Raw genomic sequence first — 57,671 nt, forward strand, 5'->3', positions numbered from 1 at the left:
GGTGTAAGCATGGTAACATGTTTAGCTGACTAATACTAATAAGTCGAGGGCTTGACCTAAGACAAATTTCACTGTGCAATTTTGAAAGAATAATACATATAAATAAAAACACTAAGTATTTACTTAGTGTTTTTTTATTTTTACTAAAACATATAATGGTATAGACTAAGAGGGAATATTAAAAGCTTAAGTTATAATAAACCATTAAAGAAGAGTAATATTGAGGAATTATAAACTATTTATTTTCTTAAATTAATAGTTAAGCATAAGATACAAATGTTATTGAAATAAAAAACAAGTCATTATTTCTTGAAAAAGTGTGGAAATAAAAAAGCATATAGGGTGCTCACTTTCTATAATCTCTCATATAATAAAATAACAATATGTGGAGGTTTAAAATGTATAAAAATGCTTTTAATAATTTATATTGGGGATTTTTCTTTACTATGCTAGACTTTAGAATAAATCATTTTGACATATTACCAGATATAATTGGATATATATTATTTTTTATAGGGCTTGGAACACTTGCCTTAAGCAGCGAGTATTTTAGAAGGGCTAAAATTTTAACTATACCAATGATAGTTTTATCCATTCCAGCAATTTATGAAAGAAAAATAGCAATCAATAGTGTAAATTTAGGATCTATATTAGGTTTTAACTTACTAATAGGCATTGCTTCCTTGGTAATAAGCATAATCCTTGTATATGATATTTTTCAGGGGATTAGGGAATTATCTCTTCAGCGAGGAGCACAAGAAATAAGTTTTGAAGCAGAAGATAGATGGGTGCAATTTATTTGGTTACAAGTAGCGGTAATTGGTGCTTTTATAGTGATTTTTATTCCATTTATAAATTTGATTTATGTTATAACAATATTTGTTGCAGCTATAATTTTAACCATAAATATATTAAAACTAATGAAAAAGTGTGGAGATTTCCTATAGGAGTTTATAGGGTGTAAGCTGAGAAATTATTATAATATATTTAATTTAAAGAAAAAAATAAGAATTTTAATAGATAAGGATTTTTATTTTAACTAATATAGGGTACTACAATGAAAAGCTAGCAAGTTTCAATTCTTGCTAGCTTTTTTATATGTAATAAGTGTAGCTTAAGTCAAGTAGCAGAGGATATTATTATAAAATAAATGAACAAGCATATAAAAATATGGAATGAGATTAAGGAAAATTTATAAAATGTTTATAAAAAATAATAGTAGTGGAATAACTATAAGAAAAACAAAGAATAATAAATCTATTTAGTAACTACTAATTACTTACTATAAGGATGTGAAACTATGCCATTAATTACTTATGAGGATATTAAGAATAATGAAGAATTTAGGACTTACATTGAAATGGGTGACAAACATCTTGGGGTGATAGGTTATACAAAACATGATTTTGCTCATGTTGGAAAAGTAGCAGATACAGCTGGAGAAATATTAAAAGAACTCGGATATAGTGATCGAGAGGTAGAGCTTGGTAAAATTGCAGGATATATTCATGACATTGGAAATATGGTAAATAGGGACGAACATGCACAGACAGGAGCTTGTCTTAGTTTTAATGTTTTAAAGACTTTAGGTATGGAGCCTAAAGAAATAGCTCTAGTAGTGGCTGCAATAGGAAATCATGATGAAGGAACAGGAAATCCTATCAACCCTATTTCTGCTGCACTTATTCTAGGAGATAAAGCTGATGTAAGAAGGTCTAGAGTAAGAAATAATGACTTTTCCACCTTTGACATTCATGATAGGGTTAATTATGCAGTAGAAAAGGCAGTTGTAAGAGTAGATGGAGAGGAAAGAACTGTACAATTGGACCTAGTAATTGATCCAACTATATGCTCCATTATGGAGTATTTCGAGATATTTATAAATCGCATGATTTTATGCAGAAAGGCAGCAGAATTCCTTTATAGTGAATTTCAATTAACTATAAATGGAGCAAAAATCTTATAGGAATACAGAGATTTAGTTATTAACATAAATAATTAACAAAATATGACTTGGAAGGATTTAAGTGATTCATTTAGATTTTATATTACTGAAATTAAAAGATATTAAAGAACTAAGTAGTAGGGGTGATTTGAAACTTTAAGTTAAATATAACATAAGAAAGGTACTTTATATTTTAAAATTGTAAAAAGTAGCATAATCGAAAGTATAAAAGCTAAAAATAAATTGAGGTGATATTAAAATGGAAACAAATATGGATATAAAAAGTACTAATAAGTTTTTAAGAGGAATTCATATGGGTGGAGCCACTTTTAAGGATTATTTAGATAAGGCAGAGGACACGGAGCTAAGAGAAGAGCTTGTTCATATTATAGAATCCTTTAAAACTCATGAGGAAGCGATAACAAATAGAATAGAACACCTAGATGGAAATGCTGTTGATACACTTGGAGTTATGGGAACAATGGCAGAGTTCTTTGAGAAAATAAAGCTTATCCCTGTAAATACTGATTTAGAGGTTTGTGAAAGAGCTATTAAAGCTATGGAAATGGGGATATATCAAGGTGAAAAGTTTATTGAAGAAAATAATAACTTAGATCATAGCATTATGAAAGAAGTTAAGGCTGTTGTCAAAGACTATGATAATCATTTAAGACGTATAGAGAAGATTATGAATAAATATAAGCAATAGCTAAATTCTAATGCTATCCTATCATTGATAAGGAGCTGAAGGATAATATGAGTTTACTTAAGATGAAATTCACTAAAAAAAAATCATTGCGGTTGATGAAGATAGTAACACGTAGTTTAGCAATACTGATTGGAATAACTAGCTGTATAAGCTACCCAGCAATGGCTATGGAAGAAAAATATTATAGCTCTTTAAATTTTACAGAATTACAAGAAAAGGATTATAATTTTAAAAAGGAAGCTATATATAGGGTAGCAACAGAAGAGAAGAAAATATCTTTAACTTTTGATGTAAATTGGGCAGATGAGGAGCAGCTTTATAAGATTTTAGATATTTTAGATAAGCATAACGTGAAAGCTACATTTTTCATAATGGGAAGGTGGATCGTTTATCCCGATAATGAGAATGTAGATAAGTTAAAAGAAATTCATAAAAGAGGTCATGAAATAGGAAATCATAGTTACAGTCATGCTGACTTTAAAAATATTAATGAACAAAAAATGATTAAAGAAATAAAGGATGCTGAAAAAATAATAGAAGATACTATTGGAGTTAAGACAGAACTATTTAGATTTCCAAGCGGACATTATAATGAAAATGGAGTAAGAGTAGCTAATTCACTAGGGTATAGACCTATACAATGGGATGTAGATAGTATAGATTGGAAACAACTAGGGCTAGACAGAGAATATAATAGAGTAATAAAAAATGTAAAGCCAGGATCTATATTGCTATTTCATAATAACGGTAAATATACTCCAGAAAATTTAGAAAGGCTTATTCCTGAAATTCAAAGTAAGGGTTATGAATTTGTAACAGTAGATCAGTTATTATATAAAGATGGATTTTATATTGATAGCGAAGGTGTACAAAGATTAAAGAAGGAATAAAAGATAAAAATTTTTATGAAGGTTAAAAGATAAGTGATCCAAGTAAAATAGGTTTGAATTATTGTAGAACTAATAGCAATATTATTAGTTCTATTTTTTATGTATTAAAAGTAATATTTACTTTTTTAGTGCTTAGTATTAGATAAAAATATAAAGTTACTTTATTTTAAAAAGTGACTTTATAAAGTGAAGTAACTTTGATATACTATAATTAAAACAATTACAAAGGAGGTTATTTAGTGGAGTTTTCAAAGTTGTTATTAGTTTTTGTAGAGGGATTGCTATCCTTCTTATCACCTTGCATAGTACCAATTTTACCAGTGTATATTAGCATTCTTTCCAATAGCTCTGAAATGGACTTTGAAGGGAAAAAGTTAAGCTTTGTAAGAACATCGTTGTTTAAAAATACTGTTTTATTTATTTTAGGGATTTCATCAACCTTTTTCATTTTAGGTGCATCAATTAATGCACTAAGTCAATTTTTCTTGTCAAATAAAGAAGATATTATAAGGATTGGTGGTATTATAATAATCCTTATGGGGCTTTTTTATATGGGGTATTTGAATATTCCTTTTCTACAAAGGGAAAAAAGATTTAGTATGAATACTAACAACATGAATCCAGTTACAGCATATGTTTTAGGACTTACCTTTAGTTTTGGTTGGACACCTTGCGTAGGACCGATGCTTGCATCTGTACTTATTATGGCATCAGGAGCTAAAAGTGCGCTAGCAGGGAACTTAATGATATTGGTATATGCCCTAGGATTCACTATGCCCTTTATAATTTTTGCAGCATTTTATAAAACTATGATTAAATATTTAAATAAGATTAAGAAATATATGAATGAAATTAAGAAAGTAGGAGGAGTTATTTTAATAATTTCAGGGATTATCATGGTTTTAGGGGGAGCAGATAAGGTTCGAGGGTACATGTATGAAATGTTTTCAAATCCTTCAAAGGTAGTAGAAAATCAGGCTCAAGTTGATGAATCTCAAAGTACTAGTGAAGAAGGTAAAGAAAATGCTCAAAATAGTAATGAAGATAAGAATTCGTCTATAAACACAGAAAACAGTACACAAGATATAAGTGAAGAAGGTAAAGTGAGTGATGAGGAAGTAAAAGATCCCTTGATTGCTCCAGATTTTAAATTGAAAGATCAGTATGGGAATACTCATAGTTTGAGTGACTATAAAGGAAAAGTTATATTTTTAAACTTTTGGGCAACTTGGTGTCCTCCATGCCGTGAGGAGATGCCTAATATAGAGGAGATTTATAAAAAGTATAATAATAATAAAGACGAGATTGTAATTCTTGGTGTAGCTATGCCTAATATTGGTAGAGAAGGCTCTGTAGCTAGTATAAAGAAGTTTTTAAAAGAAGAAGGATATTCTTTCCCAGTAGTTTTTGATGAGGACGGCAAACTTAGTAGTGATTATTTTATTAATGCATTTCCTACTACTTATATTATTGGAAAAGACGGTAGAATAGTTAATTATATACCTGGAGCTATGGATAAGGACGTTATGGAGGCAGTAATTAAAGAAGGGTTACAATAATAGTTTAATTCTGTATAGAAAGTGTGGAATTTAGCTTATAATTAATCAAGGGGAAAAGTATCAACTAATAAGCTAATTAAATATTATTTATTTAATTAGTTACTTATATGTGTAGCCTAAGAAAATAATTAGTATTACAGGAGATGGTTTAATATGAAGGGAAACTATGACTTTAAGTGCAATCTGGCAAAGACTTTAAATATTGTAGAAGATAAGTGGACCTTATTGGTTTTGCATAGAGTTTCAAATGGGAAAAGCACCTTTAAGGAGCTACAAGAAGCACTTACACCTATACCCACGAATATATTATCTAAAAGATTGAAAACCCTTGAAGAAAATGGAATTATAAAATCTGAACTATATACTGAGCATCCACCTAGGTATGAGTATATACTTACAGAAAAGGGGCACGATTTCAGACATGTATTTAATTCTATAATAATTTGGTCAAATAAGTATATAAATGGTTGTGATAAAAATGTGAAGCATGAGAAGTGTGAAGCAGATGTTGAAGTTAAGTATTATTGTAAGAATTGCAATGAGTTTGTTGATGATATAGTAGTAAAGTAGGAAAGCTATAAAATTTACAGGGGGTTAACAGGATTCAATTAGTGGTAGTGATTATTTCACATTTGATAGTGTTTAGAAAATAAAGACTCTACACATACTATGAAAGAACATGAAATACTATTATAGTAAGGTTAGTATAAATTCATGATAAAGTATAGATAAGTTAAAATAATAGACAAAAATTGTCCTTGATTAATACATTTTAAATATACTATTAATAAGAAACACATTGACACTAGTAAAATATACAAATATAATGAAAGTGAAAATCATATTCAATTACATTGTAAAGGTAAGGGTGAAATATATTATGGAGATAAAGAAATTTGGAATAAATAAGGCTGAGGGAATTAAGATTAATGTTAAACAAACTGAACATATCCATGGTGGCAAGTACGTCGGAGAAAAATTAAATGGAAAAGCCCATGGAGAAGGAACTTATTTTTATGAGGATGGAAGCAAATATGTAGGACAGTGGAAAGATGACATGATGGACGGAGATGGAATCTTTACATGGAATAGTGGAGAAAAGTATATTGGCTCATGGAGTAAAGATTTAAAGCATGGATACGGAACATATACTTGGCCAGATGGAGAAAGTTATACTGGGCAATGGAAAGAGGATTTAAAACATGGAGATGGAATATATATTTGGTCTGATGGTGGTAAGTATATAGGTCAGTATACGGATGATGTTGAAGCAGGTCATGGAATTTATATTGAACCTAATGGGCAAGTGAAATATTTTCCAGAAGACTAAAATAAATTAAACATTATCTAAGTATATTTATAGATGTAGGAGTAACTTTAATTGCAGTTTAAATGCTATGAGAATTATGAAAGTTGATTAAATAATTACTAATATGGATATTCCTAAGAAATAAGTAGAATGAAGACTAGAATTGCTTTTTATAATTCTAGTCTTCATTTACTATTTTACTTCTTATCTTTATCGTCTTTATCTTTATTTTTTTTGTTTTTATCCTCAGAATTATCAGTGTAAGAATCTTTATATTTTATATTTTTACTAATTAAATCATCTGGTACATCGTCAAAATTTGGCGTTAGTAACCTATTGTAACTATATGCTAGTGCTACGGTAGTAGCTTTTCTTATTTTTAACTCAACTTCATCAATTCCTCTTGATCTTATAAAAATAATAAGTACATCTTCTTTATCAGTAGCCTTTACATTGATAAATCCCTTATCACTAAGGTAATAAAGTGCCGATACAACCTCACATCTTCCATCCTTAGGTAGTATATACTCTTGCTTTTCGATATCTTTATAATTACAAATGCAAAATTGGTATTCATAAAGCTCTAATAGCAATTGAAGCCTAATTAACTCTTTTTCAATTTGAAGCATAGTACTAATACCTACCGTTGATTAAGCCACTGATTGAAGGAGAGTGAAGACCATTCTCCTATTGGATCAGGAGCGTATCCAGGAGAAAGAGGAATATCATCAATTATTGGAGCTACTGGAGGAATAGGGGGTCTGATATCTATTGGGGCGTCAATAGGATCTAGAATACCAATTACAGGCCCGTCAGTGCTCCAAGCAACAACTTTTCCATCTCTATCAAGTAAATTAGTACCACGAAGCTCGCCAATCCATCTCCTGGTTTTTACTGACCAAACATAGTCATTAAAAATATAAGCTACCCATTGCAAATTTACATTAAATACATGCGCGTGATCTACTAGCCAACCGACAAAAGTAGCATTTTTGTCATATAAAGGATCAATTACTAGGTTCATTAGCTACACCTCCATTAACTTCATTATTTTTAACAACTGGTTTCAACAAGTTATCTGACAAAGACGAGATTACTAGTTGACCAGCCTGAGTAAGATAATCTTCTACCTCTTCCATTCCAAGTCCTAAAATATAAGCAGAAACAGTTTTATCCTTTTCAATATTAAAGAAAATCCACTTTCTATAGTAAATATAGTAAAGTGCAGCAATTATTTCTTTTCTACAATCCTCTGGAACTAGATAATCAATACTTATGCAAACTTCATAACCATAGGTGAAAAAATCTCTATATAATTGAAATAGTAAACTGTATCTAAGAAGCCTACGCTCTTCTAATATTAGTAAATTCATAAAACACCTCAGTAACCACTGTGTTTATATATAATATGTATATATTTTAATTTTGATTGTGTGAAAATTATAAAGTAAAAAATATGGATTCAACAAAAATGTGAATAATTATTTGTGAAAAAGTGTGACATGAAAATGTAAAACTGTACTTTCAGAAAGTGAAGATAGATTTAAATTTAAAATATTCATACAAAATTAAGGACAAACTATGGAATTAACTTTAAAAATTGGTATAATGGAATAGTAATTAATAAAACAATTTAATTCTAAGCTTAATTAGCTTTAAAAAAAAATAAAAATGCAATTAGTTTACTACAAGAAATATAATTCAGTTGCTAAAAATAATCGAAATAACATGTCAAATATACTAATATACTTGTATGCTATCTAAATTAGTTTGTTTTTAAAAGTTTATGTAATAAAGTAAGTAATCTTGCAAAATTATAGATAAAAACTACTATGTATTAAAAAACTATGATAGGAGTTAAAACTATGTTTGAAACTATATTAATAGCATTTATAGTTGCTAAATTAAAAGGATACAATATTAAACCAATATTTAAGTCATGGGAGATATATCCGATAATAATATTTGAACTATTTTATGTTTTTATGCAAATTTCAATCTTTCTAGGCAACTATGATTTCATAGTATATAGTAGCATATATAAGAAACTTTATCTTTACTCATTCATATTTTTAATTATAAAACATAAGCAATATATTAGTGCCATTATTGGATCAGTATGTATATTCATTGGTACTATATTGAATAATATCGCAATAACTACAAATAATGGGAAAATGCCTGTATTTCCTACATTATCTTATTACACAGGATATGCAACTAAGGAAGCCTTTGATAAAATTAAAGATATACATGTATTAGGAAATGAGGCTACTAAATTAAAATTTCTAACGGATATTTTTGATGTAGGCTATAGCATTATAAGTATTGGTGATATTTTAATTAGATTATTCGCATTTATAATTATTTATAGCTCAATAAAATATGTGAATAAAATACAAAGGACGTAAAAGGAGAAATTTAACGTGATAAAGTTAACTATTTTTGAATTCTTTATAAGAGGAATACCAGAGGCATTTTTATTTGTTTTTGCGACCTACACATTTTCTAAAACTCCTATTAACATAAGAAGATTCTTGTTATCTGGAATTATTATGGCTGCAATTGGTTTTTTCACAAGATACTTACCTATTCATTATGGGGTACATACTATATTAAATCTTTTTGCTTTTGTAATATTATTCTATAATGTTAACAAAATTGATTTAATGAAATGTATAAGGTCAGTTGCTATTGCAATGTTTCTCCAAAGTTTTTGTGAACTAATTAATATTGTTATTATTCAATTTTTATTCAAACAAGATATGGATTATATACTTAGTATTCCTAAGCTAAAAACCTTGTATGGAGCTCCATCTATGATCATTTTTGGTATTGTAGTAATTTCTTATTATATAATCATTAAAAAAAGAAGTTAATTAAGGTGGATTTGTATGGAAAAATTATCTAGAGTATTTGCGGAAAAGATTGCTTTAGAATTAAATCTTGATATAAATAAAAAGGAAGTAATTACATATGGAATGTTTGTTTTACTACAAATGATTTTATCTATAGCCTTAGTAATAATATTTGGAAGTGTTTTTAATGTACTTATAGAGGCTTTGATAATTTCCTTTACCACAAGCATACTAAGAAAATATTCTGGGGGAGTTCATGCTAACTCTTCAGGAGCATGCATAGTTATTGGAACAATCATATGTATTGGACAAGCGTTTATAATAAAAGTATTAACTGGTTATGACATTAATTTAAATTTAAATATAATTGTAGGTTCGCTAATTTTTATATGGAGTTATTATACAGTTTATAAATTAGCACCAGTGGATAGTCCAGCTAAGCCTATAAAGAAAGAAGCGAAAAGAAAACGGATGAGAAAGGGCTCTATTATAATTTTAACTGCCTATTTGATTATTGTAATTATAAGTCTTGTTATGTATAGTTACACTGGTGACAGGAACTTCATAAAATATTATTCATGTATATATATTGGAGTACTGTGGCAGGTATTTACACTTACGACTTATGGGCATTTTATAATGAAAAAAATAGATGCACTTTTTACTCATAAATTATCACAATAGGGGGGAGAATTAAAATGAAAAAATTAAACAAAAAATTCTTAGCTTTAATAGCTACAATAACAACTCTTATGGCTACTACAGTAGCAACATCAGCTTGTACTTGGTATTTTTATCAACCAGAAGAGCCAAAATGTTTAAGTGAAGAGTAATATGGAGTCGGTTTATCCGACTTCATATTATTTTATAAAAACAAAGTTTAGTAAAATTAATGAGGTATAGCAAATATGAAAATACTTGAAGAGTTAAAACAAAAAAAGGTAAATGAAATATTATCCGTAGTTAAGCTATCATCTCTTTTATTCTCTGGAATAGCCCTGCTGAGGTGTTTTCTAGGTCAAAAAGGTTCGCAAATTAATCTTGGAAGTAGTTATTTTATATTACTATCAGCTGTAACAATTACACTATTGATTGCATTGATATATAGTATTTGGGCCTTTTCTACAGTAAGAAGAGCTGATTTAAAATTTATGAGAAAGGCACAATTAGTTGAAATAGCTTTATTCATTATTATATTTTTTATTTCTATACTTATCACGGGAGGCTATAATAGCAGTTATAAATTTTTATTTTTATTTATAATAATTACAACAACAATACAATCTGGCATGAGGCAAGGTATGACGACTGCTTTTGTTTCATCAGTCATTATACTAGGAATAGATTTGATTGGTACAACTCCAGGACAAGTAAATCTATATTTTGAAAATGACCTAATCCTAGTGGGGATTTTTATTCTTACTGCATGGACACTAGGTTTTTATGTAAAAATTGAAGGTGAGCATATTGAAATGCTTACAATTCAAGCTAATAAAGATGGACTTACTGGATTATATAATCATAGATATTTTCATGATACATTAAGAGAGAAAATAATATTATCAGAAAGGTATAATCAACCTATTTCGATGATAATTATGGATATAGATTATTTTAAGCATTATAATGATCTTTATGGACATCAAAAGGGAGATGAAGTGCTTAAAAATATAGGGATTTTATTAAAGAAAATTTCAAGACCAGAGGATATAGTAGCTAGATACGGTGGAGAAGAGTTCGCTCTAATACTACCTAATACAAATGAAAACGAAGTAATTAAAATTGGAGAACACATAAGAAGGAATATAGAGACTACTTATTTTGAAGGTGAAGAAAATCAGCCTAATGGGAAACTTACAGTTTCTGTAGGAATATCTGTTTTTCCCGACAAAGCTAAAAGTGATATTGATTTGATAAAAAGTGCTGATGATGCATTATATAGAGCCAAGTTTTTTAATAAGAATAGAGTAGAAATATATACATCTATATTAGATGAGTTAAAACAAGATATTGAAGAAAAGCATATAGATTTAGTTACCTCTATAAAAACTCTTATAAGTGTTATAAATGCCAAGGACAAGTATACCTATGGACATGTTGAAAGAGTTGTAGTTTACTGTAGATTAATTGCAGATAAATTAGGGTTAAGTGAAGATGATAAAAAAACTCTTATATATGGAGCTTATATGCATGATATAGGTAAGATAAATATATCAGAGGATATATTAAATAAAAAAATGCCTTTAACAAATGAGGAATGGAATATATTAAAACAACACTCAGCTAATGGCGTGGAAATAATAAAACCAGTGGATTCTCTTGAATATATTTCACCTTTGATCCTATATCATCATGAAAGATATGACGGTAAAGGATATCCACATAACTTGAAAGGTGAGGAGATACCTTACCTTGTAAGGATATTAACTGTTGTTGATAGTTTTGATGCTATGACTTCTAATAGGCCATATAACAAGAGAAAGACCTATGAAGAAGGAGTAGAAGAACTGAGAAGATGTAGTGGAACGCAATTTGATCCTGAAATTGTTGAGGAATTCGCAAGTGTAATACTTGAGAATAAGGATAGGATAGGTAAATAAGCTTCAAAGTCAATAAAGTTAAGGGAAGTTAAGTTAGTAAAGTGGGCACCGTATTTATATAGGCTACAGTGTTCATTTGGTATACAAAGACTTATAAATGTGAAGATAATTTTTTTTGTTTATATGTATCTTAGAAAACTTATGGTATAATATCACTGTAAAACTAAATATAACTAGGGGGGCCAGATAGGCTGGCTGAGATTAAGAACCTTAATTCTTTGACCCTTTAACCTGATCTAGGTAATACTAGCGTAGGGAAGTTGCGTGGCAAAGCTATTTTTTAGCATTGCTATAAATTATCAAAGTGTAATTTGAGCATAAACCTATGGGTTTATGCTTTTTTTATTTTAATAGCTACAATCCATATTATTTGATAGTGCAAGTTTTCCACTAGTAATAAGCCCGAGATGGTTGTTACCTAACTAAACTTAAGAAGCGTGCTTGAAGTCCTATTCAGAAAGTATTAGAACAAAGCTCTTTGATTAACAAGTTAAAAATAAGAGCAGATGTAAATGATTTAAAAAAACGAATAAGGCTATGTTAAAAAAATCTCTTCTCAGTTTGGTTAAACAAAATCAATAAAAATCAATAAATAATTATTTTTAGGAGGCTTTAGTATGGAAAAAATGGAAGTAAAGCTAGGAAGTTTATCATTTTTCACATTGTGGTTTGGTGCAGCTATATCAATAGCAGAGATTTTTAGTGGAGGTCTTATTGCACCACTAGGTTTTAAAAAAGGGGTTTTGGCTATTTTAATTGGACATTTTTTAGGAACTTTTATTTTTGTGTTAGGAGGAATTATTGGAAGTAAGGAAAAAGTATCAGCCATTAATTCAACAGAAAAGTCCTTTGGAATATATGGAAAGAAGCTTTTTGGTATATTAAATGTTCTCCAGTTGGTTGGATGGACAGCAGTTATGATTAAATCAGCTTCATCTTCTTTAAATGCAATTTCAGTAGAGCTATGGCAGTTTAATAATAATATAATTTGGTCAGCATTTATTGGGGTTCTTGTAATTCTTTGGATTTGGCATGGTAATAAGGGTATTAAATATGTAAATGGAGTAGCAGTAACTTTACTTTTAGGCTTAATGTTATTTGTTGCATATTTTATATTTAAGAACCCAGCTGAATTAAATAAAACAGTAGAAGGAGCAATGTCTTTTGGTGCAGCAATAGAAATTTCAGCAGTTATGCCACTATCCTGGTTACCACTTGCAGCGGATTATACTAGACAAGGTACAAGCGTCAAAAAGGATGCTATAGGAAGTTTCTTAGGATATTTTTTAGGAAGTTCCTTTATGTATATCATTGGACTAGGTGCTGCTATTGTTATTGGAAATTCTGACATAGGTACAATTTTATTAGGTGTTAACTTAGGAGTTATAGCTTTAGGAGTAGTAGTACTATCAACAGTTACCACCACTTTTTTAGATGCATATTCAGCAGGAGTTTCATTTTTAAGCATAACGAATAAGTTTAAAGAAAAGTCTGTGGCAATTTCCATGACTATCATTGGGTTTGGGTTAGCCTTGTTCTTTCCAATTGAAACCTATGAAAGTTTTTTATATGCTATAGGATCTGTATTTGCACCACTGTTTTCTATAGTGTTAACTGATTATTTTATTTTGAAGAGAAAGTTAGAGAAATCAATTAAAGTTGATCCAGTAGCACTCTTAAATTGGATAGTTGGAGTAGGATGCTATTATGGCTTTGTTAAATTGGATTTTGTTTTAGGAGCTACAGTACCAGTAATGATAATTGTATCTACACTTTACATTGTGTGTAGAAAAATTTTTAATTCAAGAAAATTTATTATCGAAGATAGCAATCGTATAGCATAGAAATGGAACGGAGGGGTATTATGAAAAATTTATTAACTATAGCAGGGTCAGATTCTTGCGGAGGAGCTGGAATACAGGCTGATCTGAAGACTTTCTCAGCTCATGGAGTTTATGGCATGAGCGCTATTACAGCTATAACTGCTCAAAACACTCAGGGAGTTTTTGCAGTTCAAGATATTAATCCTGAAATAATTGAGGCTCAAATTGATGCCATTTTTCAAGATATAGAAGTCCATGGAGTTAAGATTGGTATGGTATCGCAAATAGAAACTATTAAGACAATAGGTAAGAAAATTAAGCAGTATAATCCACCTAATGTTGTAGTAGACCCTGTAATGATTTCAAAAAGTGGATATGATTTGCTTAAACCTGAAGCAAAGGTTACTTTAATTAAAGAATTAATACCATTAGCAAAATTAATCACTCCAAATCTTCCAGAAGCTGAAGCAATTACAGGAAGGAAGATTGAAACTTTAGAAGATATGAAGGTTGCTGCAAGAGAAATTTATAAAATGGGAGTTAAAAATGTACTTATTAAGGGTGGTCATTTACCAGATAGAGCGGTAGATGTTCTCTATGATGGAGAAGAATTTACTTTTTATGAGATGGACAGGATAGATACTAAAAATACTCATGGTACAGGTTGTACTCTTTCCTCTTCCATTACCGCTAATTTAGGAAAAGGACAAGATATAAAAACTGCCTTAAAAAACTCAAAGGAGTATATAACTTTAGCTATTAAGCATTCAATAGAATTAGGAAAAGGTGTTGGGCCTACTAACCATTTTTATTCTTTATATGAAAAGGCAGGGATATTAGAAGAGTAGTTTTGTTATTTGCTTATTTATGTAATTGAATACACTAAAACTTAATATAATAGCTTACCCAAAGGTTCAAATACTAGTGATAAGTTTTAACTATGTGTTTTTTAATGAATTTGTTAAGTATATTAGGTTAGTAATGAATGTAAAATGAATATTATAGAAGGAGAGTTAGAGATGAATATTATAGATGAAGTTATTAATAGCTTAAGAGAAGTAAAGGAAAAAAGTCCTTTGGTGCATCACATAACAAACTATGTTACTGTTAATGATTGTGCAAATATTGTACTAGCATTAGGAGGTTCTCCAGTTATGGCTGATGATATTAAAGAAGTTGAAGAAATGGTTTCTTTTGCATCGGCACTAGTTATTAATATTGGAACTTTAAATGAAAGAACTATTAATTCTATGATCAAGGCTGGAATTAGAGCAAATGAGTTAAATATTCCAGTAATATTAGACCCAGTAGGCGTAGGAGCTACAGCTTTGAGAACAGAAACTGCTAAGGTATTGTTAGAGAAAGTTAAGTTTGCTGTGATTAGAGGCAATATGTCTGAAATAAAAATTATTGCTGGTATAGATGTAGTTATTAAAGGAGTGGATTCAGTAGCTAGTGATGAAGGTGCGTTAGCGATAGCACAGAATTTAGCTAGAAGATTAAGTACAGTGGTGGTAATAACTGGAGCAAGAGATACAATAACAGATGGGAAAAGATATTGTTTAGTGGATAATGGACACAAAATCCTGTCTATGGTTACAGGAACTGGCTGTATGAGCACATCTTTGATAGGTACTTATATGGGAGTAACTCAAGATTCTTTAATAGCAGCAGTTGCCGGCATTATAACAATGGGCATTGCAGGGGAAAAGTCTTATGAATCCTTGAAAGAAGATGAAGGTATAGGGACATTTAAAGGAAGACTTTTTGATAATATATACAATTTTAGTGAAAAAGACTTAAAATCAAGGGGGAAAGTTACTTATGAATAATATAGATGTATCTCTTTATGCAGTTACAGATAGAGGGATTTTAGGAGAAAAAGATTTGTTTTTAAGTATAGAAGAAGCAATTGAAGGTGGAGTTACTGTATTGCAACTTAGGGAAAAAAATATATCTACTTTGGAATTTCACAATATTGCATTGAAAGCCAAGGCTATAACTTCTAAGTATAAGGTGCCTCTAATCATCAATGACAGGATTGATATTGTTATGAGTTCTGATGCTGATGGACTTCATATTGGACAAGATGATATGCCACTAGCCATTGCCAGAAAAGTCCTTGGTAAAGATAAAATAATAGGGGTGTCTGTTAGAACTTTAGAAGAAGCCTTAGCTGCTGTGGAAAATGGAGCAGATTATTTAGGAGTTGGAGCAGTTTACCCTACAGGATCAAAGGATGATGCTACTTTAGTAGGATTAGACATTCTTAAAGTTATAAAGGAAAATGTTAAAATACCAGTGGTTGCAATTGGAGGAATTAACGCAGATAACTGTAGACAGGTCATGAGTTTTAAGGCAGATGGAGTTGCTGTTATTTCAGCTATATTTGGAAAATCTAATATAGGTGATGCTTGTAAAAATTTAAAAGATTTAGTTCTACAAAAATAGAAAGTTTAAAGGTTATACTAAAGGGAAGTTATAGTCCTTTAGTATAACCTTTTTTTGTTTTAACTTTATTCCAAGATTTTATGCTGTAAAGTGTAATTAATGCAGTTCCACATAGAAGTAAAACTATTGTAAGTGTGGACATATGGAAGCTATAACCTAAAATACTATAAATAATAACCCAGGGAATATGAGTTAAAAGAACTATAGTAACATATTTTGAAAAGGAAATATCTAAGGTTGATAATAGTAAACAAAGCAAATCACCAGGAGCTATGGGGCAAAGAAGACCAATAGTAAAAACTTTAGTCCCACTATTGTTTAGTAGTTGGTGAAGATTAGGATTTTTCTTTATTAGCCAGCTTTTAAGATTATCACCAAGGAAATACCTACCTGCTAAAAATACTAATATCAAGCTAATTAGGTATGCAAGGGTAGAAAAAAATATTGCTTTTACAGGAGGGAAAATTAAACCACCTAAAACGCAAAATACAGAGCCGGGAATCCCCATAAAAACCCTTACAATAGAAAGAATCATAAAGGTTAGTAGAGTAGAATTAGGATTACTAAGGACAATTTTTTTTAGACTTTGTAAATCACTAGGTATCAACTTGAATTTATATAAAACTATAAGTAGAATAACATATAGAAATAGAAAAATAACTTTGTAGTTTACTTTGAGTTTTAGCAGTTTAGTCATAAATTTAAGCTCCTTGTATATTTATTGGTAACTAACTTCATAGGTATAAAATTTGTATAACTTTTTAATAAATAAGAATTTAAACACGCTATGGAAAAATAAATTTTCTATACTATAAAAACATATTTTTTTAATAACACATTTATAACAACTTTAAAAATTATTTTTATAATTAATTGTGAGAATTAAATGAATCCATACACATATCTCAATTTATTATATATGTAATTAGGACTTAAGTCACTATAAAAAATTACTATGTAGCCCTAAATTGCATATTACAGAATATGCAATATAAGTAGTGTATGGAGTTTTATATAAAATTTAATGATAACAGTGTATTAAGCCCTCTAGAAATCAAATAATATTGATTAAAAAGAAGGTATACAAAAGTACCTATAGTTTAATAAAGGATTTATTCATAAAAAGCAAGAGAAGATAGGAAAAAATTGGAGTTGTAAATGATAAAGATTATCATTTACAACGTTAAGCAACTATGTTATAATTTGATTACGGCTGACTGGCGCCAAATTATTACCGCGATAATTAATTAGAGCGGCAGAGAAATATTCCTGTAAGCTCTTCAACAACAGGAGGAATAATATGGCGAAATATATGGGACCTAGATTTAAAGTTGCAAGACGTCTAGGAGTAAATGTATTTAATCACCCAAAAGCATTAAACAGGGGTGTAAAAAAACAAAAGCTTTCTGAGTATGGAGAACAACTACTTGAAAAGCAGAAATTAAAAGCATACTATGGTGTGTTAGAAAAGCAGTTTAGAAAAATAGTTTTTGATTCAATAAAATCAAAATCGAAGACTGAAGATATGTTGGTTCAAAGTCTTGAAAGAAGGCTTGATAATTTAGTTTATAGACTAGGTTTTGCAGCTACTTTAAGACAAGGAAGACAAATGGTGAATCATGGGCATATTTTAGTAAATGGTGAAAAAGTTGATATTCCTTCCTATAAGGTTAATGTGGGAGACATAATTACATTGAAAGAAAAGTCTAAGAAGACTTCTATGTTTGTAACTAATTTCACAGACACTATGATTTCAGTACCTTATTTGGAGAAAAATGTTGAAGCATTCTCAGGAAAATTAATAAGACTTCCAAACAGTGAAGAAGTCCCTGTGGAAGTTAAGTATTCAAAGATTATAGAGTTTTATTCTAAAAATTAATAAACTTATGTGGTGCCTCAAAATTTGGGGTGCCTTTTTGTTATCTGAAATTAAATGCATACACTTATAATAATAGAAGGACCATGAGAATTATATTGAGGTGAATTTTAAAGTTATAAATGAAAAGTTTAATTTTCAAGAAAATATCTAATTGTTAGGAGATTTGATAAGTTATACATATAGAAAGTATATTGACTTCATGGATTAATTTTGATATACTCACTTCAATGCTTAAACAGCAGTTAAAACAAAATAGCGTATAAACAATATGATATAGAGGCCGCGAATTGTCAATAGTAACATATGCTTTAAGTAGGTATATGAGAAAGGGGCGTTCGCCGAAGTTCTTAACATAAAAGTTATGAATTGGGATTATACTGAATAAGTATAATACTGTCTTTAGAGAATTGCCCAATTTTCTAAAGGAGTGCTTATCATATTGGGGCAAAAGGATTATTGTTATTTATAACAGTCATGAGACCTTTTGCTCATGGCTGTTTTTGTTTTTCCAAAATAACTAATTAATAAAAAAGGGGAGAGTCCTATGAAATTATTTGGAACTGCAAATGTAAATGACAAAGGAAATCTAGAAATAGGTAAATGTGATGTAGTGGACTTAGCAAATAAATTTGGTACACCACTTTATTTAGTTGATGAAGAGTTAATTAGAAATAATTGTAGACTATTTAAAAGTAGCTTTAGTGATAGTGACATTGAAACTGAAGTGATATATGCATCAAAGGCATTTTTAAATTTAGCTATGTGTAAGATTATCCATGAAGAAGGGGTATCGTTAGATGTAGTATCTGGAGGGGAGTTGTACACAGCAATTAAAGCAAAGTTTCCTCCCGATAAAATCTATATGCATGGAAATAACAAAACGAAAGATGAGCTTACTCTTGCCATTAAGGCTCAAGTTGGAAGAATTGTTGTGGATAATCTTCAAGAATTATATTTAATTGAAAGATTATGCCAGGAGTTAAAAACAAAAGCTGAAGTGTTATTAAGAGTAAATCCAGGAATTGAGGCTCATACTCATGAATATATTCAAACTTCAACTAATGATTCAAAGTTTGGAATTTCTATATTTCAAGAGGAGATATGTGAAATAATAAGTAAGTTTCAAAGTAGTGACAATGTGATTTTAAAAGGATTCCATTGTCATATTGGATCCCAGATTTTTGAGGAAACCTCATTTTATAGAGAAGTTTCAGTAATGTTGCAATTTCTGGGGAAAGTAGCTAAAGAATGTGATTTTATTACTGAGGAATTAAATTTAGGAGGGGGCTTTGGAGTATATTACTCCAAAGATGATACCCCAGTTGATATTGCCAATTGCCTTCAGAATATGATTGAGACAATTAAAAAGAATGCTAAGAAACTTAATATTAAACTTCCAAAGATAATGATAGAACCAGGGAGAGCAATAGTTGCTAATGCTGGAACTACTATTTATAGCATAGGTGGAACTAAGAAAACCTATGGGGGAAAGAATTTTATTTTTGTTGATGGTGGTATGACAGATAATCCAAGAACTGCATTGTATGATGCGAAATATGAAGCTGTTATTGCAAACAAAGCTAACTATGAAAATAAAGAGACTTACACAGTGGCAGGAAAGTGTTGTGAATCCGGAGATGTGATAATAAAAAATATTGAATTGCCAATAGCAGAGCCTGAGGATATTTTAGCTGTATTTAGTACAGGGGCTTACAACTATAGTATGTCAAGTAATTATAATAGAATTCCTAGACCAGCAGTAGTTTTTGCAAAGGATGGAGAAGCTAAATTAGCTGTAAAAAGAGAGAGTTATGAGGATATATCAAGAAATGATGTTGAGTTCTAAAAATAAATGAAAGTTATGGAGAAATAACTTCAATTGTAAGTAATACATGATGAGAAGTTGTTTCTTTAAAAGACATAAGAAGAATAAAAAGCATATAAAATGCAAATGGTATGTTTACTTTAAAGTATGCACATATCAATGAAGCCAAGAGATTTTACTTTATTTATATAAGAATATAGAACATCCAAATTTAAAACAGAGTTAAGTATTTTAAATATCTCGTAGGATAAACCATCTAACTTTCAATGGTAATTATATGTATACAAGATATTTAGAATCAACTAGGAGGAATAATAATGGCTATTGTTGTACAGAAATATGGAGGAACTTCTGTAGGAACTGCAGATAGAATAAAGGCAGTTGCAGAAAGAGTAATAAAGAGAAAAAAAGCCGGTGATGAGGTAGTAGTAGTGGTTTCCGCTATGGGCAAAGCAACAGACCACCTTATTAATATGGCAAAAGAGATATCACCTAATCCTAACAAAAGGGAATTAGATATGCTGTTAGCCACAGGGGAGCAGGTTTCAATTGCTCTACTTTCAATGGCTTTTCAACAGTATGGTTTTGATTCTATTTCCTTAACAGGATTGCAAGCAGGAATAAAAACAACTGGAGTCCATACAAAAAATATAATTACAGATATAGATATCGATACAGTAAAGAATTATTTAGATGCAGGGAAAATAGTAGTTGTAGCTGGATTTCAAGGGGTAAATGAGAATGGCGATATTACTACCTTGGGAAGGGGTGGGTCCGATACTACAGCAGTAGCTTTAGCGGCCAAATTAAACTGCATTTGTGAAATTTATACTGATGTAGATGGAATCTGCAGTGTAGATCCAAGAGTATATCCTATGGCAAAGAAAATTCATAATATCAGCTATGAAGAAATGATGGAGATGGCAAGCTTAGGGGCTGGAGTAATGGAGACAAGAGCAGTTGAAATAGGATGTAAGTATAATATACCTATCTATGTAGCTTTAAGTAGTGAAGAAAAAAGAGGTACTTATATAAAGGAGTATGATGAAACTATGGAAGAAAAAGCAATTACAGGGCTTACAATAAATGATGATATTTTGATGGTAACAATAAACAATGTATTACATAAATCTAAAAATGTATCAATTATATTTAATAAATTAGCAAACCACCATATAAATATTGATATGATAAGTCAAACGGCACCTTTACATGATTATGTTAATGTATCCTTTACAGCTAATTTAGAAGATGAACAAGCCATTGATAAAGTAACTACAGAGCTAATGGATGAAATGCCAGATATCGAAATATATAAGGATTCTAATGTGGCAAAGGTATCTGTAGTAGGAATAGGAATGAAAAAACAATCAGGAGTTGCTGGTACTGTATTTAATATTTTTGCGGACAATGATATTGAATTTAAGCAGGTAACTACTTCTGAAATAAGCATTTCCTACACAATAGATTCTAAGGATACTCATAAGGCAGCTCTAGTACTAGCAAAAGGCTTAAATTTATAATTACTTTTAATAAGGTGCTTATAAGAATATATTAATAGTTTAATTTAAGAATAATATTGACTATAATGGAAAAAAGTACTAATATATATTTATATGGGTTAAATATAGAGTTCTTTTTAGAAATTTTAATTTAATCTCTAGAGCCTTTGAGATGGATAGGAATTAAGTTTATTCCAAAATAAAAAGCAAGATAAAATAAATTCGGAGGTAAAGGTAATGATTATAGCGTTCTACTTTAATATCCAGTAATAATTGTGCAAAAATTTCACAAGCCTTTAAGTTATGAGGTTTATTTGTGATGCACAAAATAATTTATTACTACTAAATACAATGTTTCATTAATAAAATTCGTAGATTGTATAACACATAACAAGTTACTGATTGTTATAAAGTTAAAAATTTATGAAGGTGTTTACTGAAACTATGAGTAGAACAACATTAATTACAATCCTTTGAATTTAATTAAATTTTAAGCTTATTAAAACTATTGAGTTTACTGTAATTATTCCATTTAGTATTTGGCTTTGGAATAACTAAGTAAATATTTTAGATATGGGTTATAAAATAGTAAATATTCTATTTTGTAATCACCATGATAAAAGCAGTGATAGTTAGTTAATAAAGTGTTTTTAATTAAATAAATGATAATTAATGTCATGGTGTTTTTACTCCATGACATTTTTATTAATCATTTTATAAATCTACAAAATAAAAGATACTGATTTTCTATTAACTAATTGGTAGGTAAATTATTTATAAAAGCTATTCAATTATAGTGCTTTTATTTTATGAAATGCTACTACCGAAGAAGCTAGTACTTTGTAGATATTTAATGCTATAACTTTAAAAATATATAGAAAGTTATGTGTTATAAAAATGAGTTAAAAAGGTTGTAAATGAATGGGGGTTCATTTACAACCTTTTATTTTTTTAGGGGAGGGGAAAATATGAAAATACCATTAAAGGAATACTTAAATTTATTATCAAAATACTTAAAGTCACAAATTAGAAGTGTTATATTCTTAGCAATTATATTAGGTGGTAATATAATTCTACAATTAGCAAATCCACAAATATTACGTTACTTTATTGATGAAGCAACTAAAGGGGACACAACCAGAGGTTTAACTATAGCTGCCATAATATTTATTGGAGCAGCTGTACTTCAGCAGGGTTTTAATTTAGTAGCTACGTACTTAAGTCAAAATGTGGGCTGGAAAGCTACTAACGGACTAAGAGTCGACTTAATCCAGCATTGCATTAAATTAGATATGGAATTTCATAAGGAACATCAAGCAGGGGAATTAATTGAGCGAATAGATGGGGATGTAAATGCATTATTCAACTTTTTTTCTAAGTTTATTCTTAATGTACTAACTAATGGGGTGCTTCTAATAGGTATTCTACTATTGCTTCTTAGAGAAGATTTAAGAATTGGGATTAGCTTGGGGAGTTTTGCTGCAATAGCACTTTGCATACTTTGGTATTTACAATCCACAAAGGTAGAGTCTTGGGTAGTGGATCGTGAAGCCTATGGTAAGTTATATGGGTTTATTGGGGAACAAATCACAAGTACAGAGGATATTAGAGCTAATGGTGCTAGAAATCACGTGATGAATAGATTTTATATAATCCTAAGAAAGCTACTACCAATTACTACAAAGGCTGTAATGAACTATTATAATATGTGGTCGGCTACCTTGATAGTGTTTACCTTAGGGAATGTTATTGCCTTCGCTATGTCAGCATATCTCTTTTTAAGTGGAAGTATAACTATTGGAACTGTATATCTTATTTTTAGTTATACAGAACTTTTGGCAAGGCCTATAGAGCAAATTAGGCAGCAACTACAGGATTTGCAGAAAGCTGGAGCTAGTATTACCAGAGTTAAGGAACTTTTAAACACTAACTCCAAGGTTATAGAAGGGTGTAAGATTTTAGAGTCAAAAGGTGCAATAGAAGTTAAGTTAGACAAGGTTTATTTTAGTTACGAAGAAGAAGCACAGGTGTTGAACGATATAAGTTTACAACTACCTAAAGGTAAAATTTTAGGGGTTTTAGGACATACAGGTAGTGGAAAGACTACCTTAGCTAAACTACTTGTAAGACTTTATGATGTAGATACTGGAGAAGTTTATTTGAACAATGAAAATATTAAAGCTTTAAGTTTTAAGGAGCTTAGAAGAAAGATAGCTTATGTAACTCAGGAAGTTCAACTTTTTCAGGCTACAGTAAGAGATAACCTTTCCATGTTTAACGTTGATATAAAGGATGAAGAAATAGTAAATGTTCTTTATGATGTGGGATTAAATCAATGGTATGAAGGGTTGCCTAATGGTCTAGATACTATACTTCAGGCTGGTGGAGGAGGACTATCCGCAGGAGAAGCTCAGTTATTAGCTTTTGTTAGAGTATTCTTAAAAAATCCAGGGTTGGTTATTCTTGATGAAGCAACCTCTAGATTAGATCCAATAACAGAACAGTTAATAGAAAAGGCCTTAGATAAGCTTTTAAAGGATAGAACTTGCATAATAATTGCACATCGTCTATGGACAGTACAAAGAGCCCATAATATTGTGATTTTAGATAGAGGTACTATAGTAGAACAAGGACAGCGAGAGGTTTTGGCGAGGGATGCTGATTCTAAGTTTTATAATTTATTACAAAAGGGTATGGAGGAGGTGCTTGTGTAATGGAAGTAAAAAAGGATAAAAACACTCTTTACTATATGTGGAAAATGATAACCTATAGACCATGGCTTTATTTATGTAACTGCATACTTTGGACTATAATTCATATTTCACCTTTAATACCAGGGCTTTTAGCTAAAGAGTTTTTTGATAATTTAAGCGGAAATGCAAGCTTAAATGTTGGTATCTGGGGTCTTTTAGTGTTAATGATAGTAGTTACACTTATGAGAGTAGTTTTTATTACTATTGGAGGAAGAGTAGACATAATTCATAGGTTTAATATGAGTGGTCTTATCAGGCGAAATTTGCTACAAGGAATACTAGATAAACCTGGAGCAGCATCGATAGCTTGTTCAGCAGGGGAAGCAGTAAATTGTTTCAGAGATGATGCAGACCAAGCAGAAAATTCTATTAGCTGGACCTTGGATGTAATAGGGAGTGCGGTTTTTGCTCTAGTTGCTATAATAATTTTGTTAAATATCAATGTAAAAATTACTTTGTTAGTATTTACCCCTTTAGTACTAGTTGTAGCTTTAGCACAAAGGGCTGGTGAGAGAATAGAAAAATATAGAGAAGCTTCAAGGGACGCCACAGCCAATGTAACAGGTGCTATGGGAGAGATCTTCTCCTCAGTTCAAGCAATTAAGGTAGCTGGTGCTGAAAAGGATATCCTAAAGAATCTAAATAAGTTAAATAAAGTAAGGCACACCCTCACTTTAAAGGATAGTATTTTAAATCAATTAATGCAGTCTATATATGAGAACACTGTGAGTTTTGGAACAGGTCTAATACTACTGCTAGTTGGTCAATCTATTAGAACAGGTAATTTCACCGTAGGAGATTTTGCTTTATTTATCTACTATTTAACCTTTGTTGCTGATTTCACTCAATTTTTTGGCTCCTTTATAGCTCATTACCAACAAACTGGCGTGGCTTTAAGAAGGATGATACAGCTTTTACAAGAAAGAGATGGGGAAGGGTTAGTGAAGCATAGCCCTTTATATTTAAAGGTAGATCCTGAAGAAAAGATTAAAAATGAAACTCTGAAGGAGGAAGGTAACACTAAAATATTAGAAAATTTAAAGATTAAGGACTTAACCTACACCTACGAAGGCGCAGGCAGTGGTATAAAAAATGTGAGTTTTAATATAAATAAAGGAGATTTCACTGTAATTACAGGACGTATAGGTTCTGGTAAAAGCACTTTAGTGAAAACTTTACTTGGATTGCTACCAAAAGAAAGTGGAGAAGTTTACTGGAACAATTCAAAGGTTGAAGCACCAGCAGAATTTTTTATTCCTCCTATAAGTGCTTATACTTCTCAAGTACCTAATTTATTTAGTGATACTGTAAAAGAAAATATTCTTCTAGGAATTAAAGAAAATCTGGTAGAACTAAACAAAGCAATTAATTCTGCTGTGCTAGAAAGAGACATTGAAACTTTACCTAGAGGGTTAGAAACAATAATAGGTTCTAAAGGAGTGAAACTATCAGGGGGTCAAATTCAAAGGACGGCAGCAGCTAGGATGTTTGCACGGAAAGCAGAGTTATATGTATTCGATGATATTTCTAGTGCTTTGGATGTAGACACAGAAGTTACCTTGTGGAATAGACTGTTTAATGATGATAAACCTACTTGTCTAGTGGTTTCCAATAGAAAGTTTGTACTGCAGCATGCAGATAACATCATTGTAATGAGGGAAGGAAAGATAGAAGCCCAAGGAACCTTAGAAGTATTATTAGAAAACTCTGAGGAGATGAAGCAAATTTGGAGCATAATTCAATAGTAAACCGTCATAGCCACAAAGCTTTAAGGGCAAATAAAGTATAGTTAATAAAAAGTTAATGAAATCTTCAAGAAATGTTTGACATAAATGTAAAATCATGATAAAATTGTTTTTGTTGATAATATTTTAAAAGGAGGTCGTTTGTATATGAAAAACTTTTATTTAACATTAATGAACAAAAATCTAACTAAATTAAATAATTTTAGAAGCGACCTGTGTGAGGAAGTTTAAAATATAAATTTTGATATTTTAAAGTCATAGGGTTGTGAAACTCTATGACTTTTTATATGTATGATACTATTGTGATATAAAGAGTCATGGTATGTCTTTATGCTTTTAAAGCTAAAAGATGTACTGTGATTTTTTTATTGCTTTAATATAGAAAAAAACACTTATAAGTATAAAAATTCCAAAAGGGGGTAATAATATCAAAGCTTTAGATATATTTCAGTACAATTTAAATTATGAAGGAGGTGATAATTTATGAAAGCTATATTAAATTCTATATTTGGAGAAAAGTCATACAAAGGCATAAAAAGTATGTGGGATGTGATCATGGACACAAATCACAATAAAAATCAAAGGATTGAAAATATTACTACGTTAAAAATGTAATAGGAAGTTATTGTTACACAAATTAGAAACTTATAATATTCATGTAAAAGTTGTGAAGTATCATTGGCGTGTATAGATATACAGCATATAATCAAGTGAGAACTTATAGAAAAGTGATAGTAACTTTCATAAAATAACATAGTTCGTAAAATTAAAAGTAAGGAAGGTTGATAATTATGAAAAATATAGTAATGAATTTATTAAGTAAAAGTTATAACAATTATGATAAGTGGAGTTATATAAAAATCAAAGAGCGGAAGAATTACTTGTGGATTGATAATATTCATAGCTTTAGAATGTAATAAAAACAGTTCATATGGATTATGAAAACAAAGAAGATAATTGCATATTCAATTAACTATAAAAAATCATCAATGGAATCCCTATTAAATTATGGAGGAAATTGATGATTTTTATTTACTTATAATAGGTTAATGAGAGCAAAGTATTCAGTTATTACAAAAACTGATAGGTGCTATTTGTTTCATAAATAATATGTATTGGTAAAATATGAAAGATACTATTAAAATTATAAGTGTAGTAAATATTAGGACCCTTGGTCAAGTGGTTAAGACGTCACCCTCTCACGGTGGAGTCAGGAGTTCGATCCTCCTAGGGGTCACCATGATGGGGTATAGCCAAGTGGTAAGGCACTAGATTCTGACTCTAGTATTCGTAGGTTCAAATCCTGCTACCCTAGCCAATACTTTTTCGGCTTAATTTTAAGGAATTTTGTTAATTTATTTAAATATTTATTAGTTGGATTTTTAGTGTTGAGTCTTAGGAGGTATTATACTTGGATAGAGATACGTTAAAATCTTTAGATGCAGATACAAGGGAAAAGATTATGAGAGAAGAACTGGGAGAGGAAAAGTGCAAAATAATTGATAAGTACAACCTTCACCCAAATCAAAGACTCTATTGGGAAAGACGGCAAGAGAAATATCCTATTCAAGAATATTTCAGTCATAATTTAGCTTTGAAAGCATCTCCTTTGGGTATGGTATTTCAAATATATAGATTATGTTATGCAAAGACCAAGTATTTTGAAAGCAATTGGTATAACTTTAAACCCTGTACTTATAACCACAAGCAAGGGTTTGTGGAGGCTGAAATTCATGAAATGGAATATATTAAACAGTTAAGTACAGGAATTGTTATTGATTTAAGAGAGCTTGCAAAAATTAAATGGCTAAGTGAATTTAAGGAGCTTTGCAAATATTTAGAAGAAAGACACAAGGAAGGAAATAAGGATTAACTTTAATAATCTTCTTAGGAAATTGGTTTATTTTTTAGATTTTCAAAACTCATATAGTTAAGCATTGTACCTAAAATTGGATAGTAATATTCTTTAATATTCTAGCGTAATAAAGCTAAGGATAGAAGTTAGTAATATAATAATGAGTCCCTTATAGCAAAAGCACAGTAGAAGTTTCTACTGTGCTTTTGCTATAAAATTTATTATATTTCTTTTAGTAATATTTCTTCCAATGCTAGTCTAGGTCTTTGTGATGGATCTTGATCTGGATAACCCACAGGAATTAATGCAACCGCTTCATATCTTTCCTCAAGATTTAGCATGCTATGAAGCTTTTCCTTATCAAACATCATAACCCAACAAGTTCCAAGGCCTAGGTCTGTTGCCTTAAGAGTAATATGATCAATTGCAATTGCAGCATTTAAGGTTAAGTAAGCTTTAATTGCATTTTCATCCAAGGTAGCCTTTCGTTTTGAATAATCTTCGGAAGACTCATCTGCTTTTTCTAGAGGTGTATCAGTGAAGGCTTCAGCCTCTCTAAGCTCTTTCATTCTATTACCTTGAGACATAACAGATTGTTTATCTATAAGAGCTACAATTGTTAATGGAGCTTGTGAAACGAAAGGTAGAGGTGTGCATCCCTTTAACTGATCTCTAGCTTCTTCACTTTTTATTATGATGTAACGAGTGGGCTGAAGATTTGTTCCAGAGGGAGCAAGTCTAGCTGCTTCAATTAACTGATGAATCAGCTCTTCAGACACTGAATCACTTTTAAACTTTCTTATACTTCTTCTACTTTCTACTGCTTGTTGTAATTCCATAATAGACCTTCTTTCTTAATTTTATAGTATATAAGACTTTTCAAAGCCTTGTCTTACTGCTTCTGCAATTCTTCCAGGTTTTTCAGCATCCCCAATAACTTTAACAATAGGAAAATGCTCCTCTAATTCCTTAGCTATAGCATTGTTTGATCTTATTCCAAGAGAAAGCACTACCTTGTCAATAGGGATAATTATAGTTTCGTTAGTTTTCAAGTTTAATAATTCCACAGAAGTTTCAGCAACCTTCATTAATTTGTGGGAAGTTAAGAATTTTGTACCATGAGCATTTAAATTTTTAATAACAGTGTATAGGTTTGAAGGATAAACTCCTGCACCTATTTGAGGAAGCATTTCCACAAGGGTTATTTTATTTCCTCTCACAGCTAAGTACTCAGCAGTCTCACAGCCAGTCATACCAGAACCGATAACAACAACACTTTCATTTTCTACTTTTTCTTTACCGCTCAATACCTGAGCTACTGTTAATACATTTTTGTTGTTTATACCTTCAAGGTTTGGAATAACTGGGTTGGAACCTGTGGCTATAAAGACAGCATAAGGGTTAATTTCTTTAATAGCTTCTATTGTAGCTTTAGTATTTAATTTAATTTCTACTCCTAAACTTTCTAAGGTTCTTTTGTAATAATCAATGAACCAAGTAAGTTTTTCTTTGTCCGGAGGATTACTTCCTAGGGAAACCATTCCTCCTAAGGTGTTTTCCTTTTCAAATAAGACAACTTTAAAGCCTCTTAAAGATAAAACCCTAGAAGCTTCCAAGCCAGCTGGACCTGCACCAATAACTGCTACAACTTTATTTTCTCCATTAGCCTCTAAATTATTAAATTCCAGTTCTCTTCCCATTCTTGGGTTTACTGCACATTTAGTAGTTCCACACTTTTCAAGCTCTTCTATGCAGTGTAAACAAGATATACAAGGCTTTATTTCTTCGCTTCTTTCTTCATAAGCTTTTAGTGACCATTGTGAATCAGCAAGTTGACCTCTACCTATACCTGCAAAATCCATTACGCCTTGGCTTAGAAGTTCTTCAGCAATTTCAGGGTGCTTAATATTATTAACAGCAATAACTGGAATATTAACTTCTGCTTTTATAGTTTTTGCTAAATGCTTCTTCCAGCCTTCTTTTAGACCTATTGGCTCAATTATAGTAAAGCCTGTCTCATAGATTCCTGAACTTACATTGATTGCATCAACACCAAGAGACTCCAAGTACTTAGCAATTTTAGTAGCTTCTTCTAAGTTTATGCCTCCCTCTACAAACTCATCACCGTCAATTCTCACACTTATAGGGAAGTGTTTGCCGCAAACTTGTTTGATACCAACAATGATTTCGGTGATAAATCTCATTCTTCCATTAAAATCTCCACCATATTTATCTGTTCTTTTATTTGTATAAGGGCTAAGGAATTGACATATCAAATATCCATGAGCGCCATGAAGTTCTACTCCGTCAATACCTGCCATCTGTGCGAATTTTGCACCTGTAACAAATTTCTTAACTAAGTTTTCCACTTCCATTGTTGTAAGCTCTCTTGGCTCTTCCTTACAGACTTTACAAGGGATGGGGGAAGGTGCTACAATTTGTCTTCCATTTATTAAACGTCCATGGCTTTCTCTTCCAGGGTGATGTAACTGAACGAAGATTTTGGTATCGTATTTATGAACAGTTTTAGCTAATCTTTCAAGGTTAGGTATGTGTTTTAAGTTAGTTGCACTTAATTGGTTAGGTGTTCCAACTCCAAATTCGTCATCTATTCTTGTTATTTCTGTAATAATTAAACCGCAACCTGCCTTTGCTCTTTCTTCATAAAATGCAATAAGTTCTGGTGAAGCTTCACCATTATAACCAGCTAGGGAAGTTCCCATGGCAGGCATAACAATTCTATTTTTTAGCTCTAAGTTTCCGATTCTACCTTTTGCAAATAGGTTCTCAAATTTCATAAATTCCCCTCCAAAGTAAGATTTGTTTATAATTTAACACAGTTACACTCTTTATTCTATGTAGCCCATAACCAAAAATAATTGAGGTTATAGTGCATTATGCACTATAATGAAATATTATGAGTTATAATAAAGCTAGGGGTGATACAATGATTATTTCTATAGTAGAACTTTTTGAAAGATTAAGAAAAACTTATTTAGGTATTAAGGATTACAACATAGCAGAGCCAATTGATATAACTGACATAGAGTTTATCACAAAGGATTTCAGTTCAAATAAAAACCAAATATTATATTTAGGCAAGTCATCCCAATTGCTGAATTTTCATGGGAATATGAAAGGAAATTTCATATTAATAAATGATGTGGATTTAAGTTCTAAGCTAAAAAACTGCAATTATGTGCTTGTAGATTGTGACGAAGATTTATTTGAACTATGGAATTACATTAAAACTTTATTTATGAAACAAATGTATACATCTAATCCAGCTACAAGCTTACTAAATTCTCTAGCTCAGGGGAAGGGGTTAAAGTATTTATTACAAATTGGTGCAGAAAACATAAACAACCCAGTTATATTAATTGACGGTGAATTTTCAGTACTTTCATACTCAACAAATAAAGAAATTAAAGATAGTTTATGGAAAGAAAATATAGAGATGGGATATTGTTCTTATGAATTTATTGCAGAAGTAAAAAAGATAAAATCTGTAAAAGAATCACCTTTAAGTATTGAACCCTATAAAGTAGTTTGTGATGAAAGCAATATAAATAAATTTGTAAGCAAAGTAATTATACATGGAAAGGTAGTTGCATATCTTCTTTTACTACAAGAAGAGGGGGAAGTATTAGAGGAACATCTTAATATTTTCAAAGTTCTCAATAGTGCAATTACTGAGGAGCTAAAAAGTAATTCCACTTACAAGAATATAAAAGGGGTAAAATATGAAAACCTACTTTTGGATTTACTAGAAGGTAAAATAACAGAAGAGGCTGTGGCTCTAGAGAGAATGAAAAGTGCTGAATGTAATTTTGGTGAAGAAATACATGTGCTTCTTATGGATATTTCAAATTATACTTTAAATGGTAAAGATAAAAACCTTAAAGCATCAATTGAGGAGGAGCTTATTGGGTCTAAATCTATATTTTATAAAGATGATATATTAATTTTATTAGATAAAAAGCATAAGAATCAATCTTTAGACCAAGTATTAGAAAGCTTCCTTCCATTTCTTAAAAAGAAAAAATTAGTTATTGCTGTAAGTGGTAAAACCACAAGACTTACAGAAATAAAAGACAAATATTTTGAAGCAAAAAATACAATGAATTATGCTAAAAAGATAAATAAAGAAAGTTTTATCCATAAATACAAAGACTTTAAATTTTATGACATATTAAACAAGGTTGAAGATAACTTATTAAAGTATTGTAACGAAGACGTTTTGAGGCTTATGCAATTTGATAAGGAAAATTCAACAGAGTATTGCAAAACTTTAAAAATATATATGGAAAGTAATCAAAATATTAATATGACAGCAAATAAACTTTTCATTCATCGGAATACTCTAAGTTATAGAATTAGTAAAATAAAAGAGCTATTAAGCATGGATTTTAAGGAAGGTGAACATCTATTTGAAATCCTGTATACCTTTAGAATTCTTGAGTTTTTAGAAAAAATTTAACCTCCTTTGTCAAGGGTACCTCCCTAGATAAAGGAGGTTTTCATGTAAATGTAAAGTTTTTAGAAATAAAATATGAATAATGTAGCCTGGGATACATCAATGGAATAAATATTTTGATAATTTATATGTATCAGATAATTAGTAAGGAGGTACTAAAATGATTAAACTTATAGGTATTTTAATAATTATAATTGGTTTTATTTTAAAACTTGATACCATTGCAGTTGTTGTAAGTGCAGGTATTGCTACAGGCTTAGTTGCAGGACTTTCCTTTAATGAAATAATGGAGATATTAGGCAAAGCCTTTGTTGGTAACAGATTAATGTCCATATTTATAATTTCTCTTCCAGTTATAGGACTTTTAGAAAGATATGGATTAAGAGAAAGAGCTGCATTCCTTATAGGAAAGTTAAAATCAGCTACCTTTGGTAGATTGACATCACTTTATCTTGTAATAAGAACTCTTGCAGCTATGTTCAGCTTAAGAGTAGGAGGACATGTACAGTTTATAAGACCATTAATACTTCCTATGGCTCAAGGAGCAGCAGATGCGAGCTATGGAGAAATTGAAGATAAAGATAAGGAAGCTATAAAAGGTCTTACTGCAGCAGTTGAGAACTATGGAAACTTTTATGGTCAAAACTTCTTCGTTGCATCAGGCGGAGTACTTTTAGTTGTTGGTGTGTTAAAAGAGCTTAACTATACGGTAGATGCTTTAAGCGTTGCAAAGGCAGCTTTACCAGTTGCAATCATTGCAATGGTTTTAGGAACAATACAATTCCTATACTATGATAAAAAGTTTGATAAAAAATATAAAAACAAAGTAAATAAAAATAGTACAAGCCATAAGGCTTAAGAAAGTGGAGGTGGAAACATGAATAGTCCAGTTTTATTAAAAGATATATTAACTGAATATTTATATGTGATAATGGGGCTTGTAACCTTCTTTGCAGCTTATAAAACTATAAAAGATAAAAATCATCCGTCAAGAATACCTACTGCATTATTTTGGTCCATACTGGGTATAATCTTTACCTTCAGTAAGGTTGGAATGTTATGGGGAAATAAGGATATATATATTAAAGATGTGTATGTAGGATATTTAGTCTTAGTAATGGCTGTTTTATCAGCGCTTAAGGTAGTTAAAGTTAATAAGTTCAGCGAGTCTAGTGCAGAGTTCAAAAAGGCGGCGGCTGATAGAGTTGGAAATAAAATATTTGTACCAGCTTTAGCACTTGCAATTTTAGCTTTTGCAATTGCACAAATATGGAATAAACAGCTTGGAACCCTTGTTCCACTTGGAATTGCTACTGTTGTTGCAGCGGTTCTTGGACTTTACTATACAAAAGGAAAAACCAGTGAAATGGCAGAGGATGGACGTAGACTACTTCAAGTGGTTGGACCAGTAAATATACTTCCACAGTTGCTTGCGGCTTTAGGTTCAGTGTTTACAGCAGCAGGAGTTGGTAAGGTTATTTCTTCTGGAATAAGCAGTGTAATTCCAGATGGAAATCTACTTTTAGGGGTTGTGGCATATTGTGTAGGTATGGCAGTATTTACAATGATAATGGGCAATGCTTTTGCAGCCTTCTCAGTAATTACAGCAGGTATAGGAGTACCTTTTGTATTGGCACAAGGAGCAAATCCAGCTATAGCAGGTATCTTAGCTTTAACAGCAGGATATTGTGGAACCTTACTTACACCTATGGCGGCAAATTTCAATATAGTACCAACAGCAATCCTTGAAATGAAGGATAAGAAAAATGGAGTAATTAAATACCAGGCTCCGGTAGCAATTACAATGCTTGTAATTCATATAGTTCTTATGTATGTGTGGGCTTTTTAAAATTATAAAAATCTACTAATATTACCATAGGTACTCTAAAGTTATACAATAGTATCCAGGTAGTGGAGTTAAAGAGTTAATCACGGTTTAAGTACAAAACCATTAGAATAATGATGTAATTAAAAGTCTAGTGGTTTTGTTAATTCAAATAGAAAGAATATAAAGTATACTTTTGAAGAACTATGTTATTCTCCAAAAGTTATTTCAAAAGATAAATAGTTTAAAGGTACAAAATATTTGTCTAAGGCAAATTATTTGGGAGGTAAAGAAATGAAAGTATTAGTAACAGGATTTGAACCATTTGGAGGAGAAAAAATAAATCCATCCTTGGAGGCAGTGAAAATGCTACCAGAGGAAATTTCAGGAGCAGAAATTGTAAAAGCATCCATACCAGTAGTTTTTGGAAAATCAATTAAAAAGCTTGATGAGCTTATAGAAAAAGAAAAGCCACAAGTTGTAATATGCGTTGGACAAGCTGGTGGAAGATTTGAATTATCAATCGAAAGAGTTGCTATAAATATTGATGATGCAAGAATTCCAGATAATGATGGAAATCAGCCTATTGATGAAAAAATCTTTGAAGATGGAGAAAATGCATACTTTGCATCTTTACCAATTAAAGCAATGGTTGAAGAAATGAGAGCAGGAAGTGTTCCATCAGCAGTATCAAATACTGCAGGAACTTATGTGTGCAATAATATTATGTACGGACTTTTATATCTTGCAGATAAGAAGTATAAAGGTATAAGAGGGGGATTTATCCATGTTCCATTTATTCCGGAACAGGTTATAACAAGAGCTAACACACCTTATATGAGTCTTCAGCAGATTTCAAGGGGCTTAGAACTTGCAATTAAAGCTACAGTTGAGAATAAAGAAGATATAAAGGTGTCACACGGGAAAATATGCTAGGAGGTGGAATTTGTGACTAAAAAGATTTTTGTATATGGTAGTCTAATGGAAGATCTTTTCAATCATGAAAAATACCTTAAAGGAAAAGTAATTAGCAGAAAGTATGCACGAAGTAAGGGGGAGCTTTATCACCTTACAAAGTGTGGGTATCCAGCAATGATTGAAGGTACTGATTACATTTACGGAGAACTTATTGAAGTATGTGATTACGATAATACTTTAAAAGAGCTTGATGCCATGGAACATTTTTTCGGCGAAGGAAATCCTGATAATGAGTATAATAGAAAAATTATCAAGGTACAACTTTTAGATAATGGTAAGGAAGAATTGGCAAATGCTTATATATATAATGCTAAGGATAGGCTAGAGTTAAAACAGAACAATCCTTATATCAAAAATGGAGACTGGAGAAGTTTTCTTGAAAAGAAACAACTTCAAAAGAAAGCTTTAGCATGAAACCAATAGGTATAAAATGATAGAAATAAGAAAGTAGTAATTTAGATAAATCTAAATTACTACTTTTTTTTGAGAAAAATAGATTTAAGATTAAAGCAAATTTTAAATGATAAACGTTCTGCCATAAAAACCTTGAGTTTATCTTTATTTTAGAAGTACCCCTACTGGGAAATAATACTTTAATCAAGAAATATTAAATATTTCATAGAAAAAATTCTATAACTTTGATATAATTTTCTAATTAATAGTATACATTAATATTACGTATTTTAAGTAATAAGGAGCTTGTAATAAATTATAGCATAATTATTTATAGAGATTTCCATAGGACTTTCAACAAAGAATTGGGGGGAAGTTTATGTATAATGAGTTATTCGATGAAAAAAGACAGACCATAATGAGAGACTATTTTTTAAAGGAACTTAGCAAAGCTGGCTCTATAAGAAATTACGGAAAGAATGAAATACTTGATATTGATTATAATAATTATTTTGGAATAGTTGTGGATGGAGTAGTACCTGTAAATATTTTAAGTTCTAAAGGAAATCAGAAACTTTTATATATGCTACGACCAGGAGAGATATTGGGAGAGATGAATTATTTCTGTGGAGGCTCTAGTTTTACCATGGGAATTGTAAAGGAAAAAGCAAAGGTTTCTATAATACATAAAGATATTTTGGAAGAGGAATTAAAAAATAATCCTCATATATATAGATATTTTATTCACAGCATTACAAGAAAGTATAGAATAGTAATGCTTCAATTAACAAATAACGTGTTTAATGATTCTATAGGAAGAATAGCAGATGCTCTTTTAAGACTTGCATCTTGCAGTATAGGTGCTGGAGAGCAAGCACAAGTACTCATTGATACACCTCTTACCCATCAAGAATTAGCCAATAACATAGGCTGTTCAAGGATAACAGTGACTAGATGTATAAATAAATTTATTGATGAAGGGGTTATAAGTTATGATGGTAAAAAAATCATTCTTAATGACCCAATAGCTTTAAAACAATATATTGATGTTATAGAGGATGATTAAGTTTAATAATCATCCTTTTTATGTTGGCTAGCAATTTACTTAAACTAAGCAGCTACAAGGCTGGTTAACATCCCCTTAATAAAGATTGCAGACTGAAACTTCCAAAAGACTATTAAATATGAGGAAGTTAAGAAGATTACAATTGAGGAGTTGGGAGAAGCAATGACTGGCAAAATCTCAACTAGTTACTTACTATAGGGAACCAGAGTTAAAACTTAGCTTGTACATTAGTCCTACCCTGGTTCCCTTAAGGGCTTAGGGATATGAATAAGTTAAAATTCCATCATGGAACCCTATATTTAAAGGTAGTGAGAAAGTTAATTAAATTTTTAATTTAAATGAACAGCTTAATAAAAATATACTTATGCAAAAAGTTGCAAAAGTATATTTTTATTTGATTAACTGTGGTTTTTGTGATGTATTAAAAAGTTTTATTAACTATAGATTGTTAAAAATAGGAAGGTAGCTAAATTAGAAACAAAAAGATACGAAATATTGATAGATGAACGTTTCATTTACAGTGAGAATATAATCTCATTGAGATATTGAAAAAATTAAAGACAATGTTTAAGAATAATAAGTTTGTATTAAACCATAAAATGGTTATTGAGGAAAAAAATAAAGTTATGGGAAAAATATATCAAAATTTGTTGAAATTTGATATGGACTTAGGATATTATATTAGTTATAGACCTATATTAAGAAAACTTTAAATTAAAATTAAATTTAGGTTTCGGGGGAAAAAATGTCAAATTTAAAGCTGAAAGAATATAAACTACTTTATAAAATTCTATTAGGAAACATTATCAATTTCATTTTATGTTGCTTTTTTGTCTATGTGGTAATTTCGAAAAGCAAAATAAATCAATATACTATAATAATATTAGTAGTGCTATTTATATTATCTAATGGATATCAACTTATTAGTGCTTTTAAAATACATACAAATCTAGAAAAGTTTAAAGAGGATAAAAAGGTTTTTGATAAAGTAATAGAAGTACTGCCTAATGCAGTTTTTATACATAAGAAATTAAAGTTTATTTATGCAAATAAAGAAGGTGCTAAGTTTTTTAACCTAGAAGATCCTAAAGACCTAATTGGAAGATCAGTTAATGATTTTGTAAAACTCAACACTGAGATAATTGGAGAACAGAGGTTGAACAATGCGCTAAATGAAAATAATTTTCAACCCTTAGTTGAAAATTTAATTACTAAAGCAAGTGGAGAAGTAGTAGAGGTGGAAGCTTTTTCTGCACCTTTAAAAATAAATGGAAAAGTTACTGTATTAAATATTTTAAAAGATATTACAGAACAAAAGGAATTGGAAAAGTTACAGAAAAAAGTGGAAGAAGAGAAAAGAAAGCTAAAAGAAGCCATAGAAATTGACAGATTAAGAAATGAATTCTTTTCTAATTTGTCACATGAGTTAAGAACTCCTTTAACAATTATATTTGGAACCATACAATTGTTAGAAAAAGAACAAAGAGAATTAATAGAAGAAGATCTATCATTGGGTAAAAGGTTAAAAACTTTGAAGCAAAATTGTTATAGACTTTTAAGATTAATTAATAATCTAATTGACATGACTAAAATAGATGCAGGTTATTTCAATATTAGTCTTCAGAATTACAATATTATACCTATTATAGAAGATATCTCTTTATCTGTAGTAGAATTTGCGGAAAATAAAGGGATTACTATTGAGTTTGACACTGAAATCGAAGAGAAGGTAACAGCTTGTGACCCAGATAAAATAGAAAGGGTTATGCTAAATTTACTTTCAAATGCTATAAAGTTTACAAAATCCAATGGAAAAATTAAAATAAATATATATGATGAAAAATCTAATCTAAAAGTTGTAGTAGAAGATGATGGTATTGGTATACCCTGTGATAAATTAAACTCAATATTTGATAGGTTTGTTCAAGTAGACAAATCATTTACGAGAAATCATGAAGGAAGTGGATTAGGTTTGTCTATAGTAAAATCCTTTGTTGAAATGCAAGGAGGAAATATAAAGGCTGAAAGCAAATCTGGAGAAGGTACAAAATTTATAATATCTATTCCTATTACCTTAGTAGAAGAAACCGCTGATGCAATTGAACTGGTAGCAGCAACTGATAATCATGTTGAAAGAGTTAACATAGAGTTTTCAGACATTTATTCATAAAAAGTTTTGTTAGTGAATCTTAGAAGGATAAAAGTGGAGGGTTAATAATGAATGGATTAAATTTGGGCATAATCGCGGCCTTTGGGACTGCATTATGCTGGACAATTACTGCTGTAGCTTTTGAATCGGCTGGGAAAAAAGTTGGTTCTCTAGCAGTAAATTTAATAAGGTTAGTAATAGCATTTTTTCTGCTTTCCTTATTTAATTTATTTACGAGAGGCATGATTTTACCCTTTGATGCTCCAGGTTCTACTTGGATTTGGCTAAGTTTTTCAGGTTTAATAGGTTTCGTGATAGGAGATTTATTTTTATTTCAAGCTTATGTAGAAATAGGCTCTCGTATAGCTATGTTAATCATGTCAACGGTACCACCTATAACAGCTTTAACAGGTTTTATACTAATGAATGAAAAAATTTCTTTATTAGGGCTAGTTGGTATGTTTATAACAATGGTAGGTATTGTAATAGTTATTTTTAGCAAAAATCCTGATGATAATAAAGTAACCTTATCTCATTCTTCTAAAGGGATGCTTTATGCTTTCATCGGTGCTTTAGGGCAAGCATGTGGGTTAGTATTTAGTAAATTTGGAATGGGCGGTTATAATGCCTTTGCAGCAACTCAAATTAGGATAATAGCTGCAATTATCGGATTTTCTCTTGTAATAACTATGTGGAAAAGATGGGGAGAAGTACAGGTGGCTATAAAAAATAAAGAAGCAATTAAACATATTTCCTTAGGATCTTTCTTTGGTCCGTTTATTGGAGTTTCTTTATCACTACTTGCAGTTCAGTATGCGCCGACGGGTATAGTTTCTACCATAACATCTATAACGCCAATATTAGTTATACCAGCAGCAGTATTTATCTTTAAAGAAAAGGTTCCACCAAGAGAAATTGCCGGTGCAGTTATATCCCTAGTGGGGGTATCTCTACTATTTCTTTAAATATAAGAAGAGGCCATATCATAATTACAGTAAAAACCTATAATTCTTGAATGAAATATAAATACATAATCAATTATGTCCACTTTTTAGTGGGCATTTTTATTAAATAAACCTTATGTTAACATTGAGAGGATTAAAACACTTTTTAAACTGTTAGACTTCATAATAATATAATAAGTTTCAGGGAAAAAATCATTGTAAAAGAAAGATTATAGGGGATAATCTATTTCTTCATTGGGTTTTGATAAATCTTAAGAAATTTTTAAGATTTATACTATAATTTTATTAAGGAGTAGCTTTTATAATTATAGTATAGAATTCAATTTGAATGCTTTGTATTGTGAATGAAAACACTTTAAGGAAGTGAAGACAAGTTTCCATGGAGAGAAGTCTTCAAGTTGCATTCTGGTGATGTAGAATTAGATAAATAGATATACATATATAATATAAAAATAGAGAACTTATTTTATGGTTTTATTTAGGGGGTTATATCGGTGAAGATATTATTAACTACTGACACTTATTATCCAATGATTAATGGAGTTGTGATTTCAACAAGCAATTTATATAAAGAACTGAAAGAGAAGGGGCATCAGGTTAGAATTCTTACTTTATCACATACAGGAGAGGAAAGAACAGAAGGGGATATTTATTATTTGAAATCCTTAAAAATTAATGTTTATCCAGACGCCAGAATCAAGGTTCCTTTTTATAATAAACTTATAAAGGAAATTATAGAGTGGCATCCAGATATAGTTCATTCTCAAACTGAATTTTCAACAATGATTGTAGCAAAACATATAGCTAAAAAGTTAGATATTCCTCAAGTGCATACCTATCACACCATGTATGAGGATTATTTAGGATATATTTTAGGTGGTAAGGTTATTAGAAAAGGGGGAGCAGCTAAAGTTACAAAGTTCATATTAGATTCTGTGGATGAAGTTATTGCACCAACAGATAAGACTAAAACTGCTCTTAGGGAATATGGACTTCACTGTCCTATTAATATAATACCAACTGGCATAGACTTAGGTAGATTTCAAAAGAATGTTACGCAGGATGAAAAGGAACAACTTCTTTTAAAGTTAGGATTAAGTGATCAGGATAAAATTATGACTTATGTAGGCAGAATAGCTGAAGAAAAGAATATTGATGAAATTATAGGGCACTTCCCTGAAATTCTAGAAAAAGTACCAAAGGCTAAACTATTAATAGTTGGTGCAGGTCCACATCTTGAAGTGTTAAAAGAGTTGGCAAAGGAAAAAGCCTTAGAAGAGTCTATAATCTTTACTGGCATGGTTGAACCAACAGAAGTTTACAAATACTATAAAATAGCAGATGTATTTGTAACAGCCTCTACTAGTGAAACTCAAGGCTTAACTTATATTGAGGCATTAAGTTGTGGGTGTCCTATAGTTTGCAGATATGATAAGGCTATAGATGGAGTAATACTTCAGGGAACTAATGGATTTTCCTATAAGAATTCCTGGGAGTTTATCTTATATGCTAGTGAAGTTTTAGCTAATGATGAGCTAAAAGAAGAATTAAGTAGAAAAGCAATGAGCAAGGCTAATGAATATTCAAGTAAAACTTTTGCTGGCAGAGTGGAAGATTTATATGTTAAAGCAGTAAGCTATGGAGAAACTTATAATAGCGGAGTAAGAGCTTCAGGGCTAAATTACTAGAGATGGAGAAGTAGTCATGATTAAAAAAATAAAGGATAACTTATTTTCTCTAATGCTTATGCTTTTAATTCCTATAACAAATATATTTTATGGAGTTTTAAACAATTCTAATAGAGGCGTTTACTCTCTTGTAACTGATTTAGATAGAATAATACCTTTTTCACAAGTGTTTATTTTACCTTATATGTTATGGTATCCTTTTATACTTATGACTTTAGTATACTTTTGTTTTTACTACAAAGAAGTTTATTATAAAACTTTGAGCACTTTAATTCTTGGTATGGTTTTATGTTATGGGGTATATTTTTTCTTCCAAACTAGTGTACCAAGACCTGAATTAATAGGTGACGATATACTAACTAAAATTGTAGGTATTGTATACAAATCAGATAATCCTTACAACTGTTTTCCAAGTATACATGTTTTAACTAGCTATGCTATGGTAATAGGTATGAGGAAAAGTGGAAATAGTAATTTAAAAGTAAATAATCTAGTAAGCTTCACAGCTTGGTTAATAATCATATCTACTCTTTTGGTAAAACAACATGTTATTTTAGATGTGGTTTTTGGAGTTGTGTTTGCAGATGGGGCATATAGAATTGTGGATAATTTTAATTTAAAGAGGTGCTTATTATGGATAAAGAAACCATCTTGGTGGTGGATGATGAAAAAGAAATTAGAGACCTAGTTGGAATATATTTAGCTAACGAAAATTATAGAGTCTTAAAGGCTGGCAATGGAATAGAAGCTTTAAAACTTTTAGGAAATGAGGAAGTTGATTTAATAATTCTAGATGTAATGATGCCTGATATGGACGGTATAGAAGCCTGCATGAAAATTAGGGAAGATAAAAACATGCCTATTATTATGCTTTCAGCAAAATCAGAGGATATGGATAAGATAATGGGACTAACCACAGGGGCAGATGATTACGTTACTAAACCTTTTAATCCTTTAGAGCTTTTAGCTAGAGTTAAGTCACAACTTAGAAGATATAAAAGGTTAAACACTACTATTGAGAAAAAAGACGATATAATTGAAATAGAGGATTTAGTTATTAACACTAATACCCATGAGGTTAGAATCGGTGATAAAGAGGCAAAGCTTACCCCAAGAGAGTTTGAAATATTGTATCTTTTGGCTAAAAATAAAAACATGGTTTTCAGTATAGAAAAGATCTATTCTATGGTGTGGAAGGAAGACTTTTTTGAATCAGACAACACGGTGATGGTACACATAAGAAAAATAAGAGAAAAAATCGAAGAAAATCCACGAAAACCTAGATTTATAAAAACTGTATGGGGAGTAGGTTATAAAATTGAAAATTAGATGTCCGAAGTTTATAAAGAAATTATTTTCCCCAATAACGAACTTGTATCATATGTTTTGGAGTAAAGTTAGAAAAAGTATTAGGCTAGAACTAGTTACAATTTTTGGGATTTGCCTTTTGCTGTCCACAATAGTTTCTGGAATTACAAATGATTTCTTTAGGGATAGAAGCAGATATGCAAGAATAGATTATAGTGGAAGCACTGAGAGAATGGCCGATCAAGCAGGGAATATAGTGGATAATATAACCAACTCTCAAATAAGTATAAATGATAAGAAGGCTATTGATGAAATTTTAAATAATCTTTCACAAAATCATAATTTTAAAACTATTATTTCGGATTTAGATGGGAAGGTTTTATATAAATCTGAAAATGCAAACGAAACACAAGTAGATATCTATACAACAATAAAGAGTGCCATGGAAATAACAAAGTATAGGGACCAATATCAGCTCAACGAAGGCAAGGAATATGTAAGCTTTTATCCTATAAATTTTACTGATAGCAAAGGGTATGTCATTGTAAGTGGAGTACCTGAAGGGCAAATAGTTTATGAAACTAATAATGATCCTATGGCTGGGGACGTTGCAGCGTTATTAACCTTCCTTTTATCCTTTTACTTTATAACTAATAAGAAAATGAGATATGTTGAGGAGGTATCACATGGACTTATTGAGATTTCAAAGGGAAATTTAGATCACAGAATCAATATCTGGGGGGAAGATGAGGTTAGCTCTCTGGCTAATAACATAAATTTCATGGCTCAGCAGTTAAAAAAAAGAATTGAAAATGAGAGAAAAGCAGAGCGAACAAAGAGTGAGTTAATAACAAATGTTTCTCATGATCTTAGGACGCCACTAACTTCTATTAAGGGCTACTTAGGACTTATAAAGGAAAACAAATATAAAGGGCAAGAACAACTAACGGATTTTGTAACTATTGCCTACAATAAGACGGAGAAACTAGAGGTACTAATAAGTGATTTGTTTGAGTACACTAAGCTAAGCGGCAGTGGAGTAGGAGTTGACAAACAAAATATAGCTTTAAATGGACTTCTAGATCAGCTTATAGATGAATTAAGTCCTATTAGCGAAGAGAATAACTTAGTAATTACAGAACAGTTTATAAATGAAAAAGTAATTGTTAATATTGATCCGGCTAAAACAGTAAGAGTTTTTGAAAATCTCCTTATGAATGCTATAAGATATAGCTTAAAGCCAGGGCAAATAAAGGTGATTCTTACAAAGGAAAGAGATGTAGCAGTAGTTAGTATACAGAATAAATGTGATAATTTAAGAGAAGAAGATTTAGAAAAAATATTTGATAGGTTTTATAGGGCAGAAAAATCTAGGTCTTCGGATACTGGAGGAAGTGGCTTGGGGCTTGCTATTGCAAAAAGTATTGTGCAACTTCAAGGAGGTTGGATTGAAGCTAAGTATAAGGATGGATATGTAAGTTTCAATGTAAGATTTAGAACTGTTACTAATGAACAATAACTAACGGAAGTCAATTGACTTCCGTTTTTTCTTATAGATATCTTTAGACATTATAGGAAGAATAATTGTTAGCTTCTAGGAGGAAATGAAATAATTATGAAATTGTTAATGTTAAAGGTGTAATGAACACAGTAGCCTATCACTAAAAAAGCTATTTGGAAGTATTTTGGCTATAGGGTTCCATGATAGAAATTTAACTTATTAATCTTCATAACCCCTTAAGGGAACCAGGGGAGGACTCATGTATAAATTAAGTTTTAACTCTGGTTCCTTATAGATTTACTACTTGAAACGTTAAAGCATTTTGCTATCAAAGCATTGAAAAAACTTAATTTTATTTAAAGCTATGACGTGGTATATCTATATAATAAGGGAGTAGCAAATTAGTGAAGTCCTCGCATTGACTTCCTACAAATTTAAAGAATGAAAGTTATAATACATACATTAATGTCATAGATTTTACAAGTACAAATAATAGAGTGTAAATTATATCAAAGAGATTATGTAGTAATAATCTTTATAAGTGTTATTAATATGATAGAATTAAGTTACGAATATTATGAAAGTAAGTTTAATTAAAGTTTTAGGGAAATTCAAGTGAGGGGTAATATGAATATAAAAGTTTTCAACAAAGTAGAAGAGATTCCAAATTATTGGGATGAGGCAGTGGAAAAATCCCCTTTTTTAAAGAAGAAGTATTTAAAGTTATTAGAAACGACCAATCCTTGTGGAGCCCAATACTATTTAGTAGCTAATGAAGATAAAAAACAATACTGCTTTGTCACATATAAGTTAAAACTTAATATGTTTACCTATAGCAAGTTTAAGTTAGACATTCCCATAACTATTATTGGTATTCCGGCTTCAGTGTCGGCGTCAGGATACTGTTGTGAAAAGGAAGAGGTATTTTTAAAGATATTAAAATCTATAAAGGGAATAAAGGTAGTACTTAATAGTAATGATAAATTTAAAGAATTAAAAAGAGGATATACTTTACCTGATTGTATTATGGAACTGCCCTGGAATAGCTTTCAGAGTTACTTAGAAGCCATGAAGCCATCGCATAGGTATCGATATAATAAAGTAAGAAAACATGGGAAATCCCTAGATATAAGGAAGCTAGAAAAATATGAAAGGTTTACAGAGGAGCTTTATAAGCTCTATGAAAATGTATATAATAAGTCAAGTTTTAAGCTTGAAAAGTTACCTATAGAATTTTTTAGAGAGAATGGTGCAGATACCACAGTTTTTTACCTAGAGGGAAAGACCGTGGGGTTTGTTCAAACTTTTAAAGAAGAGGAAACCTTTTACTTTTTATTTGGAGGAATAGATTATAAGGTAAATAAAAATAATGGCTTATATTTTAATATGCTTTACCAGATTATTGCTAGAGCAATAGAAAGTGGGGCAAAAGATATAAAGATGGGACAAACGGCTGAGGATGCTAAATTAAGGCTTGGATGTACACTTGAAGAAAAGTACTTATACATCCATAGTTCTAATAAGTTTTTTAATAAATTAATTCAATATTTAGTTCCATTTCTAAGTTATAAATATAATTTTAAAAAGTACCATGTATTTATAAATAATGAAAAAATAATTCCTGAGATTTAAACTAAGCTTATAAACGTTAATGAAAATAAAAATTATTTTTCATTGAAATAAAATTATGAAAGGGGATTATAATGCAGATTATAAATTGTAACACTAAAGAGCTAAAAAATAAAATTATAAGCTTTAGAAGAAGCTTATATAAAAATAATCCCTACATGAAGAATTCTGAGGAGTTAACTCTAAAGGATATGCTCTTTAAAAATACTACTTTTTCAAAAAAAGCTAGTATCGAGGGAGTGCTAGTTGAAGAACTTGGACAAGTTTTTGCTGCTGCCTTGTTAATCCATGAAAGAAATTACAAGGATTATCTTCAGATTTCTTTTTTTGAGTGCAAGAAAGGAAAAGAAGAGGCTGGAAGGAGTTTGATTGATTATGCTATTGAAATAGCAAGAAAAAGAGGAATACCCAAAATACTTATTGGTATGAATGGTCATGTGAACTACGGGTTAGGTGTTCTTAGCAGCCATTTTGAAACTCCTCAAAGCTTTGGTACTTCCTACAATCCTCCTTTTTACTTAGAAATCTTTGAAGCCTATCCACATAATAAGGTTGTACTTACCTCCTTAATAAAGGATTTAAAGGAATTTCATATGGCTAAGATAGATAAGGTTATAGAAAGAGTTAATAGAAACTACTCCTTTAAAACTATGAATATCAAAGACCTTAAAAGTGAGATTAATATTTATACTAAGCTTAATAATGAAATTTTTAAAGAACATAAATTCTATTATCCAAGAGAAGCTTCTATGGATTTTGAACTTTTTAAAGACTTATCTTATTTAATTAAGGGTGAAAATCTTATCTTTGCCTATAAAGGAAATGAACCTATAGGGTTTTTATTGTGGTATCCTGACTTTCATGAGTTAGTTACACCTTATAAAAGTTTTGGAATTGGAACTGTATTAAAGAATAAATTAAGCCTATTTAACATTGAGAAGATAAAAATTGTAGAGCTTGGAGTTATGTCAAAGTACAGAAATACAGGAGTAGCCTTTGGTCTTTTAAGAAAGTGTTATGACCTTTCTAAGAATAAGTATAAGTATTGTGAGTCAAGTTGGATATTAGATTATAATTTTCCTTCAGTGAATTGTGGGTTGGTATTTGATTTTCAAGAACACAAAAAGTTTAATGTGTACGAAATAGAAGTTAGCAAATGCATTAAGTAGACCATATTTAGCAAAGTGAAAACATACTAAAGGGAATAGTTGGTTAGAAGTATTGAGTATTTTGTTATATATAAATAAGTCTGAAGGAGATTTTTAATGAAAATAATGCTAATTAGAATTAAAGCTCAAAGTGCATACAATGTGATTTCTCCAATTGTAGTGGAGCCTTTAGAATTAGAATATATAGCTACATTACTAGAGGATTATAAACTTCAGTATTTTATTCAAGACGAAGTTATAAGTAAGAAGAACACTCTAAAGGTTTTTAAAGGAGAAAAGCCACAGGTGGTTATCATGTCAGGTTATCTAAACAATGTGACCACTATGATTTATTATGCGGTACAAATGAAGAAGACTAATCCAAGCACTATTATTATAGTAGGAGGAGTTCATGCTGAGGTTAACTATAAGGATTTTTTCCATGAGGCTATTGATATTGTATGTTACTCAGGCGGTTTTAAGCCCTTAGAACACCTTGCCAGCGGTAGCTTTAATAAGGACTACTTTTCTGAGGTTAAGGGTATTTGTTGTAAGGGAGAAAAAGGTCAATGGAAGATCAATGAAAGGGAAGTTTTTAATCCGGAGAAGCAAAAACCACCAAATAGAGCTTTTTTCTATAAAAATAAGAATAAGTTTAAATACTTAAATTTAGGTTCTTATGCCATGATTAAAACTTCTTACGGATGTCCTTATTCCTGTAACTTTTGCTATTGTAGGCTTTTAAATGGAGGAGTTTATACTCAAAGAGCATTAGAGGGTGTTTTGAAAGAAATAAAAAGTATTAATTGTGAAAATATATGGATTATAGATGATACTTTTCTTATTTCTAGAGAAAGATTAATAGCTTTTGCTCATATGTTAAAAACAAATAAAATTGAGAAGAATTTTATAATTTATTCTAGAGCTGATTTTATTGTGAAAAATAAAGACTTGCTTCCTCTTATTCAGGAAATAGGCATAAAACAAGTAATAGTTGGGTTAGAAGCAGTGGATAGTGAAGAACTTCAAGGTTTTTCTAAGGGAACAAATAGTAATATCAATGAAAATTGTGTAGCTTTTTTAAAGGAATTTGGAATAGAGTGTGTTGGATTATTTGTAACTCACATTAATTACAAAAAACAAGATTTTAATAAGTTATATAAATGGATTAAAAGGGTTGGACTAAAGTTATGTACATTTTCAATATATACACCCCTTCCAGGTACAGAACTTTATGAAAGATATAAAGATGAAATAAGGTTCCATAATTATGATAAAATGGATTTTCTCCATCTTTTAATTAAGCCAACTAATCTTTCTGTTTTAAAGTACTATTTTTATTTTTATATCCTGCATTTTAAAGTGTATTTTAACACTTTAAAATTAATGCTTTTCAGCAATGGAAAGTCCATTAAGAAATAATGAGTTTATTAAGCACCTTTCAAGTGGCTATAAATTTTTATTTATGAAATATTGAATATAAGGATTTTATTTCAGGGGTAAAAGATTTTCAATAGTGAGAGTTAGGTTAGTAAAATACAATAGGTCTAATTTGATTATAATTTTAGGGGGAAATAGTTATGAGTATTTGGGACTTTTGGGCATCGAAATATGAAAGATTATGGGTTCAGAAATATTCCTTAGGACCAACTAGAAAAGTTATCCTAAAAGAGATAGAAGAAATAATTAGAAGTGATAATAGAAGAAATAATGAATCTACAAATAGAGGAAAAATAGCACTTCTTGATGTGGGGTGCGGCACAGGTCAGCTAACAAGAGAAATTGAGGAAGAGTTTAGGAAGGATATTTATTCATTGGAAGGAATAGATTATTCTAAGGCCATGGTAGAGGAAGCAAGGAAAAAGACTTCAAAAATAATCTATAGTAACTGTGCAATAGAAGAATTTAAGGCAGAAAAGAAGCATAGAATTATAACTTGTAGCCATTCTTTTCCCTACTATAAAGACAAAAAAGCAACTATGGAAAAGTTTTATAATTTGCTAGAGGACCAGGGATATTTAATTTTAGCTCAAGCTTCTGAAAGAAGTTTTTATGATAAAGTAGCTATGTTTATAGTTAAATTCACTACTACTAAGGCTAAATATTTGAGTCCAAAGGAAATAAGAGAGCTGACAAAGGACTATTTTATTTTGGAAAAAGAGATTCTTATAAGAGAAAGAGCTTATATGCCATCTATAGTAGTTTTTAAATTAAGGAGGAAATAGTTTGAAGATTTTACTAGTAAGACCAAGGCCGCCGAAGGAAACTATAGGACTTCAAAGTGTAATGATTTGTGAGCCTCTAGAACTTGAATATTTAGTAGCTAATATTAAGCCTTTAGGACATGAGATAGAAATTCTAGATATGATTCTAGAAAGGAATTCTTTAGAATATTATATAAAAAAATATAACCCTGAAGTAGTGGGAATCACTGGGTATATTTCTCATGTAAATGTAATTAAGAATTATGCAAAAGAAATAAAAGGGGTATCAAGGGCTATAAAAGTTGTGGTTGGAGGAGTTCATGCAGAAGTAGTACCTGAAGATTTTTTATCAGAGCACATTGATTATATAATAAGAGCTAATGGAATTCAAACCTTTACAAATATTATTAATTCCCTAGAAACACATGAGTGTTCTAAAGTTCCAGGGACCTATGGCGGCGAAATAATTGAGAAGGCTATGGAATTCACATGGAAGCATCCAGATAGGAAAAGTGTAAGTAGGTATAGAAATAGATACTATTACATGTTCCATAATCCTTGTGCACTTATTAAAACTTCTTACGGATGTCCCTATAAGTGCAGTTTTTGTTTTTGTAGAAACATTACTGATGGGAAGTATTTTGCCAGGGATTTAGAGGATATTGTATGTGAATTAAAAGATATTGAAGAAGAGGAAGTTTATATTGTAGATGATGATTTTCTTTTTAATAAGGAAAGATTATTAAAGTTTGCAGAAATCCTCAAAGCTCACGGAATTAAAAAGAAGTTTTTAGTTTATGGAAGATCAGATTTTATAGCAGAAAATCAGCAAGTCATTGAAAAACTTTCAGAAGTAGGCCTTAGGGCTTGTATTGTAGGACTTGAATCTTCAAGTGAGGAAGAATTAATAAAGTATAATAAAAAATCTGAAGTGAAATTAAATGAAAGAGCTGTTGAAGTTCTTCAAAAATATGATATAGAATGTTATGCTACTTTAATACTAGGAATAGATTGGGGTAAAGAGGACTTTGACAGGTTATACCAGTGGGTAAAAAAACTCAATATAAGATTTGTTAACCTTCAGCCCTTCACTCCACTTCCAGGAACAGATTTATTTCAGCAGTATAAAAACCAGTTAATAGTAAAGAGAGAAGAGTATGAAAAGTGGGATTTAGCTCACCTGACAGTGACTCCATCAAAGTTATCCATTAGAAATTATTATTTCAATATAATAAAACTATATTACAAGATCATCATGAGGCCATCAAATGTACTTTATATCATAAAGAAATATGGATTCCTAGAAACCTTGAAACTTTCTATTGGAAGTTCTAATATATCAATGCAATATATTTTAAAGGCTATTAGGGGGAAATAACCTTATGTGAGTCTCTTGGAGACAACGAGGTTAGTGCGGAATTTGGGTAGAACCTGAAAAATAGTCATATATTAGATTCATATGTAGTGACTTGCTTTATGCATTTGGAAACCTTAAAAGCCATGGTAAAATTAACTAAGAGTTATGTAGTAACTTTGATTTTATAAATATAAATAAAATAGAAAAGGAAAGATGGTTAAATGAGAATTTTACTTGTTCGTCCTCCAAGAATTAAACAAGCTGTTACTCTAGGAGAAATGATGTTTTGTGAACCTCTAGGACTTGAATGCGTATACAAAGTTCTGAAAGAAGATCACCGTGTTGAAATTTTAGATCTAATGGTAACTGGAGAAAACTTCTCAAAAACCCTTAAAGAATTCAATCCAGATATAGTAGGGATAACTTCTCTTTGTATAGATGTAAACAATGTAATAAAACTGGCAAAGGAAGCAAAGGAATTAAAACCTGAGGCAATTACCTTTGTAGGGGGAACTCAAGCTTATTTAAATCCAGAAGGATTTTTTACAAATCACATAGATCATGTTTTTAAGTACACTACAACAGATAATTTAAAAAAGTTTATGCACATCATATCCAAGGGAGTCGTTGAACCCATAGATGGAATTCATAGTAGAGCTTTGGATTTTATAGGAACCAACGTCCATGGAAGAAATGAATATATGGTACCAGATAGAATAGCAACTAAAAAATATAGAAGCAAATATAGTTATTTAGGCTATAAACCCTGCGCTATAATGCAAACCTCTTTAGGTTGCAGTAAAAACTGTGATTTTTGCTTAAGGTGGAGAATTGAAGGTGCTAAGGAAAAGGATATTCAATTAGCTTTGATAATAAAACAACTTAAGGAAATTGAAGAGCCGTCTGTTATGATTTGTGACAATGATTTTTTAAATGACGAAGAGCGATTAGAAAAATTTTGTGATTTATTAGAGCAAGAAGATATAGTTAAGAATTTTATTTGTTATGGCAGTGTTCATAGTGTACTATCTCATCCACATACCATAAGTAGGTTAAAGGATAATGGGCTTAAAGCTGTTCTTGTGGGATATGAAACATTTAATAACGAGGAAATGAAAAACTACAAGAAAAAATCCACTGTAGAGGATAATATTAAAGCTAGCAAAATTTTAAAACAAATAGGTATTGATGTTTGGGCTTCTTTTATGCTTCACCCTGATTGGGATTTAAAGGATTTTAAATCCATGAAAAGTTATGTAAGAAAGCTTAAACCAGAGATATCCACCTTTAGTCCTTTGACCCCATTTCCTAATTTGCCAATGTATAAGGAGTATAAGGAAAGAGTTATATACAATCCAACGGAGTATGAGGCATGGAGTTTTGGTAAAATAACTATAATGCCTTCAAAAATGTCTTTAAGAAGATATTATTTTGAACTTTTAAGGTTTGTACTTTATATAAATATTAGAATGAATAGCACCTCCTATATGATAAAAAGATTTGGACCGGGTACTGTGCTTAGAATGGCCAAAGGGTCTTTTGGAGTAGTGAAGACCTATTTAAAACTTATGATTACATCATAGTGAAGGAGAGAGTTAATGAAAAAAATATTACTAATTCAACCAACACCTTATGATAATGCTGGAAACCTCATAAAAAAGAAAAAACTGTATTTTGTAGGCCTTGCCTTGCCACTTCTAGCTGCTTTAACACCAGAAGAGTATCAGGTGGAAATAATCTTAGAAACCATTGAAGATATAGATTTTGAAAATGATGCAGACATAGTTGCCATAAGTAGTATGGGACATGCAGTTATTAGAACTTTAGATATAGCAGCAGAGTTTAAGAAAAGAGGAAAAACAGTAATTTTAGGAGGTTACATGGTAAGTCTTATGCCTGAAGAGGCAAAAAAGTATTGTGATGCAGTAGTTGTTGGAGATGCAGAGTCTGTTTGGGAAGATTTATTAAAAGATTATGAAAGTGGACAGCTTAAACCTTTATATAAAAAACAATTAACAACGTTACAAACACCAGTGCCAAGATATGACTTAATCCTAAATAAAAAAATAGGGGATTTTTTACCAGTGCAAGCAGGACGAGGATGTCCAAATGCCTGTAGTTTTTGTTCAGTATATTGCCTTTATAAAACTAGATACTTCAGAAGAGAAATTAAGGATGTTATAAGGGATATAAAGAAGGTGAAAAAACTTGGGTTTAAAAAGTTCCTTTTATTAGATGACAATATACTTTCAGATAGAGATTATATGTTTGAACTTTGTAGAGAAATAGAAAAGCTAAACATGCAATGGTTGTCCCAATGCTCTGTAAAAATTGGGGATGATGAAGAACTTTTAAAAGCTGTAGCTAAAAGTGGTTGTATAGCCTTAAGTTTTGGACTCGAAAGCATAAGCAAAGAAAGTCTAAATAGTATGAATAAAGCTTGGGAAAATCCAAAGGATTATCCAAGATTATTAAAGAAAATACAAAAGGCAGGAATAGATGTGTCCACAGAAATGGTAGTGGGTGCTGAAGGTGATACCTTAGAATCTATTAAGGCAACTAGTGACTTTATAAGAGATAATAAAATTGTGGTTCCTAGGTTCTACATTTTAACGCCTATTCCAGGAACAAAGTTTTATGAAGATATGATGAAAGAAAATCGAATTTGCAATCATAACATATATTCTTATAATGGAACAGAAGCTGTACACATTCCTAAAAATATGACTCCACAGCAGCTCACAGAGGCCTATTGGCAACTTTACAATGATGTGTTTGCTGTAAGAAGCATTATGGAAAGAACTATTTTTCATTCTGAGTTTTTCAAAAGACCTTTCACTTTCTTATTTTATTTGTCAGTGAATTTTTATTATAGATACCAAATTAAAAGAAAAATAACTCCTAATATAATTTAATTTAGTTTCGGTAGATGTAAGGTAAAATAATTACAATTATTAGTAAGGTTAGTTTTGAATTTATTAGCCTGATGGCTGAAAATAGTAAATTTTTAGTATTACACTTAATGTTGAAATTCTAGTATTCACAAATGGATTAAATAGTTAATATTTATAACACAAAGTCATAAGAAATTTACTATTTTAAGTAAAATTCCTATTGACTAATAAAATACACAGTGTTATATTTAGCTTGTGAATTTTACAACAATTTAATAAGTCTTCAGGGCGGGGTGTAAGTCCCCACCGGCGGTATAGCCCGCGAGCCGTAAGGCAGATTCGGTGTAACTCCGAAGCCGACAGTATAGTCTGGATGGAAGAAGAAAAATATAATATTGCAGTACCCTTTTATATGTAAAATTAGGAATAGTTTACGTATTTTTGGCTATAGTATTATTAAAGTATAAGGAATTAAGCCCTGAGAATAAAATCTCAGGGCTTTTAATATTATAGTCACAATATGATTCGTACCTAGGAAGGGAATGATTAAGTTGGATATTCAGTATATGAAAAGAGCTCTTAAACTTGCAGAAATGGGCATTGGCTTTACAAATCCTAACCCATTGGTAGGAGCTGTTATAGTGAAAAATGGAAAGGTAATTGGGGAAGGATACCATGAAGTTTATGGAAGCCATCATGCAGAAATAAATGCTTTTAAAAATGTCACAGAAGAGGTGAAAGGAGCAACTATGTATGTAACCTTAGAGCCTTGTTCTCATTATGGAAAAACACCTCCTTGTGCAAGGGCAATTGTTGAGAATGGAATTAAAAAAGTTGTTATAGGCTTAAAGGATCCTAATCCCTTAGTTAGTGGGAAAGGAATAAAAATTTTACAAGATGCAGGTATTGAGGTGGTCACTGGTGTCCTAGAGGAAGAAGGAAAAAAGCTGAATGAAGTTTTTTTAAAGTACATAACAACGAGTACACCCTTTTGTGTTATGAAGACTGCAATGACTTTAGACGGTAAAATTGCAGCTTATACAGGAGACTCAAAGTGGGTTACAGGAGAGGCTTCAAGAAAATACGTACACCAATTAAGACATAGATTATCAGGAATAATGGTGGGAATTGGTACTGTTCTTGTAGATGATCCCATGCTTACTACCAGATTAGAAGGTGTAAACTCTAGGGATCCAGTTAGAATAATTGTGGATTCTTCAGCAAAAATATCTTTAGAGGCAGAGGTATTAAATCTTTCCTCAAATGCAAAGACTATAATTGCTACTACTGAGAAGGCAAATCAGGATAAAATACGTGAGCTTAAGGAAAAAGGCGCAGAAATAATAGTTACTCCTTTAAAAAATAATAGTGTGGACCTAACCTATTTAATGAAAATACTTGGAGAAATGAAAATTGACAGTGTTCTCTTAGAGGGGGGAAGTAGGCTTAACTACTCAGCTCTAGAAGAAGGAATTGTGGATAAAGTCAATGCTTTTATTGCTCCAAAGATTATAGGTGGTGAAACTTCAAAAACTCCAGTGGGAGGAATTGGAAAAGAGTTCATGAAAGATGCGATAACTCTTAAAGAGATAAGGGTTCATCACTTTGGGCAGGACTTAATGGTAGAGGGGTACATAGAAAAATAAGAAGACTAATTGAAGCATAGAGGTAAAGAAAAGTTTACTATATAAAAATGAATATAAGTAAAAGTACTTATACAACTGAAGATTAAAAAACATAATTTCAAATAAACTTTTAATAAAGAATAAAAATAAAAAGCACATAGGTTAAAGAAGTTTAATTTTAAAAGGAGGTGTAGCATTAATTGTTTACAGGGTTAGTGGAAGAAATAGGGGTAGTTGAAGCTATTTCTAAATCAACAAAATCAGCAAGAATAACCATAAAGGCAAATAAAGTCCTTGAAGAGGTAAAACTTGGGGACAGTATTTGTACTAATGGAGTATGTCTCACTGTAACATCTTTTAGCAGTAGTAAATTCACCGTAGATGCAATGGCTGAAACCATGAGAAGAAGCAATCTAAGTAACTTTTCTATTGGAGAAGAAGTAAATCTAGAAAGAGCTTTAAGAGTAGGTGATAGATTAGGTGGACATATTGTTTCTGGTCATATAGATGGGATGGGTACAATTTCAAGCTTTGAAAAAGAAGATAATGCAGTGTGGATAACAATTAATACTTCAGAGCAAATACTAAAGTATATTGTACAGAAGGGTTCAATAGCAATTGATGGGGTAAGCTTAACCGTGGCTTATGTTGATAATAAGGTATTTAAAGTTTCAATTATTCCACATACTAAGGACTTGACAACCCTTCTTAGAAAGAAAGTTGGAGATGTGGTGAATTTAGAGTGTGATGTTTTAGGAAAGTATGTTGAGAAGTTTTTAGGTGCAAGGGAGCAAGCTCCAATAAATAAGGGCATAGATTTTAATTTTCTTAGTGAAAATGGTTTTGCATAATAGGGGAGGAATGAAAAATGAGTAAATTTAATACTATTGAAGAAGCAATTGAGGATATTAAGGCTGGAAAAATGGTGGTAGTAATTGATGATGAGGATAGGGAAAATGAAGGAGATCTTCTTATGGCAGCAGAGAAGGTCACGCCAGAAGCAATTAATTTTATGGCTACCTATGGAAGAGGATTAATTTGTATGCCAGTGGTGGGTGAAAGACTTAAAGAATTAGATATTTATCCAATGGTAAGTGAAAATACAGATTCCCATCACACAGCCTTTACTGTTTCTATCGATGCAGTTGAGACTACTACAGGGATATCAGCTTTTGAAAGAGCCGCTACAATAAAGAAGGTTTTGGACAAGGATACTTTACCTAAAGATTTTAAAAGACCAGGACATATATTCCCCTTAGAAGCTAAGGAGGGTGGAGTTTTAAAACGTGCAGGTCACACGGAAGCAGCAGTAGACCTTGCGAAACTAGCGGGACTTTATCCAGCGGGAGTTATATGTGAAATAATGAGTGAAGATGGTACCATGGCAAGGACTCCAGAACTTATGGAATATGTGAAAAAACATGATCTTAAATTTATAACTATAGCAGATTTAATTGCCTACAGAAGACAAACTGAGGTGTACATAAAAAGAATGGCAGAATGTAAGCTTCCTACAAAGTATGGTGAATTTAAGATGATTGGCTACGAAAGTACCTTAACGGGGGAACATCATGTGGCTTTAGTAAAAGGTGATGTAGGAAATGGAGAACCTGTTCTAATGAGAGTACATTCTGAATGCCTTACTGGAGATGCCTTTGGGTCATTAAGATGTGACTGTGGGCAACAACTTGCAGCAGCAATGAAGGAGGTTGAAAAAGAGGGAAGAGGAATAATTCTTTACATGAGGCAAGAGGGAAGAGGTATAGGCTTAATTAATAAAATAAAAGCTTATGCTCTTCAAGATCAAGGAATGGATACAGTGGAAGCTAACTTAGCCTTAGGTTTTGCAGCAGACCTTAGAGATTATGGTATAGGAGCTCAAATCTTAGTTGATTTAGGAGTTAAGAAGGTAAAGCTTATGACTAATAATCCCAAGAAAATGGCGGGACTTACTGGTTATGGTATAGAAATAGTTGAAAGAAAACCTATTCAAATGAATCACAATGAGAGAAATGAATATTACTTAAAGACCAAAAAGGAAAAACTTGGACATATGTTGGAGTTTAATAATAGCATAGAACAATAAATTATAAGGAGGAATAAAAATGAAGATTTATCAGGGAAAATTAGTAGCACAAGGGTTAAAAATAGGTATTATAGTTGGAAGGTTTAATGAATTTATTGGAGGAAAACTTCTGTCAGGAGCCATAGATGGATTAGTGCGTCATGGAGTAGAGGAAAATGCTATTGAGGTATCCTGGGTGCCTGGAGCTTTCGAAATTCCCCTAGTTGCAAAAAAAATGGCTAAATCTCAAAAGTATGATGCAGTAATTTGTCTTGGAGCAGTAATAAGAGGTGCAACACCACATTTTGATTATGTATCAAGTGAAGTTACAAAGGGTGTAGCCAGTGTTTCTCTTGAAACAGAAGTCCCAGTAATCTTTGGAGTGTTAACTACAGATAGCATTGAGCAAGCAATAGAGAGAGCTGGTACTAAAGCTGGAAACAAAGGTTACGATGCTGCAGTTACGGCAATTGAAATGGCGAATTTATTGAAGGAATTTTAGTAAAGAAAAAAGTCTTTCAAATTTTTAGAATTATGATATAATAGTGTATATGTGGATAAATTCGCATGTACACTATTATTTTTTAGAAATGGAGGGAGTAAGATGTCTGTTATTATCAGGTCTAGCATGTTAGAGTATTTAGCTACAGCACATGCTATTACAGCAATTTTTGGGCACTACGGGATAGGTGCGTC

52 protein-coding genes, 2 tRNA genes and 3 riboswitches are annotated in these 57,671 nt (G+C 30.8%); of the genes, 48 read left to right on the forward strand and 6 right to left on the reverse strand.

Annotated features, from left to right (window positions below; translation table 11 throughout):
- Positions 1–398: 398 nt before the first annotated feature.
- The 7 genes from C661_RS0115610 (at position 399) to C661_RS0115640 (ending at position 6,433) form a co-directional block, all read left to right on the forward strand.
- Positions 399–947, forward strand: coding sequence for a hypothetical protein (locus tag C661_RS0115610; RefSeq protein WP_017416281.1), 549 nt, complete (start codon positions 399–401; stop codon positions 945–947).
- Between the two features lie 353 nt (positions 948–1,300).
- Positions 1,301–1,966, forward strand: a complete 666-nt coding sequence (locus tag C661_RS0115615; protein WP_017416282.1) for an HD domain-containing protein — start codon at positions 1,301–1,303, stop codon at positions 1,964–1,966.
- A gap of 232 nt (positions 1,967–2,198) precedes the next feature.
- Positions 2,199–2,654, forward strand: a complete 456-nt coding sequence (locus C661_RS0115620; protein WP_026051084.1) for a DUF2383 domain-containing protein — start codon at positions 2,199–2,201, stop codon at positions 2,652–2,654.
- Between the two features lie 47 nt (positions 2,655–2,701).
- Positions 2,702–3,544, forward strand: coding sequence for a polysaccharide deacetylase family sporulation protein PdaB (gene pdaB / locus C661_RS0115625; protein ID WP_017416284.1), 843 nt, complete (start codon positions 2,702–2,704; stop codon positions 3,542–3,544).
- Positions 3,545–3,783: 239 nt separating this feature from the next.
- Positions 3,784–5,103 carry a cytochrome c biogenesis protein/redoxin gene (locus C661_RS0115630; RefSeq protein WP_017416285.1) on the forward strand — a complete coding sequence of 440 codons (1,320 nt, stop codon included), beginning with the start codon at positions 3,784–3,786 and terminating at the stop codon, positions 5,101–5,103.
- 153 nt (positions 5,104–5,256) lie between these two features.
- Entirely contained in the window at positions 5,257–5,673 is a 417-nt protein-coding gene (locus C661_RS0115635; protein WP_017416286.1) for a winged helix-turn-helix transcriptional regulator, read from the forward strand.
- A 310-nt stretch (positions 5,674–5,983) separates the two neighbouring features.
- Positions 5,984–6,433 carry an MORN repeat-containing protein gene (locus C661_RS0115640; protein ID WP_017416287.1) on the forward strand — a complete coding sequence of 150 codons (450 nt, stop codon included), beginning with the start codon at positions 5,984–5,986 and terminating at the stop codon, positions 6,431–6,433.
- A 176-nt stretch (positions 6,434–6,609) separates the two neighbouring features.
- On the opposite strand, the gene C661_RS0115645 is transcribed toward C661_RS0115640, so the two are convergent.
- Genes C661_RS0115645 through C661_RS0115655 form a run of 3 tightly spaced genes read right to left on the reverse strand, consistent with a single transcriptional unit; the run spans position 6,610 to position 7,785 of the window.
- Positions 6,610–7,041, reverse strand: a complete 432-nt coding sequence (locus C661_RS0115645) for a hypothetical protein (RefSeq protein WP_017416288.1) — start codon at positions 7,039–7,041, stop codon at positions 6,610–6,612.
- Positions 7,042–7,052: 11 nt separating this feature from the next.
- Positions 7,053–7,436: a 4-fold beta flower protein gene (locus C661_RS0115650; protein ID WP_017416289.1), complete on the reverse strand. Its 384-nt coding sequence runs from the start codon at positions 7,434–7,436 to the stop codon at positions 7,053–7,055.
- Positions 7,420–7,785, reverse strand: a complete 366-nt coding sequence (locus C661_RS0115655; RefSeq protein WP_017416290.1) for a hypothetical protein — start codon at positions 7,783–7,785, stop codon at positions 7,420–7,422. The genes C661_RS0115650 and C661_RS0115655 overlap by 17 nt, the downstream gene beginning before the upstream one ends.
- A 492-nt stretch (positions 7,786–8,277) precedes the next feature.
- Between C661_RS0115655 and C661_RS0115660 the strand changes: the two genes are divergently transcribed.
- From C661_RS0115660 to thiE, 9 genes are all read left to right on the forward strand, one after another.
- The gene (locus C661_RS0115660) at positions 8,278–8,823 is read left to right on the forward strand and encodes a DUF5317 family protein (protein WP_017416291.1); all 546 of its coding nucleotides are present in this window, start codon (positions 8,278–8,280) and stop codon (positions 8,821–8,823) included.
- Between the two features lie 15 nt (positions 8,824–8,838).
- On the forward strand, positions 8,839–9,291 hold the full coding sequence (locus tag C661_RS0115665; protein WP_017416292.1) for a hypothetical protein: 453 nt from the start codon (positions 8,839–8,841) through the stop codon (positions 9,289–9,291).
- A 15-nt stretch (positions 9,292–9,306) separates the two neighbouring features.
- A complete protein-coding gene (locus C661_RS0115670; protein ID WP_017416293.1) occupies positions 9,307–9,954 on the forward strand; it encodes an accessory gene regulator ArgB-like protein in 648 nt (215 codons plus the stop codon).
- A 14-nt stretch (positions 9,955–9,968) separates the two neighbouring features.
- Positions 9,969–10,103, forward strand: coding sequence for a cyclic lactone autoinducer peptide (locus tag C661_RS22140; RefSeq protein WP_017416294.1), 135 nt, complete (start codon positions 9,969–9,971; stop codon positions 10,101–10,103).
- A 75-nt stretch (positions 10,104–10,178) separates the two neighbouring features.
- Positions 10,179–11,870 carry a bifunctional diguanylate cyclase/phosphohydrolase gene (locus tag C661_RS0115680; protein WP_017416295.1) on the forward strand — a complete coding sequence of 564 codons (1,692 nt, stop codon included), beginning with the start codon at positions 10,179–10,181 and terminating at the stop codon, positions 11,868–11,870.
- A gap of 165 nt (positions 11,871–12,035) precedes the next feature.
- Positions 12,036–12,145: riboswitch (TPP riboswitch) on the forward strand.
- 342 nt (positions 12,146–12,487) lie between these two features.
- Positions 12,488–13,714, forward strand: coding sequence for a putative hydroxymethylpyrimidine transporter CytX (gene cytX / locus C661_RS0115685; RefSeq protein WP_017416296.1), 1,227 nt, complete (start codon positions 12,488–12,490; stop codon positions 13,712–13,714).
- 20 nt (positions 13,715–13,734) lie between these two features.
- On the forward strand, positions 13,735–14,541 hold the full coding sequence (gene thiD / locus C661_RS0115690; protein WP_017416297.1) for a bifunctional hydroxymethylpyrimidine kinase/phosphomethylpyrimidine kinase: 807 nt from the start codon (positions 13,735–13,737) through the stop codon (positions 14,539–14,541).
- Positions 14,542–14,712: 171 nt separating this feature from the next.
- Entirely contained in the window at positions 14,713–15,525 is an 813-nt protein-coding gene (thiM, locus tag C661_RS0115695) for a hydroxyethylthiazole kinase (protein ID WP_017416298.1), read from the forward strand.
- Positions 15,518–16,144 (forward strand): thiamine phosphate synthase, encoded by a 627-nt coding sequence (gene thiE / locus C661_RS0115700; RefSeq protein WP_017416299.1) that lies wholly within the window; start codon positions 15,518–15,520, stop codon positions 16,142–16,144. Before thiM ends, thiE begins: the two co-directional genes overlap by 8 nt.
- Positions 16,145–16,172: 28 nt before the next feature.
- Here thiE and C661_RS0115705 read toward each other — a convergent pair whose 3' ends face one another.
- A complete protein-coding gene (locus tag C661_RS0115705) occupies positions 16,173–16,841 on the reverse strand; it encodes a TVP38/TMEM64 family protein (RefSeq protein WP_017416300.1) in 669 nt (222 codons plus the stop codon).
- A gap of 603 nt (positions 16,842–17,444) precedes the next feature.
- Here C661_RS0115705 and rpsD point away from each other — a divergent pair.
- The 9 genes from rpsD (at position 17,445) to C661_RS0115750 (ending at position 27,721) form a co-directional block, all read left to right on the forward strand.
- On the forward strand, positions 17,445–18,023 hold the full coding sequence (gene rpsD, locus C661_RS0115710; RefSeq protein ID WP_017416301.1) for a 30S ribosomal protein S4: 579 nt from the start codon (positions 17,445–17,447) through the stop codon (positions 18,021–18,023).
- Between the two features lie 266 nt (positions 18,024–18,289).
- Positions 18,290–18,463: riboswitch (Lysine riboswitch) on the forward strand.
- Positions 18,464–18,567: 104 nt separating this feature from the next.
- Entirely contained in the window at positions 18,568–19,869 is a 1,302-nt protein-coding gene (gene lysA, locus C661_RS0115715) for a diaminopimelate decarboxylase (RefSeq protein WP_017416302.1), read from the forward strand.
- A gap of 296 nt (positions 19,870–20,165) precedes the next feature.
- The gene (locus tag C661_RS0115720; RefSeq protein ID WP_017416303.1) at positions 20,166–21,371 is read left to right on the forward strand and encodes an aspartate kinase; all 1,206 of its coding nucleotides are present in this window, start codon (positions 20,166–20,168) and stop codon (positions 21,369–21,371) included.
- A gap of 947 nt (positions 21,372–22,318) precedes the next feature.
- Positions 22,319–24,064, forward strand: coding sequence for an ABC transporter ATP-binding protein (locus C661_RS0115725; RefSeq protein ID WP_017416304.1), 1,746 nt, complete (start codon positions 22,319–22,321; stop codon positions 24,062–24,064).
- The gene (locus C661_RS0115730) at positions 24,064–25,848 is read left to right on the forward strand and encodes an ABC transporter ATP-binding protein (protein ID WP_017416305.1); all 1,785 of its coding nucleotides are present in this window, start codon (positions 24,064–24,066) and stop codon (positions 25,846–25,848) included. The genes C661_RS0115725 and C661_RS0115730 overlap by 1 nt, the downstream gene beginning before the upstream one ends.
- A 483-nt stretch (positions 25,849–26,331) precedes the next feature.
- Positions 26,332–26,463 carry a hypothetical protein gene (locus C661_RS24455; RefSeq protein WP_017416306.1) on the forward strand — a complete coding sequence of 44 codons (132 nt, stop codon included), beginning with the start codon at positions 26,332–26,334 and terminating at the stop codon, positions 26,461–26,463.
- Between the two features lie 550 nt (positions 26,464–27,013).
- Positions 27,014–27,088: transfer RNA gene (locus C661_RS0115740), tRNA-Glu, on the forward strand.
- 3 nt (positions 27,089–27,091) lie between these two features.
- A tRNA-Gln gene (locus tag C661_RS0115745) sits at positions 27,092–27,166 on the forward strand.
- A gap of 93 nt (positions 27,167–27,259) precedes the next feature.
- The gene (locus tag C661_RS0115750) at positions 27,260–27,721 is read left to right on the forward strand and encodes a hypothetical protein (protein WP_017416307.1); all 462 of its coding nucleotides are present in this window, start codon (positions 27,260–27,262) and stop codon (positions 27,719–27,721) included.
- A gap of 203 nt (positions 27,722–27,924) precedes the next feature.
- On the opposite strand, the gene C661_RS0115755 is transcribed toward C661_RS0115750, so the two are convergent.
- Complete coding sequence (locus C661_RS0115755) at positions 27,925–28,542, reverse strand: nitroreductase family protein (protein ID WP_017416308.1); 618 nt, start codon at positions 28,540–28,542, stop codon at positions 27,925–27,927.
- A 21-nt stretch (positions 28,543–28,563) separates the two neighbouring features.
- Positions 28,564–30,501, reverse strand: coding sequence for an NAD(P)/FAD-dependent oxidoreductase (locus C661_RS0115760; protein ID WP_017416309.1), 1,938 nt, complete (start codon positions 30,499–30,501; stop codon positions 28,564–28,566).
- Between the two features lie 119 nt (positions 30,502–30,620).
- Here C661_RS0115760 and C661_RS0115765 point away from each other — a divergent pair, with 119 nt between their 5' ends.
- From C661_RS0115765 to ribH, 23 genes are all read left to right on the forward strand, one after another.
- Positions 30,621–32,183: a PucR family transcriptional regulator gene (locus C661_RS0115765; protein WP_083861705.1), complete on the forward strand. Its 1,563-nt coding sequence runs from the start codon at positions 30,621–30,623 to the stop codon at positions 32,181–32,183.
- 160 nt (positions 32,184–32,343) lie between these two features.
- Positions 32,344–33,039, forward strand: a complete 696-nt coding sequence (locus C661_RS0115770) for a DUF969 domain-containing protein (RefSeq protein WP_414632515.1) — start codon at positions 32,344–32,346, stop codon at positions 33,037–33,039.
- 18 nt (positions 33,040–33,057) lie between these two features.
- Entirely contained in the window at positions 33,058–34,029 is a 972-nt protein-coding gene (locus tag C661_RS0115775) for a DUF979 domain-containing protein (protein ID WP_017416312.1), read from the forward strand.
- A 270-nt stretch (positions 34,030–34,299) separates the two neighbouring features.
- Complete coding sequence (gene pcp / locus C661_RS0115780; RefSeq protein ID WP_017416313.1) at positions 34,300–34,941, forward strand: pyroglutamyl-peptidase I; 642 nt, start codon at positions 34,300–34,302, stop codon at positions 34,939–34,941.
- A 12-nt stretch (positions 34,942–34,953) separates the two neighbouring features.
- Entirely contained in the window at positions 34,954–35,397 is a 444-nt protein-coding gene (locus C661_RS0115785; protein WP_017416314.1) for a gamma-glutamylcyclotransferase family protein, read from the forward strand.
- Between the two features lie 358 nt (positions 35,398–35,755).
- Positions 35,756–36,442 (forward strand): Crp/Fnr family transcriptional regulator, encoded by a 687-nt coding sequence (locus tag C661_RS0115790; RefSeq protein ID WP_017416315.1) that lies wholly within the window; start codon positions 35,756–35,758, stop codon positions 36,440–36,442.
- 745 nt (positions 36,443–37,187) lie between these two features.
- A complete protein-coding gene (locus C661_RS0115795; RefSeq protein ID WP_017416316.1) occupies positions 37,188–38,612 on the forward strand; it encodes a sensor histidine kinase in 1,425 nt (474 codons plus the stop codon).
- A 47-nt stretch (positions 38,613–38,659) separates the two neighbouring features.
- A complete protein-coding gene (locus tag C661_RS0115800; protein ID WP_017416317.1) occupies positions 38,660–39,556 on the forward strand; it encodes a DMT family transporter in 897 nt (298 codons plus the stop codon).
- A 494-nt stretch (positions 39,557–40,050) separates the two neighbouring features.
- The gene (locus C661_RS0115805) at positions 40,051–41,244 is read left to right on the forward strand and encodes a glycosyltransferase family 4 protein (protein WP_017416318.1); all 1,194 of its coding nucleotides are present in this window, start codon (positions 40,051–40,053) and stop codon (positions 41,242–41,244) included.
- Between the two features lie 16 nt (positions 41,245–41,260).
- Positions 41,261–41,932, forward strand: a complete 672-nt coding sequence (locus tag C661_RS0115810) for a phosphatase PAP2 family protein (protein ID WP_017416319.1) — start codon at positions 41,261–41,263, stop codon at positions 41,930–41,932.
- Positions 41,878–42,573 carry a response regulator transcription factor gene (locus C661_RS0115815; protein WP_017416320.1) on the forward strand — a complete coding sequence of 232 codons (696 nt, stop codon included), beginning with the start codon at positions 41,878–41,880 and terminating at the stop codon, positions 42,571–42,573. Before C661_RS0115810 ends, C661_RS0115815 begins: the two co-directional genes overlap by 55 nt.
- 52 nt (positions 42,574–42,625) lie before the next feature.
- Positions 42,626–44,071 (forward strand): sensor histidine kinase, encoded by a 1,446-nt coding sequence (locus C661_RS0115820; protein WP_242826008.1) that lies wholly within the window; start codon positions 42,626–42,628, stop codon positions 44,069–44,071.
- Between the two features lie 609 nt (positions 44,072–44,680).
- Entirely contained in the window at positions 44,681–45,685 is a 1,005-nt protein-coding gene (locus C661_RS0115825; protein ID WP_017416322.1) for a GNAT family N-acetyltransferase, read from the forward strand.
- Between the two features lie 71 nt (positions 45,686–45,756).
- The gene (locus tag C661_RS0115830; RefSeq protein WP_017416323.1) at positions 45,757–46,851 is read left to right on the forward strand and encodes a GNAT family N-acetyltransferase; all 1,095 of its coding nucleotides are present in this window, start codon (positions 45,757–45,759) and stop codon (positions 46,849–46,851) included.
- A gap of 96 nt (positions 46,852–46,947) precedes the next feature.
- Entirely contained in the window at positions 46,948–48,252 is a 1,305-nt protein-coding gene (locus C661_RS0115835) for a B12-binding domain-containing radical SAM protein (protein ID WP_017416324.1), read from the forward strand.
- Between the two features lie 158 nt (positions 48,253–48,410).
- The gene (locus C661_RS0115840) at positions 48,411–49,055 is read left to right on the forward strand and encodes a class I SAM-dependent DNA methyltransferase (RefSeq protein ID WP_017416325.1); all 645 of its coding nucleotides are present in this window, start codon (positions 48,411–48,413) and stop codon (positions 49,053–49,055) included.
- 1 nt (position 49,056) lies between these two features.
- On the forward strand, positions 49,057–50,412 hold the full coding sequence (locus C661_RS0115845) for a B12-binding domain-containing radical SAM protein (protein WP_017416326.1): 1,356 nt from the start codon (positions 49,057–49,059) through the stop codon (positions 50,410–50,412).
- 200 nt (positions 50,413–50,612) lie between these two features.
- Positions 50,613–51,974, forward strand: a complete 1,362-nt coding sequence (locus C661_RS0115850; RefSeq protein ID WP_017416327.1) for a B12-binding domain-containing radical SAM protein — start codon at positions 50,613–50,615, stop codon at positions 51,972–51,974.
- 15 nt (positions 51,975–51,989) lie between these two features.
- Positions 51,990–53,306 carry a B12-binding domain-containing radical SAM protein gene (locus tag C661_RS0115855; protein WP_017416328.1) on the forward strand — a complete coding sequence of 439 codons (1,317 nt, stop codon included), beginning with the start codon at positions 51,990–51,992 and terminating at the stop codon, positions 53,304–53,306.
- Between the two features lie 254 nt (positions 53,307–53,560).
- Positions 53,561–53,674: riboswitch (FMN riboswitch) on the forward strand.
- 153 nt (positions 53,675–53,827) lie between these two features.
- A complete protein-coding gene (gene ribD, locus C661_RS0115860; protein WP_017416329.1) occupies positions 53,828–54,931 on the forward strand; it encodes a bifunctional diaminohydroxyphosphoribosylaminopyrimidine deaminase/5-amino-6-(5-phosphoribosylamino)uracil reductase RibD in 1,104 nt (367 codons plus the stop codon).
- A 179-nt stretch (positions 54,932–55,110) separates the two neighbouring features.
- Entirely contained in the window at positions 55,111–55,761 is a 651-nt protein-coding gene (locus C661_RS0115865) for a riboflavin synthase (protein ID WP_017416330.1), read from the forward strand.
- Positions 55,762–55,778: 17 nt separating this feature from the next.
- The gene (locus C661_RS0115870) at positions 55,779–56,996 is read left to right on the forward strand and encodes a bifunctional 3,4-dihydroxy-2-butanone-4-phosphate synthase/GTP cyclohydrolase II (protein ID WP_017416331.1); all 1,218 of its coding nucleotides are present in this window, start codon (positions 55,779–55,781) and stop codon (positions 56,994–56,996) included.
- A gap of 19 nt (positions 56,997–57,015) precedes the next feature.
- Entirely contained in the window at positions 57,016–57,477 is a 462-nt protein-coding gene (gene ribH / locus C661_RS0115875; RefSeq protein WP_017416332.1) for a 6,7-dimethyl-8-ribityllumazine synthase, read from the forward strand.
- Positions 57,478–57,671: the final 194 nt, after the last annotated feature.

The sequence above is a fragment of the Clostridium tunisiense TJ genome, assembly GCF_000300195.1.
Lineage (GTDB): Bacteria > Bacillota > Clostridia > Clostridiales > Clostridiaceae > Clostridium_J > Clostridium_J tunisiense.

Coding starts and splice junctions, on each gene's coding strand:
- C661_RS0115610 (WP_017416281.1), top strand. CDS start 399: ATGTATAAAAATGCTTTTAATAATTTATATTGGGGATTTTTCTTTACT.
- C661_RS0115615 (WP_017416282.1), top strand. CDS start 1,301: ATGCCATTAATTACTTATGAGGATATTAAGAATAATGAAGAATTTAGG.
- pdaB (WP_017416284.1), top strand. CDS start 2,702: ATGAGTTTACTTAAGATGAAATTCACTAAAAAAAAATCATTGCGGTTG.
- C661_RS0115635 (WP_017416286.1), top strand. CDS start 5,257: ATGAAGGGAAACTATGACTTTAAGTGCAATCTGGCAAAGACTTTAAAT.
- C661_RS0115640 (WP_017416287.1), top strand. CDS start 5,984: ATGGAGATAAAGAAATTTGGAATAAATAAGGCTGAGGGAATTAAGATT.
- C661_RS0115645 (WP_017416288.1), bottom strand. CDS start 7,041: ATGCTTCAAATTGAAAAAGAGTTAATTAGGCTTCAATTGCTATTAGAG.
- C661_RS0115650 (WP_017416289.1), bottom strand. CDS start 7,436: ATGAACCTAGTAATTGATCCTTTATATGACAAAAATGCTACTTTTGTC.
- C661_RS0115655 (WP_017416290.1), bottom strand. CDS start 7,785: ATGAATTTACTAATATTAGAAGAGCGTAGGCTTCTTAGATACAGTTTA.
- C661_RS0115660 (WP_017416291.1), top strand. CDS start 8,278: ATGTTTGAAACTATATTAATAGCATTTATAGTTGCTAAATTAAAAGGA.
- C661_RS0115670 (WP_017416293.1), top strand. CDS start 9,307: ATGGAAAAATTATCTAGAGTATTTGCGGAAAAGATTGCTTTAGAATTA.
- C661_RS22140 (WP_017416294.1), top strand. CDS start 9,969: ATGAAAAAATTAAACAAAAAATTCTTAGCTTTAATAGCTACAATAACA.
- C661_RS0115680 (WP_017416295.1), top strand. CDS start 10,179: ATGAAAATACTTGAAGAGTTAAAACAAAAAAAGGTAAATGAAATATTA.
- cytX (WP_017416296.1), top strand. CDS start 12,488: ATGGAAAAAATGGAAGTAAAGCTAGGAAGTTTATCATTTTTCACATTG.
- thiD (WP_017416297.1), top strand. CDS start 13,735: ATGAAAAATTTATTAACTATAGCAGGGTCAGATTCTTGCGGAGGAGCT.
- thiM (WP_017416298.1), top strand. CDS start 14,713: ATGAATATTATAGATGAAGTTATTAATAGCTTAAGAGAAGTAAAGGAA.
- thiE (WP_017416299.1), top strand. CDS start 15,518: ATGAATAATATAGATGTATCTCTTTATGCAGTTACAGATAGAGGGATT.
- C661_RS0115705 (WP_017416300.1), bottom strand. CDS start 16,841: ATGACTAAACTGCTAAAACTCAAAGTAAACTACAAAGTTATTTTTCTA.
- rpsD (WP_017416301.1), top strand. CDS start 17,445: ATGGCGAAATATATGGGACCTAGATTTAAAGTTGCAAGACGTCTAGGA.
- lysA (WP_017416302.1), top strand. CDS start 18,568: ATGAAATTATTTGGAACTGCAAATGTAAATGACAAAGGAAATCTAGAA.
- C661_RS0115720 (WP_017416303.1), top strand. CDS start 20,166: ATGGCTATTGTTGTACAGAAATATGGAGGAACTTCTGTAGGAACTGCA.
- C661_RS0115725 (WP_017416304.1), top strand. CDS start 22,319: ATGAAAATACCATTAAAGGAATACTTAAATTTATTATCAAAATACTTA.
- C661_RS0115730 (WP_017416305.1), top strand. CDS start 24,064: ATGGAAGTAAAAAAGGATAAAAACACTCTTTACTATATGTGGAAAATG.
- C661_RS24455 (WP_017416306.1), top strand. CDS start 26,332: ATGAAAGCTATATTAAATTCTATATTTGGAGAAAAGTCATACAAAGGC.
- C661_RS0115755 (WP_017416308.1), bottom strand. CDS start 28,542: ATGGAATTACAACAAGCAGTAGAAAGTAGAAGAAGTATAAGAAAGTTT.
- C661_RS0115760 (WP_017416309.1), bottom strand. CDS start 30,501: ATGAAATTTGAGAACCTATTTGCAAAAGGTAGAATCGGAAACTTAGAG.
- C661_RS0115765 (WP_083861705.1), top strand. CDS start 30,621: ATGAGTTATAATAAAGCTAGGGGTGATACAATGATTATTTCTATAGTA.
- C661_RS0115775 (WP_017416312.1), top strand. CDS start 33,058: ATGAATAGTCCAGTTTTATTAAAAGATATATTAACTGAATATTTATAT.
- pcp (WP_017416313.1), top strand. CDS start 34,300: ATGAAAGTATTAGTAACAGGATTTGAACCATTTGGAGGAGAAAAAATA.
- C661_RS0115790 (WP_017416315.1), top strand. CDS start 35,756: ATGTATAATGAGTTATTCGATGAAAAAAGACAGACCATAATGAGAGAC.
- C661_RS0115795 (WP_017416316.1), top strand. CDS start 37,188: ATGTCAAATTTAAAGCTGAAAGAATATAAACTACTTTATAAAATTCTA.
- C661_RS0115800 (WP_017416317.1), top strand. CDS start 38,660: ATGAATGGATTAAATTTGGGCATAATCGCGGCCTTTGGGACTGCATTA.
- C661_RS0115810 (WP_017416319.1), top strand. CDS start 41,261: ATGATTAAAAAAATAAAGGATAACTTATTTTCTCTAATGCTTATGCTT.
- C661_RS0115815 (WP_017416320.1), top strand. CDS start 41,878: ATGGATAAAGAAACCATCTTGGTGGTGGATGATGAAAAAGAAATTAGA.
- C661_RS0115820 (WP_242826008.1), top strand. CDS start 42,626: ATGTTTTGGAGTAAAGTTAGAAAAAGTATTAGGCTAGAACTAGTTACA.
- C661_RS0115825 (WP_017416322.1), top strand. CDS start 44,681: ATGAATATAAAAGTTTTCAACAAAGTAGAAGAGATTCCAAATTATTGG.
- C661_RS0115830 (WP_017416323.1), top strand. CDS start 45,757: ATGCAGATTATAAATTGTAACACTAAAGAGCTAAAAAATAAAATTATA.
- C661_RS0115835 (WP_017416324.1), top strand. CDS start 46,948: ATGAAAATAATGCTAATTAGAATTAAAGCTCAAAGTGCATACAATGTG.
- C661_RS0115840 (WP_017416325.1), top strand. CDS start 48,411: ATGAGTATTTGGGACTTTTGGGCATCGAAATATGAAAGATTATGGGTT.
- C661_RS0115850 (WP_017416327.1), top strand. CDS start 50,613: ATGAGAATTTTACTTGTTCGTCCTCCAAGAATTAAACAAGCTGTTACT.
- C661_RS0115855 (WP_017416328.1), top strand. CDS start 51,990: ATGAAAAAAATATTACTAATTCAACCAACACCTTATGATAATGCTGGA.
- ribD (WP_017416329.1), top strand. CDS start 53,828: ATGATTAAGTTGGATATTCAGTATATGAAAAGAGCTCTTAAACTTGCA.
- C661_RS0115870 (WP_017416331.1), top strand. CDS start 55,779: ATGAGTAAATTTAATACTATTGAAGAAGCAATTGAGGATATTAAGGCT.
- ribH (WP_017416332.1), top strand. CDS start 57,016: ATGAAGATTTATCAGGGAAAATTAGTAGCACAAGGGTTAAAAATAGGT.